The following is a 57,671-nucleotide window of genomic DNA, read 5'->3' as shown; positions in this document are numbered from 1 at the left end:
GCCCTGCAGTGGAACGATGGCTACGACGAGCGCATCTTCACCTTCGCCAACAACATCAACACGCACGAGGGTGGCACGCACCTGTCGGGCATGAAGGCCGCGCTCACGCGCACGCTCAACTCCTACGCGGAGAAGAGCGGCGTGTGGAAGGACCTCAAGGAGACGCCCACCGGCGAGGACGCGCGCGAGGGCCTGTCCGCCGTCATCTCCGTGAAGCTGTCCAACCCCCAGTTCGAGGGGCAGACGAAGACGAAGCTGGGCAACAGCGAGGTCAAGGGCCTGGTCGAGCAGATGGTGAATGACCAGCTCGCCACCTTCCTCGAGGAGAACCCCGTCGTCGCCAAGAAGATCGTCATGAAGATTGGCGACGCCACGCGCGCGCGCATCGCGGCGCGCAAGGCGCGCGAGACGGTGCGGCGCAAGGGCATCCTCGATGGCGGCTCGCTGCCGGGCAAGCTCGCCGACTGCCAGAGCCGCGACCCGAGCGAGAGCGAGCTGTACCTCGTCGAGGGTGACTCCGCAGGCGGCTCGGCCAAGCAGGGCCGCGACCGGCGCAACCAGGCCATCCTTCCCCTGCGCGGCAAGATCCTCAACGTGGAGAAGGCGCGCTTCGAGAAGATGCTCACCAGCGCGGAGATCGTCACCCTCATCACCGCGCTCGGCACGGGCATCGGCCGTGAGGACTACGATCCCACCAAGGCGCGCTACCACCGCATCATCCTGATGACGGACGCCGACGTGGACGGCAGCCACATCCGCACCCTGCTGCTCACCTTCTTCTACCGGCAGATGCCGGAGCTCATCCAGAACGGCTACCTCTACATCGCCCAGCCGCCGCTCTACAAAGTCACGCGCAACAAGAAGGACCTGTACGTCAAGGATCAGCGCGGCCTCAATGACTACCTCTTGCGCATCGCCTCGGATCACTCGCGCGTGGTGACGCCGGGCGGGGAGCTGGGCGGCGCGGAGCTGCGCTCGCTCCTGGAGAAGGTGCTCACCTACGAGGAGCGTCTGGAGAAGCTGGCGGCGCGGCGGGACGCGCGCGTGGTGGACGCCCTGGTGCAGGGCAGCAGCCTGAACGTGGCCACCCTGTCCAACGAGGCCGTGCTCGGCGAGCAGGTGGCGCAGATGCGCGCCTACCTCCAGCTGCGCATGCCGGACACGCTCGGCCGCCTGGACACGACCATCGTGGACGACCCCGAGTCCCAGGCGAAGAAGCTGGTGGTGAAGACGGACATCAACGGCGGCCTGCGCCAGTCCGTGTTCGACCACGGCTTCCTCTCCTCGCCCGAGTACCAGGAGCTGGTGAGCCTGCACGACTCGTTCGCCTCGCTGGGCAAGGCGCCCTACAAGGTGAAGGTGGGCGACGGCGAGGTGCTCGCCCTGTCCGTCCAGGAAGTCCTGGAGGCCGTGCGCAAGGACGCCCAGAAGGGACTCGGTCTGCAGCGCTACAAGGGTCTGGGCGAGATGAACCCCGAGCAGCTCTGGGAGACCACCATGAACCCCGCCACCCGCACGCTCCTGCAGGTGCGCATCGAGGACGCGGTGGAGAGCGATGAGATCTTCTCGCTCCTCATGGGCGAGGCCGTCGAGCCGCGGCGCGAGTTCATCGAGCGCAACGCCCTCAACGTGCAGAACCTCGACATCTGAGCCACCCGGGCCCCCGCTTCCCTCCCTCTCGAGGGAGCGGGCGGGCCCCAAAAAGACATGTGGGCCCGGTGCCATGAATGGCTCCGCGCCCACGTGCCTTTCCCGTCCTTGTTGAACCTGATCGCCTCACCGCCGCGAGCAAGCCCTTACGGAAGGAATCCTTCGGTTTTTAGGGGGACCCGGTGATCCAGGCCCTTCCCTAGAGTATGCACCGTTCCGTTGAAAAACGGTGCTCAAAGTATGCTCGGCTGGTGGGCTTTTGGACGCTCGTGTCGGATGGCGCCGGTGCTTGTCCGTCAGCTCCCTACCTCGCCTCGGGGGAGGCGGCTCAGCGCAGGGGGCCGCGCAGGGCGTCGGCGCGCTCCTTGCGGGACATCTCGGTGACGTCGACGATGTCCACCTCGAAGGCGCCCGCGTTGTCTTCCACGCGGACATCCGGGAAGGCGCAGCGCAGGGTGTCCGCGCCCGTCACCTGGAAGCGCTTGCCCGACTCGAGCAGGCGGTGCGAGCGCCGGGCGGACTTCTGGTTGCTCTCCACGCACAACACGTGGCGGGTGCGGCCGGTGGGGCCCACGCGCAGCTCCGCGACGTCATCGCGCACGGTGAGCATGTAGATGGCGTCCGGGTTGAGCCCGCGCAGGACGAACTGCTGCTCGGGGGCGAGCACCAGCGCGTCGCGGGTGGCATCGAAGGTGAGGCTGCGGGGCGCGACGAACTGGGACTGGCGCAGGTTCACCCGCACCGTGCCGCTGTTGTCCGCCAGGTCATCGTCCAGCAGGAAGACATGCAGCCGGCGCACGCCCTTGAGCGTGCGAGTGGACGGGCCGAGCAGTCCGAAGGACTCGTCCGCGGGCAGGTCATCGCCCTCGGCGAAGTAGGCGAGCGTGCCCGTGCCCCCGCCCCGCCCGGCGGCCAGCGAGGCGCTGCCGTCGGTGCTGACCGCGTAGGCCACCCGGGGGTTGAGCTCGAGGGAGGCCGTGGCGAGCCCGTCCACGACGAAGGCGTTGTAGCGCGGGCGCAGGACGAACAGCCGCGTCGGGTAGTCCACCTCGTTGCGCGACAGATCGGGCTGCTCGGGCGCGGCAGCGGGCTCGGGGGGCGGCGCTGCCTGGGGTGGGGGCTGCTCCTCGAGTGGCTCGAACACCGCGTTCAGGGTGGGTTTGTCGATGGCCGTGGGCGTGAAGCGCTTGGTCCACGTCCGGTAGCCCGGCAGCGTGAGCACGAAGGTGCTGGCCTCGTAGATCGGCACATCCGGCACGAAGAGCGGCGTGACGCCGGGCACGTCCTTGCCGTTGAGCTTCACCGTGGCGCCCGGCGGCGTGGAGGTGAGCCACAACGGGGCCCTCATGGCGGCTTCCTCTTCACTGGCCTTCTTGGGCGAGAAGACGAGGTAGAGCAGGCCGAGCAGCGCCAGGGCGAAGAGCGGGATGCTGAGCTGGCGCACCATGCGCCGTTGCTTCTCCTCGCGCTCCTTCTCCTGGCGGGCCCGTTGCTCGCGCGGATCGCCCGGGGTGCCCTCCAGGGCCGTGATGTGGGTGACCGACGGCACCTCGATATCGAGGGGGGTGTTGTCGTGCGGCTCGTTCGGGCTCTCGAGGACGCGGGCGTCCGTCAGCGGGCCCGCCATCGTCTCGGGGGCCGGTGCCTCGCGGGGGGGGGATGCGGCGGGGACGCGCACGACGCCCGCGCTCGACACCCTGCGCCCCGTGGTCGAGCTGATGGGGCGCACCCCCCCTGGCTGCGAGGCGCGGGCCACGCCATTGGAGCCGGAGCGCGACGACGGGGGGCGCGCGCCGGGGTTGCTCAGCATCGGCCCGCTGATCTCCCCGTCGGACGCGGGCCTGGAGCGGGGACGGCCGGTGCCCGCCGAGGCCGGACGGGGCCCCACGCTCGTCTGTTGCTGCCACTCGGCCAGCTGCTCGAGGAAGGCGGGCGTCACCTCCACCCGGCGGCCCTCGGCCGCGAGATCCTCGGCGAACAGGTGGCCGAGCAACTGCGACGCCATGCTCGGCGAGAAGCGGGGCCAGGCGGAGTAGAGCTGCTCGCGCAGCGCCTCGGAGAAGGCCTGGGCGGTGGGGTAGCGCTGCTCGCGCTCGAGCGCCATCGCCGTGGCGAGGACCAGCTCCACCTCGGGGGCGATGGCGGGGTTGAGCGAGGAGGGCCTGGGGTAGTCGCCGGCGAGCAGCTTCGGCAGCACGGTGACGAAGTCGCCGTCATAGGGGCGGCGGCCGCACAGCATCTCGTAGAGCACCACGCCCACGGCGAACGTGTCCGAGCGCGCGTCCAGGTCCTGCTCGCCCCGGGCCTGCTCGGTGGAGAAGTACGGGTACTTGCCCTTCACCATGCCCGGCGAGGTGTTGCCCTCCACCACGCTCGTCGCCTTGGCGATGCCGAAGTCGATGACCTTGACCTGGCCCTCGTAGGAGATGAGCACGTTGTCCGGGGACACGTCGCGGTGCACCAGTCCCAGCGGCTCGCCGTTGTCGTCCAGGTGGCGGTGCGCGTAGTCCAGCCCGTCGCAGATCTGCGAGGCGATGTAGAGCGCCAGGGGGATGGGCAGCGACGGGAGTCCCGCGCGCTGGGCGCGGCGCAGCACCTTGGACAGCGGCTGGCCGTGCACGAACTCCATGGCCAGGAAGTACTGGCCGTCGATCTCCCCGAAGTCGAAGACCTGGGCGATGTTGCCGTGGGTGAGCGCCGCCGCCACGCGCGCCTCGCTGATGAACATCTCCACGAAGGCGGGGTCATCGGCGAAGTGGGGGAGGATCTGCTTGATGACCACCGGCTTGGTCACCCCCGCCGCGCCCCTCATCGTCGCGCGATAGGTGACCGCCATCCCGCCCGACGCGAGCTTCGACACCAGTTCGTATCTGCCAAAGTCCCGGGCTGCGTTGGGGGCCACGTTGCGCGTCGTGTCGTTGAGGGGGAATCCGGAGGTCCAGCATACCTCGCTTCGCTCAAATAATCGCGAAACGGGAAAGGCCCCCGGGCCCGGGCGGGCCGGAGCGGGGCCGGGACGGGGCGGGGGACCCCCGGGGCCCGCCTGCTCCCCCGCCTGCCCCCGGGCCCTCACTTCGGCACGGCGGGGGGGACGACCTGGACCACGGGCCCGCTGGGGCTCGGGACCAGGGCGAGCGCGGGGACCTCGCCCGGCTTCCGGGTCTGGCGCAGCGCCGCCACGGCCGCGTCCACCACGCTCTGCCCGACGATGTTGCTGAGCGCGAGCCCCAGGCAGATGCTCTTCATCGCCGCGTCCATGTCCTGCTCGCGCAGCCGGGAGATCTCCTCGCCCAGGTTCTGCTTCTCCTCCATCGTCACGTTCTGCATCATCGTGAAGGCCAGTTGGGGGAGCGCGATGGAGATCTGGCTGAACTCCAGGTCCTTCATCGTCTTGGCCATCCGCTCGGCGCGCACGGTGGCTCGCGCGCGGTCCACGGCTCGGTCCGTGGCGGAGAGGATGATCTGCAACAGCGCGCTCGGTCCGATGGAGATGTCGTTGTTGCCCGAGCGCAGGGTGAAGGCCGAGGAGCGCAGGATGCTCATGGCGCCGAAGCCGGCGAGCAGCGTGTAGCCGATGCGGTGGGCCGCGTTCTGATCGCCGAGGGGATCCTTGTTGTTCACCGTGTTGAGGGCCAGCAGGGCGACGACCGAGGCGAGCACGTTGATGACCGTGTAGAGCACGGCGTGCCGGTTGCGAATGGCCTCGTAGGGGTTGTCCTGATAGCGCGAGACGAGCTCTCCAATGCCCACGCAGGCGCCGATGAGGGCCACCGCGAGGTACTGCAGCGATATTTCCAGCACTCGCACCCAGTCCACGGTTTCTTCCTCCGGTAGGGGGCCCGTGCGGGGGCCGGAGGGAGATCCTAGCGCGTGCCGCGTGGAGTCCCATGCGACGCCAGGGTGGGGTCAGTGGGGCCCTCTGGATAGGTCATCCGGCGCGGCGCCGCTGGAGGGCGGGCGAGCGAGCGGGCCGGAGGGCCGACAAATCGGCCTCGCAGCGTACCCCCTTGATCTGACACTGCACATCTGTGCAGATAGGGGCCTCACGCAGCACGCGAAGGGAAGCCCCGACCATGTTCGACGCGACGGAAAACGATCCTATCTCGCCCGCGATGAGGGCGCTGCTCGAGGTGTTCTCCACGGAACTGTCCGAGGTGAAGTTTCCGGACGTGGACACGGAGGTGTTGGAGGAGGGGGCGAGCCGGGTGAGGGAGCAGGCGGAGGCGGTGGCGCGGGCACAGGCGGCGCTGGAGGCGGCGCGCCAGGCGCTGGCGGACAGCCAGGACGCGCTGTTGCAGAAGGGTCAGCGGGCGCTGGCGTACGCGCGGGTGTTCTCCGAGGAGGACGCGGAGCTGAGCGCGAAGCTGGAGGCGATCAGCCTGCCCAAGCGGGGCGTGCGGGTGGAGACGGGCGTGGCGCCCGAGGCGAGCGGGCAGAACGAGGAGAACTCGCCGCGCCGCCGGGGCCGTCCGCCGAAGACGCGTCCGAGCGCGCCGCTGTTCTCCGAGGGCAGTGCGCCCGAGGCCGCCGTGGCGGCCGAGCCGAGCGTGAGCGCGGCGGCGGTGACGCCGCGTCCCGTGGCGGCGTGAGGGTGGGCTTGCGGGCGGTGTCCGGATCGTCGGGCCTGGGACTCCTTGGGAGCCCGGGCCCGTTTTCTTTTTGATGGGGGAGGGAGAACGCCCGTAAGAGGAAGGGGTCGTTGGGCCTTGCGCGCGAGGAGGGAGCCCGGATGCTCGGTGAGCTGATTCTGGAGGAGGTGGGGCCCAGCCCCCGGCTCGAGTTCTCGTTCGGGCCTCGCCTGAACCTGCTGACGGGCGACAACGGCCTGGGCAAGAGCTTCGTGCTCGAGCTGGCCTGGTGGGCGCTGACTCGGAGTGGAAGACCGGTTCCAGCGATGCCTCGCGCTGAGCGGCCCGGAAGGGTTTCCGCCCGGATTGGCGGGGGCATGGGGCCGTCCTTTGCTATCCAGCGCGATGTTCCTTGGCGATGGCGGACGCCCTCCTTGGGAACTCCCGTGGAATTGTCCAGCTCCGCCCTTGCGGTCTATGCGAAGGTCGATGGGGGCTGCCGTGTCTGGGACCCCCTCCGCAGAAACCTGGTCCCATCCTACGACTTCTCGCAGGACGCCATCTGGGACGGATTGGAGGACTCCGATGGACGTGTACTGTGCAATGGACTCATCCGGGATTGGGTCTACTGGCAGTTGCGGCACGCGGATTCATTCACTCGCTTGTGCGAGGTGCTCGAAATCCTTTCTCCGGATGCCCAGGAGCCGTTGAAGCCCGGTGAACCCACTCGCGTGGGGCTCGACGACGCGCGGGATATTCCGACCCTGGCTATGCCCTATGGCCTCGTCCCACTTACCCAAGCCTCTGCAGGTGTCCGGCGCGTCGTCAGTCTGGGCTATCTCCTGGTCTGGGCGTGGGAGGAACATCTGCGTGCCACGAAGGTGCTTGGCGAGGCACCGACGGATCACATCGTCCTCCTCATCGATGAGGTGGAGGCACATCTGCATCCGCGCTGGCAACGGCTCATCCTCCCCTCGCTGTTGAAGGTGGTTCAGTCGCTTCGTCCGGACGTGAAGGTCCAGATCATCGCCGTCACCCACTCGCCGCTCGTGCTCGCCTCGATGGAACCGCTCTTCGACACGGACGAGGATGCCCTCTTCATGTTCGACCTCGTGGGCAGCGAGGTGAAGGTGTCCAAGGCCGACTGGCGTCCTCGGGGTGATGCCAACGCGTGGCTGACCTCCGAGGTCTTCGATCTCAAGGAACCCCGTTCCGTCGAAGCCGAGCGGGCCATCACCGAGGCCCGGGCCGCGCTCAAGAATTCGCAGCTTCCCATCGAGGAGGTGAAGCGGATTCACAACGACCTGTACCGTTTGCTCAAGGACACGGATCCGTTCTGGCCTCGCTGGCTCGCCCGGGCCGAGGCGGCGGGAATCGATCCGTGATTCATGTCGCTCCTCAACTCGAGCCCTCGGACTTCTCCGCGAGGGTTCGCGAGCCAGGACAGGCTCTACTCGCTTCACCAGAAGGTGAACTGAAGCCCCTCTGGCGGCACTGCGCGACGCAACTCTGGGCCGCCTACCAGGGGGTGTGCTCCTACTCGTCCCTCTACATTCCCCGGGGCACGGGTGCTCTCTCCGTCGATCACCTGCTCCCCAAGTCGAAGCGGCGCGAGCTGGCCTACGAATGGAGCAACTATCGGCTCGCCTGCACGCGGATGAACGCGCGCAAGAACGATCTCGAGGACGTGTTGGATCCGTTCGAGGTGCGGGACGAGTGGTTCGCGCTCGAGCTGTCCACGCTCCAGGTCATTCCCGGTGATGACCTGTCCGAGCCGTTGCTTTCCCAGGTCCAGCAGACCATCGACCGGTTGAACCTGAACGACGAGGAGTTCATCGAGGCCCGGACGGCCTACTACTCGGCCTGGAAGGACGGGGACACGACGCTTCGCCACCTGCGCAAGCACTGCCCCTTCCTCGCGAAGGAACTGCTCCGTCAGGGGCATGTCCGGGACGAGCGGTAGCCCCCTCTTCGTTCCCGGCCGGGAAAAAACGCCGCCCGGAGGCACGCCGATCCCCCGGAGCCCCCTCCGTGGGATGTTCGTGCATCCGGGCGATGGGGGCCGCCGCGCGAGGGCGGCCCCGGGTGCTGCGAGGGACTGCTCAGTTCTCCGGGTACGCGGTCCAGCCGGCCAGCCAGTTGTCCGCGCCCACCGCGCCCACGAAGCGGGCCGAGGCGTCGAAGAAGCCATCCGCGGGCGGCGTCGCGGCGTTCGCCGTATCCAGCGCCAGCGAGCCCGTCTGGGGCGCGAAGTTCGGCGCCTTCAGGTCCTGCGAGGCCGTCAGCTTCGGGTCCACCACCTGGTTGCGCAGGGCCGCGGCGAGGAACTGCTCGGGCTCCTTGAAGATGGTGTCGTTGGCGAAGCGCGACGCATCCTCGTTGGTGACGGTGCCCGCCGAGTCCTTCACCGGGTTGGCGGCGTAGGGGATGGACGTGGTGTTGCCCCGGTTGTTGTAGAAGAAGGTGTTCTCGATGGACAGCGAGCTGGCCGAGAACATGGCCACGGACGCCTTGCCGTCCACGTCCACCGCCTGGTCCGCGAAGTTCACCACCAGGCCGTTGCGCAGCTTGACGCCCGCGCCGGTGTTGAAGACGAGGCCCTCCTGCTTGGTGCCGCTCGTGGCGACGGCGCGGCCGGAGCCGATGAACGAGGCGTTCCAGATCTCCGGCATGGAGCGCGGGTTGGCCGCGTTGTCGGAGCTGTTGCCGCTCGCCTCGATGCCGCGGTTGCCCACCTTGCTGTTCTGCTGCACCACCAGGAACTGCACCTTGCCCCGGTAGCCCAGGTCGTAGTCCAGGCCGTCGTCGTCCGGCTGGGTGATGACGATATGCTTGAGGTTGGCCGTGCCGCCGAACATCTCCACGCCGTCGTCCGCGCCCTTGTGCACCTGCACGAAGTCGATCTCCGTCTTCGAGCCGCAGCCGCCCGTGGTCAGGCCGTTGAGCTCGTTGTTCGGCGCGAGCTGATAGCCGGCGAACTCGATGCGCGCGTACTTGAGCTTGCCGCAGTCGTGGGTGTCGTCGGTGCCGCCGTACTTCGTGTTCTCATCCTGGCTGTTGGTGACGAAGCCCTCGATGCTGTTCTGTCCGCCCGCGGAGTTGATGGTCGCCCGGCCCAGCAGCACCACGCCACCCCAGTTGCCCGGCTCGCGCTCACCCTCGGCGCGGGCGCTGGTGAAGACGATGGGCTTCTCCTTCGTCCCCACCGCGTTGAGCTTCGCGTTGCGCGTGATCACGAGCGCGCTGCCATCGTTGCCGAGCACCTTCGTGCCCGCCTCGATGGTGAGCGTGCCACCCTGCACGAAGATGTACTTCTTGAGCGAGTAGACCTTGTCGGCCGTCCAGGTGGTGTCCTGGGTGATGGCCTCGGTGACCTCCACGGTGGTCGAGGGGGTCGGGCCGGGGCCGGGCTGCGGCTCTTCGACGCCGCAACCGGCGAGCAGGGACATGCCGAGGGTGATGCCAAGCGCGAGACGCTTCATGGGGTGGCTTCCTTTGACTGCTGGGGAAAGAGAAGGGGCTAGAGCGCCCAGCCGAGTGACGCGGAGAAGGCGATGCCCGGGCGGTAGTTGACGACGGAGACGCCGCCCTGCTGGATGCGCACGGCGGAGTTGAGGAGGTTGGAGCCGGTGAGCTTGAGCTGCGTGCTCGCGCCCAGCTTCTGGCTCACGGTGAGGTCCACGCGGTGGAAGGGCTGCTCGTAGACGTCGGGCAGTCCCTGCACGCCCACCTCGCTGATGCGCGGGCCGTACACGTTGTAGAGCAAGGCCACCTCGGTGCCGCTCTCGGGCCGGTCGTAGCCGAGGTTGAGGTTGACGACGTAGGGCGACTGGCCCTGCATCGGCCGGCGGCTGTTCGTCTGGGAACCCAGCTTGATGGGGTCCGTCAGGATGATGTTGGACTGGATGAGCGTGAGGTTGGCGGCGGCGCGGAAGTTGGCGAGCACGGGGGTGATGCGGCCGAGCGAGGCGCGCGCCTCCAACTCCAGGCCATAGCTGGTGGCCCCGTCGGCGTTCTCGAAGCCGAGGTCTCCGGCCTGGGGGTTGTTGATGACGCGCTCGATGGGGTCGCGGAACTGCTTGTAGAAGGCGCTGGCGGCCAGCACCTCGTTCTCCCCGAGGAACCACTCCGCGCGGGCATCGACGTTGTGGATGCGCGTCTCCACCAGGTTGGGGTTGCCGGACACGTTGCGCCGGCGCGCGAAGTCGTAGAAGAGGAAGGGCGCCAGCTCGCGGAACGTGGGCCGCGCGAGCGTGTAGCTGTAGCCAGCGCGCAGGTTCACCTCGGGGGTGAGCGCGTAGATGGCGTTGAAGGAGGGCAGCACGTCCAGGTAGTTCGCCTCGCTGCTCACCGTGGGAGTGGTGTCGAAGGGGCTGTGCGCGGTGAGCTGCTGCCGCGAGTTCTCCAGGCGCACGCCGCCCACCAGGCGCAGGGGCTCCACGGGCTTGGCCTCCGCCGTCAGGTAGCCGGCGAAGATGCCGAGGTAGGCGTCGTAGGCGTCATCCGGGCGGGTGGTCTCGCGCATGCGGATGCCCGTGCCCAGGATGTCGGGGCCGAAGAGCGTCTCGGGCGGAAGCGAGGCGTCCACCGGCTCGTCGGTGAGCTGGTAGCGGAAGCGGCGGTTGGAGAAGTCGCGGAAGGACACCTGGGCGAGGCCGCCCGCCTTCAGGCGCACCGCGGACAGGGGCACGGTGAGGCTCGCGCTGCCGCCAGTGGAGTTCTCTCCCAGGATGACGTTGAAGCGCTCGCCGCTGTTGGGCTGGTTGGGGAAGGAGTACTTGCCGCTGGGGCTGCCCAGGTCGTCGGCGTAGAGGGTGTCACGCGTGTCCGGCTCGTCACGATCCACGCGGCTGAAGTTGGCCTGCCAGTCGATCTCCGCGTCGCCCAGTCCATTCAGACGGTGGAAGCCGCGCACCTGGTTGAAGGAGAGCACGCGCGAGATGAATTGCAGGCGGGTGCCCTCGTAGGTCTCCGAGCGCTCGTTGTTCACGCCGCGCGAGGTGAAGCTGGAGATGTCCGTGCCGCGCGTGTAGAGGCTGAAGAGGGTCAGCTCGTTGTCGCGGTTGAACTGGTAGCCGGCGCTCGCGAGCGCGCTGAGGTTGGCGCCCTCGGTGCCGAGCTGGGTCTGGGAGCCATCGCGCTCCTCGACCTGGTCCAGCGTGTTGACGGCGCGGGCGTACTGGGCCAGGCGCACGCCCTCGCGGTGTCCGTAGTTGACGGCCGCCAGGTAGCCCAGGCGCTGGTTGCCGAAGCGCAGCGTGTCGCCCACGGACGCGCCCAGGCCCAGGTTGGGCAGCGCGGTGCTCTGGCGCGCGGACCAGACGTTGGAGAAGCTCTTCCAGGTGTCCACCGACGAGCCCAGCCGCTGGTCACGCGGCACGCTCGCGGGCAACTGGCGCCCGGGGCCCGTGAAGCCCAGCGTCTCCAGGAAGCTGCCCGGCTGGGTGTTGCGCGGGCGGAAGGTGGAGATGCTGTCGCCGGACAGGGTGAGGCGGGGCTTGAACTCGAACTTGCTCGGGTAGGTGTTGGTCTCGATGAGCAGCGTACCGCCGCCGAAGGTGCCGGGCAGGTCCGCGGTGTAGCTCTTCACCACGTTGAGGTTGGCCAGCAGCGTCGTGGGGAAGAGGTCCAACGGCACCGAGGGCTCATCCGGCTCGGGGCTGGGCAGCAGCGCGCCGTTGAGCAGCGTCGTCGCGTAGCGGCCACCGAGTCCACGCAGGAGCACGAAGCGGCCATCCACCACCGTGGCGCTCACCACACGCTTGACCGCGTCCGAGGCGCTCGAGTCCGGCGTGCGGGCGATCTCCTGCGAGCTGATGGCGTCCGATACCGTGACGGCCTTCTTGCGCTCCTGCAGGAGCGCGCTCTCGGCGCGGCGGTCCGAGCTGGCCTCGACGACCACTTCCTGCACGGCGGCGGCGTCGGCGCTCAGCTGCACGTCCAGCTTCGTGGCCTTGCCCGCCTCCACGCGCACGCCCGTGACACGGCGGCCCTCGTAGACGTCGTAGAAGACGCGCAGGTCATACGTCCCGGGAGGCAGCGCGAGCTGATAGTTGCCGTCCACGTCGGTGAGCACGCTCTTCTGCGCGCCCGAGACCACCTTCACCGTGGCCTCGATGAGGGTCTCCTTCGTCTGCGCGTCGGTGACCTGGCCGTAGACACCGGTGAAGCCCGCCGGGGGCGTGGTCGAGGCCTCATCCATCGACTCGTCCATGGCCTCATCGGCCACCTGCGCCGCGGGCTCCTCGGCGGCCGGGGCCGGCTCGGCGGGGGCCGCTTCCACGGGGGCGGTCTGGTTGGGCAGGACGTCGGTGGTGGGCGGGGGCGTCACGGCCCCCTCGGGAATCGGGGCCTGCGCCAGCACGGGCGAGGCCATCAAGAGCAGCGCCATCAAGGGGGCGCGGAGGATGTCGGGATGGAAAGACAACACGGGTCTCCTCACCGGCGGACTCGCGCAGAGAACGCGAGGTCCGTGGCAACCAGAGGAAGGGAAGGTGAAAGGGGAGCGAAGCGGAGATGAACTTCAGGTCACGGAGCGGCGGGCTCCGCGACGGCGTCCGGGGCGACGGCGACGGTGATGTTGCCGCCGCGCGCGAGGTCCAACACGTCCATGGCGCTGCCGTAGGGCACGTCGTTCTCCGCGTCGAAGAAGACGATCTTGTCCGGACGGGCGTTGAGCATGCGCTGCAGCCGGATCACGAGCTGGTCGCGCGGCACCTCGTCGCGGTTGATGCGCAGCGCGCCACTCCTGGTGAGCGTGAGCACCAGCGGAGGCAGCGCGCCCGGAGGAGGCGGCGTCTCGATCTTCTCGTCCGACTTGCCGGGCACGTCCATGGTCATCTGCTTGGTCATCAGCGGGGTGACGACCATGAAGATGATGAGGAGCACGAGCACCACGTCCACCAGGGGCGTCACGTTCATGGCGGGGCGGATGCCGCCCTTGCCACCACCGAGGTCGAAAGCCATGACAGTTGGTCCCTATTTCTTGAGGTCGATGACCTGCAGCGAGATGCCGGGGAAGCCCGCGTCCTGCAGCGTCTTGAAGACGTTGCGCACCTCGGCGTAGCGCACGGCGCGGTCGGCCTTGAGCACCACGCGCGCCTGGGGATCCTTCTCGATCACACCGCGCAGCTTCTCGACGAGCTGGGCCCGCGGCACTTCGTGCTTGTCGAGGAAGAGCGCGCCCTGGGCGGTGAGGCTCACCGTGGTGGGCGTCAGCGAGTTCTCCTCGCCCTTGTCCACGTTGGCCGCCGCGGGCAGGTCCACCGCCGCGCCGGCCTCGAGCTGGGGAGTGACGACCATGAAGATGATGAGGAGGACGAGCACCACGTCCACCAGGGGTGTCACGTTCATCTCGGGCACGAGCCCGGCGCCCTTACGCCGGGCGGACATCGTGACCCTCCCGGAGTGCCGCGCGCTCCACGTCCAGGGCCATGGCACCCTCGCCCCGAGCGGCCTTGGTGCCACCCGTGGAGTGCATGTCCTCCAGGTGATCCATGAACTCGCGGCGCGCCAGATCCAGCGACAGCACGAGCGCGTCGGCGCGGGTGGACAGCAGGTTGAACATCAACACCGCGGGGATGGCCACCAGCAGGCCGAGCGCCGTGACGACGAGCGCCTCGGAGATGCCCGCGGACACCGCGCCCAGGCCGCCCGAGCCCGTCTTGGCGATGCCGGCGAAGGACTCGATGATGCCCACCACCGTGCCGAGCAGTCCGACGAACGGGGCCACCGAGCCCACCGACGCGAGCACGCTCATGCCGCGGCGCACGTCCGCGCCCACGCGCTCGTAGATGCGCTCCAGCTCGCGCCGGGTGAGCTCCACCGCGCCGAGGTTGCCCTGGGGCGCCTCCTTGCGCACCAGGTACGTCTTCACCCCGCCACCCAGCAGCTTCGCCAGGCTGCTCGCGCGCGCCTTGGAGGCCTCGACGACGAACGCCTCGTGCTGCTGCGACTCGAGCATCCGGCCGCCCTTGGCGATGAACGCGCGATCCGCGCCCTTGGTGCGGAAGAGGAAGAAGAGCCGCTCGAAGAACACGATGAGCGAGGCCAGCGCGAACGCGACGAGCGTGTAGGCGATGCACCGGGCGAACAGGCCCATGTGGTGGTAGATGTCGATCAGATTGAAATTCATCTCGGGGGCTCCGGCGTGGAAACGGCGGGTACTGGCGCTGCGGGCGCTACGGCTGCGGGCGCTACTTGAGACGGAAGGGAATCTTCACGATGCGGAACACGGCGGTGGGCTGGCCGGCGACGAGCGCGGGCGAGTAGCGCCACGACTTCACCGCGGCGACGGCGGCGCCCACGAAGGGCTCCTCTCCGCGCATCACCTTGACGGCGCTCACCCGGCCGTCCTCCTCGACGACGATCTTCAGGATGACCAGGCCCTCCTGTCCCTTGGCGCGCATGTCGGCGGGGAACTCGGGGGCGATGTTGGAGTCCAGCTCGCGCGGAGGCGTGGCGGACTCGGGCAGGTTGATGGGAGCGGGGCGGCGCGCGCCACCGGAGCCGGCCACTCCCGCGCTGTCCATTCCCGTGACGATGGCCCCGGCGACGAGCGAGCCCGTGCCACCCACGGCGATGGGCGCGGCGGCCACGGCGTTGGCGGCATCGGCCTCGGGGGGCTTCTCCTGGGGAATCTCCTTGGGTGCGAGCATCGCGGCGGGCGCGGCGACGGTCGGCGGAGGAGGCGGGGGCCTGGCCTTCGGCTTGGGGGGAGGCGGAGGCGGCGGCGGAGGAGGCTTCACCTCGGCCACTACTGGAGGAGGAGGGGGGCGGAACACCACATCCACCTTCTTCTCCTTGAGGACCTCTTTGACCTGGGAGCCCACCGTCACCGCGGCGACGCCGAGCAGGGCGCACACGCCCAGGGATGCCACGGTGGAGAGCGCGAACCGGCGGGCGGACTGCACATCGGTGGCGCTATCGAAGGTCTCGAACATGACGAGCGTCGTATAGCGAGGGCATGTCGCGGGCCTGTACCCACGGCGTGACATTTCGTGGCTCGGTGTGTGACGGAAGGGTCACGTGGGGTGTCGAGACGACTTTTCGCGTCCTGTGGTCAATCGCCCCTCGGGGCAGCCAGCCGGACGGGCGGCTCCACCGGGGGGAGCGTTCTTGGTGCCCTGGACCGAACCGTGCGAGTCTTGCGCCTACCATGTCGGCCGCGGCGCTCCACCAGGAGGAAGAAGGGCAGGAGAGGATCGGCCCCTATTGCCTTCTGGGCAGGCTGAGCGCGGGAGGCATGGGCGTGGTGTATCGCGCCCGTCACGAGGAGACCGGCGAGCTGGTGGCGCTCAAGACGGTGCGCGTGCCCGAGGTGGCCATGCTCCGGGGCATCCGCCGGGAGATCCACGCGCTGCGCCGCATCCAGCACCCGGGCGTGGTGCGCGTGCTCGCCGAGGGCGTGCAGGACGGGCTGCCCTGGTACGCCATGGAGTTGCTGGAGGGCATGACCCTGCGCCGCTTCATCGACGTGCTGTGGCGGCGCGATGCGCGCATCACCCAGGAGGTCGTCACCCAGGCCGTCTCCGCCCCCACGCCCCTGGCGCCCGGGGAAGGACGGATGGTGTTCCAGGCCTACGGGCCGCCCCCGGAGGATCAGCGGCGGCCCGCCGCCCAGGAGCGTCTGGACGAGGTGCTCCTCCTGGTGCGCCGCTTGTGCTCCTCGCTCGCCTTCCTTCATGGCGAGGGGCTCGTGCACCGGGACCTCAAGCCGGACAACGTCGTCATCCGTCCGGACGGGACGCCGGTGCTGGTGGACTTCGGCCTGGCCTCCAACTTCGGTGGGCCGCTCAGCCGCGAGTCGCTCGAGGTGTCCGGCACCATGGAGGGCTCGTACGTCTACATGGCTCCCGAGCAGATCAAGGGCGGGCTGGTGGACGCGCGGGCGGATCTCTATTCACTCGGCTGCATCCTGTATGAGCTGGTGGTGGGCCAGCCGCCCTTCTCCGGGCTGGGCTGGGAGGTGTTGCGGCGGCACCTGAAGGAGGCGCCCCACGCGCTCTCGCGCTGGGTGCACGGGGTACCGCCGGAGCTGGATGCGCTGGTGTTGCGCATGCTGATGAAGGTGCCGCGCGAGCGCCTCGGCTACGTGGCGGACGTGGGCGCGGTGCTCGCCGGGCTGTGCTCCGGGGCGCTGCCCGAGGTCGCTCCACTGGCCCCGCGGCCCTACCTGTACCGGCCGGAGTTCGTGGGCCGCCTCGGGCTGCTCGAGGAGCTGGAGGCCCGGCTGGAGCGGGTCCGGGAGCAGCGGGGCGGGTGTCTGTTCATCGGTGGGGAGAGTGGCGCGGGCAAGACGCGGCTGGTGATGGAGTGCGCGGTGATGGCCAGCCGGCGCGGCTTCCGGGTCGTCACGGGAGGCTGTCTTCCGCTGTCGGGTGGAGCGGGGGGCGAGTCGCGCCATGGCGAGCCGCTGCATGCCTTCAAGCCCGTGCTCCAGGCCATCGCCGACGAGTGTCGGCAGCGAGGACTGCAGGAGACGGAGCACCTGTTGGGCGAGCGGGGCAAGGTGCTCGCCCTCTATGAGCCCGCGTTGGCGGAGCTGCCCGGGCAGGACGCGTGGTCCGAGCCCCCGCGACTGCCGCCCCAGGCCGCGCGCGAGCGCCTCCTGCGCTGTCTCGCCGAGACGCTCGCCGCCTTCTGCGAGAAGGATCCCGTGCTGCTGGTGATGGACGACCTGCAGTGGGCCGATGAGCTGTCGCTGGGCGCGCTGGACTTCCTGCGCGAGGGCTTCCTGCGGGGAGCGTCCATGCTGGTGATGGGCACCTACCGCACGGAGGAGCTGGGCACGCCGCTGCGCGGGTTGATCGAGTCGCCGCGGGTGGAGCACCGGGTGCTGGGTCAGTTCGACGCCCCGGTGGTGGCGTGCATGGTGGAGGACATGCTGTCGATGGCCTCGCCTCCGGCCTCCTTCGTCAACTTCCTCACCACGCGCTCGGCGGGCAATCCCTTCTTCGTGGCGGAGTACCTGCGCACGGCGATCGACGAGCGGCTGCTGTATCGCGATTCCCAGGGCCAGTGGCAGGTGGCCGCCCGGGACGACGCGCTGGCGCGGCTGCACGAGGCCCTGCCGCTGCCGGGCTCGCTGCACGACCTGGTGTGCCGGCGTCTGGACGGCCTGGGCACCGAGGCGCGTCGGCTGTTGGAGGTGGCGGCGGTGCTCGGCCGCGAGCTGGACTCGGACATCCTGGCGGCGGCGGCCGGACTGGAGGACCTGCAGGAGCTGGAGGCGCTGGAGGAGTTGCGCGCGCGGCACGTGCTGGAGGACGCGGGCAACGGACGGCTGCGCTTCGTGCACGACAAGCTGCGCGAGTTCGCCTACGAGGGCATCTCGCCCGAGCGTGGGCGCGCGCTGCACCGCGCGGCGGCGCTCGCACTGGAGGCGCAGGACGTGTGGGGCGGGGTATCGCCCGCGCTCTACCCCGTGCTGGCGCACCACTGGGAGCAGGCCCAGGACGACGTGTGGACGTTCGAGTACCTGGAGAAGGCGGCTCGGCACGCGCTCGCGGCGGGCTCGAACGTGGAGGCGTGTGGCTACCTGAACCGGGCGCTGGAGCTGGAGGTGCGGCGCGGGAGGGATCGGGGCGTGCGCCTGGACGCGGTGCGGCGCGCGCGCTGGGAGCGGATGCTGGCCGAGGCCCTGCACGGCCTGTCCGACTTCGATGGCTGCATCGCCCACTGCCACCGCTCGCTGGAGGAACTGGGCGAGCCCTTGCCGACCACGGAGGCGGGTTGGCGGCGCTTCCTGTTGGCGCAGGCGGCGCGGCAGGTGCTGCACCTGGTGATGCCCCAGCGCTGGCGGCGGGCGGAGGACCGGCAGGCGCGCGAGCGGATGGGAGACGCGGCGCTGTCCGCGTTGCGGCTCGCCGAGTGCTACTACTGGCGCTACGACGCGTTCCGGATGATGGCCACGGCGCTCCTGTCCACCAACCTGGCCGAGCGCGCGGGGCAGGACGAGAAGGTGCTGCGGTTGTATGGGCAGCTCGGCTCCATCGCGGGCTTCGTGCGGCTGGACGCGCTGGCGCGCTCGTACTTCCGCCGGGCCCAGCAGGAGGACCGGGCGCTGGATGACCCGAGCGCCATGGCCTTCGGGCTCATCTCCGAGTCGATGTTCCACGCGAGCTTCGCGCGCTGGCCTCGCGCCGCGCTCAAGGCGAGCGAGGCACAGGGGACGCTGTTGCTGCTGGGCAACCAGAGCGAGTTCGAGCTGACGGAGGTGCTGCTCGGGCACGTGGACTTCTTCACGGGACACTTCGAGCAGGCCCTGGAGCGCTTCGCGCGCCTGCGCGAGGCCGCGCGCAAGCGGGGGCATTTCCAGCACATGGTGTGGAGCATGTACACCATGGCGCGCAGCCTGCTCGTGCTGGACCGGGGGGACGAGGGCCGGGCCCTGCTGCGCGAGTCGGCGGCGCTGCTCGAGGGCAAGCATGACCCGCTCTCGCACATCATCACCGGGGGGCTGCTGGCGGTGTCCGCGCTGGAGCGGGGGGAGTGGGAGGCGGCGCGGGAGGAGGCGGATCGGGTGATGGCGCTCGCGCGGCGCTACCCGCCGATGCTCTTCACCGAGGGTCATGGCTACGAGGGCGCGGCGCGCGTGTACCTGACGTTGTGGGAGCGCGAGCGGGTGCCGGGCCAGCCCGCCCCGGCGGTGGCGGAGGAGGCGCGGGCGGCGTGCGAGCGGCTGTCGTTGTTCTCGAACCGCTTCCCCCTGGCGCGGCCCATGGCGCTGCGGTGCGAGGGGCGGATGCACTGGCTGGAGGGCCGCGCGTGGCGGGCGCGTTGGGCACTGAAGCGCAGCGCGCGGCGGGCGCGGGAGCTGGGCATGCCCCTGGACGAGGCGTTCGCGTGGCTGGAGCTGGGCCGTGTCCTGGCGCCGGGCTCGCAGGAGCGCGGGAGCTGTCTGCGTCAGGCGCGGGAGGGCTTCACGGCGTTGGGTTGCGCGGGGCTCGCGCGTCAGGCCGAGGCACTGCTCTGAGCGTCAGAGTCCGGCCCACAGGTGGGTGTGCACCTGGAGGGCGCCGTCCTGTTCGCGCAGCAGCGCGACGAAGCGCCCGCGTTGCAGGGCCCGCACGAGCGGCTCGGGTGGCGGGAATCCCGGGGGGAGGGACCACTCGGGAGGCCGGAGTTCACCCCGGGGGATGGTGCGCCCGTGCTTGAGGGCGTTGATTTCGTCGCCGGCGATGGCGCGCGAGGGGTACCAGGGCAGGAGCGCGGGGCCGTGCAGGGCGACGCGGCCGTCCGGGCCGGGATCCTCCCAGGGGCCGATGGCGCTGCGGCGCAGCCGGGACAGGTGCGCGCCACACCCGAGTGCCCGGCCGAGGTCGCGCGCCAGGGAGCGCACGTAGTAGCCCCCGCGGCAGGTGAGGCGCAGGTGGCTGTGGTGGGGCAGCTCATGCGCGAGCCAGCGCGCCTCGTGCAGGTAGACGCGCGAGGGGGGCAGCTCCACGGCCTCGCCCCGGTGGGCCTTCTTGTAGGCGGGCTCGCCGTCCACCTTCTTGGCGCTGGTGGCGGGCGGCACCTGGTCGCTCCAGCCGAGGAAGGGAGCGAGCGCGGCGTCCAGGGTGGCGGGGGTGAGGTGGGCGGTGGAGCCGAGCGGGGTGGGCTGGCCGAGTCCGTCCCCGGTGTCCGTCTCCACGCCCCAGACGACCTCGGCCTCGTACGTCTTGGGCAGGGCGTGCAGTCCGTCCATGAGGTGCGTGGCGGGGCCGGCGAGCAGCAGCAGCAGCCCCTCGGCGAACGGGTCCAACGTGCCCCCGTGGCACACGGGGAGCTGCTTGCGCGTGAGGCCCGCGGCCTCCACTTCCTCCATGAAGGCCCGCACGAGGGAAAAACTGGTGACGCCCACCGGTTTATGGGCCAGATAGATGCCGGGCTTCATGGGGTGGGGGGCTCCTCGGGAGGACGTAAGGGGCGGGGTGCCAACCTCCTACCCGTCCGGCCCCCCCGCTGTCATTCAGTCAACCCCGCGAGAGAATTGTTTCCGGATCGGACTGGATGGCCTACAATCCGATGGCGAGCTGTAGTGATGCGATCTTGCTGGGGCGTCGTCTAATGGCAGGACGTCAGACTTTGAATCTGATTATCAAGGTTCGAATCCTTGCGCCCCAGTCACCCTCGTTCCCTATCCGGGTGGCGCAGCCCGCCGCGCTCCCCTGAGCCTCAAGGACGGTGAGCAGATGGCGATGCCGCAGAAGGCCCTCCTGCTGGTGCCAGTGGGCAATCCGCCACCGGTGCTCCTGCGGGACTTGGAGGAGCCCCTCGCGTTGCAACTGGGTCTGCGGGTCGTCGTGAGCAAGACGGCCCTGTCCACGCCCACCTACGCCTTCAACAAGGACCGGTCGCAGTACCACTGCAACGCCATCATGCGGCGGCTGGTGACGTTGATGGAGCCGGGCCACGCCATGGTGATGGGCGTCACGGACGTGGATCTGTTCGTGCCGGACTCGCCCTTCGTGCTGGGCGAGGCGGACCGGGAATCCAAGAGCGCGGTGTTGAGCGTGTTGCGGCTGCGCCAGGGCGTCGAGGGCGAGCAGCTCAAGCGCCGCGTGCAGGTGGAGGCCATCCACCTGGCGGGGCACCTCTTGGGCCTGTCCTACTGCGAGGACGCGCGGTGCGTGATGTTCTTCGCCCAGACGCCCCAGGACTGCGACCGCAAGCACATGTCGCCCTGCAACAACTGCCGCAACGAGTTCAATAAGATCTCCCGCTGACCCGCGTCGCGCCCGCTCGGGTCGTCCGTGATTGAATGCGCGGCGCGTGGGGGGCGTCCCTCGCGCGCGCGAGCGTTCCCGGGCATCCCGTGGAGCGCCGTGCCTCGGGCCGGACGACACGGGAGCATGGCGAATGAAGGCGTTGGTACGGATTCTTGGACTGGCCGCGGTGGCCGGGCTGGCGGCGGCGTGTGAGCCGCTGGACATCGATTTCGGGGGCGGTGGTGGTGGTGGTGGCGGCGGCGGAGCCTTCAGCAGTGGCTTCGTCTTCGTGCGCAACGGCGCGGGGGGCCGCAACGTGTACGCGGTGGATGAGGATGGCGACGCCAACTCGCCGCTGCGGCTGACCACCGAGGGCGGGGCGTACGAGCCCACGGTGTCGCGCAGCGGCCTGGTCGTGGTGTTCGTGTACCGCTCGGGCGCGACGTGGGAGATTCGCAGGGTGCCCACCACGGGCACGGGTCAGGCCTCCACGGTCTTCTCCAACGCGAGCACCTCCTGCTCGAACTGCGCCAACTTCCGCTACCCCACGATCAGCCCCACCGGGGAGACGATCGTCTTCACCCTGACGAGGAACAACACCCCCTCGCTGGCGAAGGTGAACATCGACGGGACGGGCTTCCAGGTCTTCGCCAGTGGCACCTACTCCTACGGCGCGGCGTCCTTCTATCCGGATGGCCGCAGCGTGCTCGTGGCGGCGGGCTTCGGCGCCAACCAGTTGAGCACGCTGCTCAACGTGAACGTGACGACGGGCGCCTCCAACGTCATCACCAGCAGCCTCGGCAACACGGGCGCGGTGTCGGTGGTGTCGCGCGCCGTGGTGTCCCCGGACGGTACGCGCGTGGCCTTCGATGGGCAGACGAACAACGGCTCGCAGATCTTCGTGGGCCAGCTGGGCAGCCAGAACCTCTCCAGCGTGACGCAGCTCACCCGGCACACCGGGGAGTTCGGCGTGATGGACACCTGGCCGAGCTGGCGCGGCAGCACCGAGGTGACGTTCCTGTCCAACTCGGGCGGCAACGACAACATCTACCGCATCAGCATCGCCACCACCGGTACGGGCACCCTCGTGGTGCCGGGCGCGCTCGAGCCCTCCTACGGCGGCACGTAGTCCCCCGGACGTACGAAGGCCCGGGGACCCACGGCTTGGGGTCTCCCGGGCCTCGTCTCACGGGTCGGCCGGACCGAATGGCCCGGCTCCCCGCTTCACTCCGGCTTGGCGCTCACCACGCTGCTCGGGGCCACGGTGCCCGCGCCCTGGCGGACCTCCATGGCGTCGGCGACCAGCTCGGTGATGTCCTTCACCTTGATGCTCTGCTCGCGGCCCGTGTCGTTCACCGCGTCGTTGAGCATCGTCGAGCAGAACGGGCAGGCCACCGCCACCACGCCCTTGCCACCCGGCTCCTTGTAGTCGCCCACCATGCCCGGCTTCTTCTTGTCCGTGGCGTCGGGGTACGGCGTGCTCGGGTCCTCGGCGTGCTTGAGCGTGAGGGCCACCTCGTTGACGCGGTTGTGGTTGATGCGCGTGCCGATGTGCTCCTCCATCCACATGCGCCCGCCACCCGCGCCGCAGCAGAAGCCCTCGCGCTTGCTGCGCTGCATCTCCACCACCTCCAGACCCGGAATGGCGTTGAGCACCTCGCGAGGCGCGTCGTACACGCCGTTGTGCCGGCCCAGGTAGCAGGGGTCGTGGTAGGTGAGCTTCTGGTTCATCACCTGGGAGAGCTTGATGCGCTTCTCCTTGAGCAACTGGTTGATGAGCTGCGTGTGGTTGATGACCTGGTACTCGCCGCCGAACTCCGGGTACTCGTTCTTGATGGTGTTGAAGCAGTGCGGGCACTGGGTGATGACCGCCTTGACGCCCATGGCGTTCCACGTCTCCACGTTCGTCTTGGCCAGCGTCTGGTACAGGTACTCGTTGCCCATGCGGCGCGCCGAGTCCCCGTTGCACATCTCCTGCTTGCTCAGCGTGGCGAAGCTCACCCCCGCCTCGCGCAAGATCTTCACCAGCGCCCGGCTCACCTTCTTCTGCTTGTCGTCGTAGCTGCCCGCGCACCCCACGAAGAAGAGGTACTCGTACGGGCCGCCGCCATCACCCCAGGTCGGCAGCGCCAGATCCTCCGCCCACTCGTCGCGCCGGTCCTGCCCGAGGCCCCAGGGGTTGCCCTGGCGCTCCATGCCCTCGAACACGCGCTGGATTTCCGGCGGGAACTCCGCCTTCACCTGCACCTGGTAGCGGCGCATGTCGATGAGCCGCGGCACGTTCTCGATGAACACCGGGCACGCCGTCTCGCACCAGCCGCAGCTCGTGCACGCCCACACCGTCTCCGCCTTGAGCGCGCTGCCGATCATCTCCGGCAGGGGCTCCACGATGCCCGACGGGCCCCGACCCTCCTCCACCCACATCTGGTGGTCCCACACCCAGTGCTTCAGGTCCTGGTTCACGCCCTTGTGCGTGAGCGGCTTGCCGGTGATGTACGTGGGGCAGTGCGTCTGGCAACGGCCGCACTCGGTGCACGAGTACAGGTCCAGGCCCTGCTTCCACGTGAGGTCCTTGATGGTCGCGGCGCCGAACTCCTCCTTCTCCAGGTTGGGCGTGGACAGCTTCGCGCTCTGGGTGGTGCGCGGATCGTCCTTGGGCGCCAGGCGCTGGAAGAAGACGTTGGGCAGGCCGGTGATGACGTGGAAGTGCTTGCCCACGGGCAGGAAGTTGAGGAACGCGAGGATGATGGCCAGGTGGATCCAGAAGCCCGCCAGGCCCAGCGCGTGGGCCACCGGGTAGCCCAGGGGGCGCATCACCATGCCGAACACGCTGGTGACGGGCTCCCACCACACGTAGTTGCCCGTGGCCAGCGGCATCGTCTGCTCGCGCGGCACCATGTGGCTGCCGCCGAAGAAGAACTCCGTCACCATCAGGCCGGAGATGAAGCCGAGGATGAGGAACGCCTCCCACGAGGGGCTGAGCCGGTCCGGCTTCACGCTGCCGCGCAGCCACACGAAGTAGGCCGAGCCCAACAGCGCCAGCGCCGCCACCCCGTCCTTCGCCAGCAGGTAGAGCTTGTAGACGAGCAGCACGCCCGGATGCTCCGCCCAGAACGGCGCCTGCAGGTTGGTGAGCACCTCCAGCGCCGTCTCGGAGAAGCCCATCACGAACATCATGATGGTGCGCAGCGCCAGCACCATGAACGCCGCGAAGATGAACACGTGCATGAGACCCGCGGTGCGCTCCTCCGGGTCCACCATGCGCTTCTGTCCGAGGCCGAATTTCAGGAGCGCGATCGTGCGCTGGGGAATGCGATCCAACCGGTTCTCCGGCTTCATCGCCAGCAGGGCGCCAATGCGCCCGGCCATGGTCATGACGAAGACGGAGACTCCGACGGTGAGCAGCAGGCCTGTGATGATGGGACTCATGGCGGTTTCGGTGAACCTCGTGGATTCGCTCGGGAAGGAGGTCCGGATGCCGCGTTGCGGCACCATGGGAAAAACCCACCCTAACAAGGTTGATTCCCGAATCAAGCACCTGTCCGGGACGGAAGCGGGGTGATTTCACTCCCGAGACGGCTCGCCCATCACTCTGATTCCGGAGCGTTGGGCGCCCAACGTCCTCCCTCCCCAGGGGTCGCCTCCCTGTTCCCCGGGCGCTCGGGAGAGCGCTCTCTCTGTTCATTGCCAGGATTTCCCCTGATTGATTGCGCGCCCAAGGTCTTTACAACGCGGGGCGTAATGCGCACCCTGGAAAGTAAATCGGTCAATCGCTGGGAAGGGGCACCACATGGTGTGGGCCCTGGATGACCGGTGGAGCCGGGCGGACACCCCGAGGAGAAGCCATGGTGCACGACGATCGGACGTACCTGGACGACGAGGGCCTGGAGTACGTGACGCTGGGAGGTGGTGAGGAGGAGCTGGATCCCACGGGCCGGGTCCAGGTGGGACCGTCGGGCCACTTGTGGGGTGCCGACGAGAGCTACGGCGGCTACGACGCCGAGTAGTGCCGCGCCCCCCACGTCGGGCGCTGGCGTGGGGGCGGTTGCATCCGGTCGGACTTCCGGTCCGGCTCCGGTCAGACGAGGTGGCCCGGGTGGGCCGGAGCGTTCCAGGCCCGAGGCTCCTGGAGCCGCATGAAGCCCCCGCCGCTGTCTGGCCTCTCCCGACAGTCTTCTTTCTCCTCGTGTGGTGAGGACCCGGCGCGGCTCCCGGACGGTTTCCCCATGCGGGGTGCGGTAGGTGATACTGGGAAGCTCTGAGGGCGGTGGCCCGCGGGGCGCCAGGGGGTGCCGCGTACGGAGGAAGACGCGATGAAGCTGACGGCCTGGGCGGTCGAGCGCGACGGGGTGATGGGTCGGGACGTTCACCTGCTCGTGACCGTGGAGGCCGAGGCGGATGCTCCCCGCGCTCCCGTGGCGGTGAACCTGGTGCTCGATCGGAGCGCTTCCATGCGGGGCGCGCCCATGGCCGCCGCGGTGGAGGCCGCGCTGCTGCTCGTCGAGCGCGCCGGTCCCAAGGACTACCTGGGCCTGCTCGCCTTCGACGGCGTGCCCGAGCAGCTCTCGCCCCTGCGCATCATGGACTCGGAGGCCCGCGCCCAACTGGTCGAGCGCCTGTCGGCGCTCAAGACGGGGCAGGGCACCGCGCTGCACGAGGCGGTGGACTCCGGCGCCGCCGCCATCCGCCGGCTGTTCGTCCCGGGCGCGCGGCCGAAGATGCTGGTGCTCACCGATGGAGAGCCCTCGGTGGGCCCGCGTGGCCTCCCCGAGTTCCGCACGCTGGGCGTCACGGTGGCCGAGTCCGGCATCTCCCTGCACGCGCTGGGGCTCGGGCGGCACTACCTGCCGGAAATCCTGGAGGCGCTCACCGGCCCCTCGGGGACGGGCTTCACCCACGTGGACGACGCGGAGGGGCTGCCCATGGCCACCGCGGCCCTGGTGGCCGAGCTCTTCGGCGAGGTGGGCACCTATGGCCGCGTCTTCGTGCGCCCCACGGGCTTCTCCGAGCTGCAGTGCCGCCACCGCTACCCGGCGCGCTCGGAAGTGGATGCGCTGAGCGTGGGGCTCGGCTCGCTGTCGCATGCCTTCGCGCGCCGGGCCCTGTTCACCGGACGCCTGGAGTCGGCCGACTGGTCGCTCGGCGTGACGACCACGTGGATGGAGAATGGGGATACGCGCCGCGTCGCCGTGCCCGTGCAGCGCGCCCTGCCGGACAGCCCCGAGGGCCGGCTCATCCGCGCGGTGGGCGTGGAGCTGGACCTGGTGGCGGCCGAGTCCGCCTCGTGGAAGGCGCTCTTGCGGCGCAATCCCCCCGCCGCCGAGCAGGCCCTGGTGACGGCCGAGTCCGCCCTGCGTGAACTCTTCGAGCTGGGCGTGAACGAAGTGCCCCCCAAGCGGCACGAGGAGCGGCTGGTGGACCTGCGGCGGGCGGTGGAGCGCAAGGGCGCCGAGCTGCCAGCGCTGCTCGTGCGCCGCGCCCGGGCCGAGGACGCGCGTACGGGATTGAGTATCGTGCAGCACCTGCTCGCCCCCAGCAGCAAGGCGGGGCGCTGAGGGGTCTGCCCACCTCCACCGGGAATGCCCGTCCGCTCGAAGGGTTGATGGGCGCCACTTCGCCGAAGGGAAGGATGGCGCAGGGCAGGCCGGTGGGTTAACGGGAGGCACATGACGCGGCCACGGGTAGGACGTTCAAGCTGGGGAGCACTTGTCTTCTGTCTGGGAGGGCTGTCGCTCGCCTCCAGCGCGTGGGGTGCGCCACCTCCCGCCACGGCCGTGAGCCAGGGCGCCCTGGACGAGGGCACCCCTCGGGTGAAGGCCACGCTGCTCACGGACGTGACCGAGGTGAAGCCCGGAGACACCTTCCGGGTGGGGGTGCGCTTCGAGCTGCACCCGGGCTGGCACGTCTATTGGAAGAACCCCGGCGAGTCGGGTCTGCCCTCGGAGATCGTCTGGGACACGCCGGGCACCACCGTGGGCCCCCTGGAGTGGCCACTGCCCTCCACCCTGCGCACCGCGGACGGCTTCATCACCACCTACGGCTACGAGGGCGAGGTGCTGCTGGCCGCCGAGGCCCGGGCCTCGGACAAGGCCGAGGGCTCCCTGCAGTTGTCGGCCGCGGCGGACGTGCTGGTGTGTGAGATCAACTGTCTGCCCGCCCAGCTCATGCTCACGCGCAACGTGCCCGTGGGCCCGCGCACCGTGAAGGACGCCGAGCACGTGCCGGCCTTCGACGCGGCGCACGCGCGCGTGCCGGTGCCGACGGAGTCCACCCCCTACCAGGTGGCGCTCGCGCTGGACTCGCAGACGCTCACCACCGGCCAGCCCTTCACCGGCACCCTCACCCTGAAGGGCGCGGAGGGCGCGCCGGTGCCCACGGTGGACAAGGACTTCTTCGTCCCCGATCGCATCCCCGGCATCGCCCAGCTCGCCCTGTCCGAGGTGAAGGGACAGCCCGGCACCTTCAAGGTGGAGGGCAAGGCCTCCCTCAAGGTGCCCCCGAGCCACCCCCGCTTCCTGGGCGTGCTGCGCCTGGGGCCCGCCGCCACGCCCTCGCACGCGCTGGCGTTGGATCTGCCGCTCGCGCCCGTGGTGGCCGCGGTCCCGGCTTCCCCGGCGGCTCCCAAGGGGGTGGCCACGGCGACCGCTTCGGCCGCGGCGCCCGCCGCCGGCTCCGAGGACTTGTCGCTCGGACTGGTGTTCCTCTTCGCCTTCCTCGGTGGCGCGCTGCTCAACCTCATGCCGTGCGTCTTCCCGGTGCTGGCGCTCAAGGCCTATGGCTTCACCCGCACGGTGGGCGAGTCTCGCGGCCGGGTGGGCGCGCACGCGCTCGCGTACACCGGCGGCATCGTGGGCTCGCTGCTGGTGCTGGCGCTCGCGGTGCTGGGCCTGCGCGCGGCCGGACACGGCGTGGGCTGGGGCTTCCAGTTCCAGGAGCCGCTCTTCGTCGCCGCCGTGGCCGCGGTGCTCGTGGCCTTCAGCCTCAACCTCTTCGGCGTCTTCAACGTGGGCACCGACGGCACCGCCCTCGTGGAGAAGGTGGACTCGAGCCACGGCCTGACGCGCAGCGCGGGCGAGGGAGTCCTCGCCGTGGTGCTCGCCACGCCCTGCTCGGCGCCGCTGCTCGGCACCGCGGTGGGCTTCGCGCTCGCGCAGGGGCCCGTCACCGTCCTCGCCACCTTCCTCTTCATGGGCCTGGGCCTCGCGCTCCCCTTCTGCCTGCTGGTGCTCGTGCCGGGGCTCGCCAAGCGCCTGCCCAAGCCCGGTCCGTGGATGGACCACGGCAAGAAGCTGCTCGGCTTCGCGCTCCTGGCCACCACGGTGTGGCTCGTGTGGGTGATGGGCGGCCTCACCGGCGTGGACGGCATGGCGCGGCTGCTCGCCTTCCTCACGGTGGTGGCGCTGGGCGCGTGGATCTACGGCCTGCTGCAGGACTCCACCGGTGGGCGCAAGGTGATGGGCATGGTGGCGGTGCTGGCGCTGCTCGTCGGAGGCGGGGTCGGGCTCCTGCGCTTCGAGGAGCTGCGCGGCGCGGCGCCCCGGGAGGCCTCGGCCCATGCGTGGAGCGAGGAGGCGGTGGCCGCGGCGCTCGCGGCCGGCCAGCCCGTCTTCATCGACTTCACCGCCGACTGGTGCCTCACCTGCAAGTTCAACGAGCGCACCGTGCTGCAGCGCGAGGAGGTGCGCGCCGCCTTCTCCCAGCACAACGTGGCCTTCTTCGTGGCGGACTGGACGCGGCGTGACGCGGCCATCAGCGCGAAGCTCGCCGAGTTCGGCCGCGCGGGCGTCCCCATGTACCTGCTGGTGAGCCCCTCCGCGCCGGGCAAGCCCGAGGTGCTCAGCGAGCTGCTCACCGCCGACTCCCTCATCGAATCCATTCGCCGCGCCTCGGGCCGCGTGGCGGATGCCACCTGAACGCGTTGTCCAAGCAGTTCCCCGCAACACGAAGGAGCGCTGACCGATGAAATCCCTTTTCTCCGCTGTCGCCCTCTCGCTGTCCCTGGTCTCCCCCGTGGTGGCGTTCGCCGCGGAGACGGCAGAGGTGGGCAAGCCCGCTCCGGCCTTCTCCCTCAAGGACGAGTCGGGCAAGGAGCACTCGCTCGCGCAGTACAAGGGCAAGATCGTCGTCCTCGAGTGGACCAACCCCGACTGCCCCTTCGTGAAGCGCCACTACACCGCCAACACCATGCAGAAGACGTTCGGCGGCTATGACGCCCAGAAGGTGGTGTGGCTGGCGGTGGACTCCACCAACACCAACGCGCCCGAGAAGTCCGCCGCCTGGAAGAAGGAGAAGGGCTTCACCTATCCCGTGCTCCAGGACCCCAGCGGCCAGGTGGGCAAGCAGTACGCCGCCAAGACGACGCCGCACATGTACGTCATCGATGCGCAGGGCGTGCTGCGCTACGAGGGCGCCATCGACGACGACCCGCGCGGCAACAAGAAGGCCGGCACCCCCACCAACTACGTGAAGGGCGCCGTGGACGCGCTGCTCTCCGGCAAGCCCGTGCCCTCGGCCACCACCGAGGCCTATGGCTGCTCGGTGAAGTACAAGAGCTAGCGGCCAAAGCCCACGGTCCGACACTGACTCGCGTGGGGTTGTCGCTCAGCCCACGCTCCCGCGTCCCTCCCGCGATTGTCGCTGGAGGGGCGTGTGCGTATCAGGTGCTCTGCCCTCATTCCAAGACGCGCCGCACGCGTCCCCACCATGAGGCAGGCACGACATGACCTTCGACGAGACCCGGCGCTGGACCCGACGCAGGCTGTTGGAGACGACGGGAGGACTGCTCGGCGCGGGGCTCTGGCTTCCCGAGACGGCCCTGGCGGCCGCGGGCGAGGTGAAGCTGCCGCCCATGAAGGCCTCCACCGAGGTGGAGTCCCCGCTGCCCACACCGCAGGAGCCCGACAAGCGCGTGGGCTTCGCCATCGTGGGCCTGGGCCGGCTGTCGCTCGAGGAGCTGCTGCCCGCCTTCGGCGAGTGCAAGAAGGCGAAGCTCGTGGCGCTGGTGAGCGGTGACGAGGACAAGGCGCGCACCGTGGCGGCCCAGTACGGCGTGTCCGAGAAGAACCTCTACGACTACAAGAACTACGACGCGCTCAAGGACAACCCGGAGGTGCAGGTCGTCTACATCGTGCTGCCCAACAACATGCACGCCGAGTACACGGTGCGCGCGGCCAAGGCGGGCAAGCACGTGCTGTGCGAGAAGCCCATGGCCAACAGCGTGGCCGAGTGCCAGCAGATGATCGACGCGTGCCGCGCGGCGAAGAAGCAGCTCATGGTGGCCTACCGGCTCCAGTACGAGCCGCACCACCGGGCCACCATCCAGCTCGCGCGGAGCAAGAAGCTCGGGGCGCTCAAGCTCTTCAGCGCCGACAACGGACAGAACCAGGCGCCGGACGCGCAGTGGCGACACAAGAAGGCCCTGGCGGGCGGCGGCGCGCTGCCGGACGTGGGCATCTACTGCCTGAATGCCGCGCGCTACCTGAGCGGCGAGGAGCCCGTGGAGGTGTGGGGCTCCATGTACAGCACTCCCGGCGACGCGCGCTTCAAGGAGGTGGAGGAGAACTTCCTCTTCACCCTGCGCTTTCCCTCGGGGCTCATCGCGCAGTGCACCACGGGCTACGGCCATCATGAGAGCCGACGCCTGCGCCTGATGGGCTCGGAGGCGTGGGTCGACATGGATCCCGCCTTCGCCTACAGCGGTCTGCGCATGCGGATTTCCCGCAAGTCCCCGGAGGACCCCAAGGCGTCGGACACCGTGGAGCGCAGCCTGCCCCAGTCCAGCCAGTTCGCCCGGGAGATGGATCACTTCGCCGAGTGCGTGCAGAACAACCGCCAGCCGCACACGCCCGGGGAGGAGGGCCTGCAGGACATGCGCATCATCGAGGCGCTCTACCGCGCGGCGCGTGAGGGCAAGTCGCAGAAGCTGGAGGCCGTGGCGAAGCAGGACGCCTTCCGCGGACCAGCGCCCTTCGAGGGATAGCGTCAGCCCCGATGACGCTCGGCCACCCGGTAGAGCTGGGTGAGGGAGGAGTCGAGCAGCGCCTGCCGCGAGCGCAGGGAGTGGCGTGCCCGGGCGAAGGGCAACCAGAGGCGGGAGCCCACGCGCACCTGGGCCTCCTCGAGCTTCTGGCGCGGGAGCCATTGGCCTCCCAGGTGACGTACCAGGACTTCGCCCAGGTACGCGCCCAGGGCGGGCACCGCGTGCGCGTCGATGGCCTCGCGCGGACGGCTCGTCGGGAACTCCTCGCGCCAGAGGTAGAAGTCGACGTCTGTGAGCGACTCGGGCGTGGCGTCGAAGACGGAGGGCACCTCGGTGTGCAGCAGCGCCACGAGGTGCTCGGCGAGGAGGCGATAGTGCGCGCACGCGCGCGCTGGGTCCTCCACATCCGGGGGCAGGGCGGAGTCGGCGAGGCGCCACTCCTCGGGTTCGGGGGGCCGCCAGGTGTTGAGCTCGGCGATTGTGCGCTGGCGCTGGTGACTGGCGACGTGGTCCACCACGCGGGAGAGGAGCGGAGCCACGTCCGGGTGGAAGCGGGGCTGCACGGGGGCGAGCGTGGCGCTGCGCTCGCGCAGGGTGCGCAGCACGGAGTCGAAGTCCAGGTCCGGACGGAGGTGGACGTGAGCGCGAGCCTGGGCGAGGCGGGCCTCGTCGCAGGCGAAGTCCGTGGCGGTGGGCCGAGTCACCAGCAGGACGCAGCCGTTGGGCAACTCCTCCACCCGCCAGGCAGGAGTGGACAGCACGCGCTCGCGGCCGATGGTTTCCACCAGCTTCGGACCGAAGACGTTGAGCCAGAACACCTCGTAGACCTTGTCGAACCCGTCCCGGTACCAGGTCTGCTTGTCGCGGCCGAAGAGGGGTGCGTTTGTCAGTCTCGTATCCGCCACGCTATGGGCCGCGGCATGGGTGACGGGGTAGCGACAGGCCCAGGCGCGCACCATTTCCACGAATTGGCGACAGCGCTCCTGCTCCGAGAAGAAGGAGAGTGGTTTCACCTCGATGCTCATGTCCAGCATGGGAGGCCGGGGAGGCAGTCTGAGCCAGAGTGTCATGTCCAACGCGGGCCACTGCGTCCGGTAGAGCCCGAGGGCCGTGCTGTTCTCGTTATGCTCCTCCTCCAGGGCTTTCCAGATGGCGGCACGAGCGTATTTGCGTCGACGCTTGCCTTCAGCGACGTCTGGCATCCACCCGTCGGCGTACTTCTCGAGTGCTTGGAGAAGAGGCTCCAGTTCGCCCTCCCGTGCTGCATGCGGATCGAACGCACCTTCGAATAGGAGCTGGAGGCTGTCTTCCGGCTTCAAGTCATGCACGCTCAGCCGCTTCATTGGAACAGGATCTCCACTCCCGGAAACGCGCTCTCCGCTTCTCGCATGGCGGCGTTCAGGTTGTTGACGTTCGTGGGCTCGAGTTCGCCGCCCTCATAGATGAGGCGGACGCGTTGGACGTGCCCTGCCTGAGAAAGGGCTGGAGGGAGTCCCGGCGGATGTCCACGGTCTCTCCGTATTTCCACAGCGCTTCCTTGGCATCCTCAACCATCTGCGTCTTCAACGCTTTTCCGTCCAGCCGCGCGAGATTGCGGCTCTTGAAGCTGAATGTCTCGACGCGGACTGAACCTCCAGCGAGCGCGCCTCGTTCGATGATGAGTACATCCGCATAGCGCAGGACTCCCTCCGGCTTCTTCACGCCCACGTACCTTTGGATGAGCGGCTTGTGGAAGTCTCCGAGGAAGCGGCGCTGTGCACGAGGCAGTTTCGCGTCGGCCTCCAGCAGCGCCACCATGCGGCGCTCGAAGACCAGCCCCCGGGTGAACCATCCCCAGAGCTGCTCGTAGGACGCCCAGCGCAGAGGCGCCTCGGCGGCCTTGCCCTGTTTGATGTCCCCCAGGCGCTTCTCGTAGTAGGCGACGTACTCCCCCCAACGTGGGTTGCCCTCGGCTCCGAGCGGCGGCGCCGAGAGGGCGGGCCGTTGCTTCTCCAGCACCGCCATGTCCCTGGGCAGACGCGGGCCCGGGGCCTCCAACTCCGCCAACTCCAGCCTGGCTTCCACCACCTCCCGGGTGAGGCCCGCCCCCTCGTCCACCAGCGAGGCCAGTCCCCCGAGGCCCGTTCCCGTGCCGCTCCGGGCCGCCGAGGCGCCTGTCGCTCCAGGCCGGGCCCGGGCCATCATGGCCTGGGCCTGGAGCACGTTGCCCCGCGCCTCGCGCAACGCCAGGGCCGCGTCCACTCCGCCCACGGCCACCAGGCGGCCCGCTTCCCGGCTGGCGCGGATGTGCCCGAACACCTCGCGCATCCCCTCCACGCCCAACAGCTCCTCCAACCGCCACGCCATCTCCTGGAGGCCCCTGGCCCGAGACTCCAGCACTTCCAGTCCGCTCCCCACCCGCGTCCCCACTCCCGAGACACCGTGGGGCTCGGACAGCCAGCGCGCCCCTTTGCCTCCCGCGTACAGCGTCACCACCAGGGCCGCGGGGGCCAGCTCGCGCACCGCCTGCTCGTAGCGGCCCTGGGCCAGCTCGTACACCCCATGGCCCGTGCCAGCCACCAGCCCGTAGAAGCCCAGCGGCACGCCGAAGGTCATGTGGTCCACGACCCCCATCAGCACAGGGCCCGGGGAGAACCGCTGCTCGAGCTGCGCCTGTTCCACCGCGTCGAGTGCCCGCTGGTAGGGCGGTGGCAACTGCTCCTTGAGCGCCTGCAACTCCATGAGCCGCGAAGAGGCCCCCTCCACCAGGGGAATGGTGGCGAGCGCGTCCTTGCCCGCGCGGGCCAGGCCCCGGCCCAGGTCGCTCCATGCGAAGTCCCGCTCCGTGAGGGCCGAGGGGTTGATGCCCCTCGCCTCCAGCGCCGGGCCCAGGGAGGGCAGTTGCTCGAGCAGCTCCGTGAGCCGCTTGTCCTGGGCGAGCAGGAGGAGGATGTCTTTCAAGTCATCGTCATGACAGGAGTCGAGGACGAAGTGGGCGAGCACCGCGGTGTTGGCGGCGCCGTAGCGCTCCAGGGATTGGAGGAGGAACACGGTGCGCTGGCGGTTGAGCGGGCCGGAAGCCTCCTCACGCACGGGACCCCGGGAGCCGAGTCGCACGGCGCTCCAGGCATCCAACCGTGCCACCAGCCGGGGCATGTCCACGCGCTGCTGCAAGGCGAGGAAGTCGCTCGGCGAGGTGCAGGAGAGGAAGGGCGCCAGGAGTGTCTGGGCGTCGTCGGAGGAGAAGTCAGGCCAGCCGGGAGGCAGGGCCTGGTCGCCGCGAGAGGGTGTTTCCCCGGGCATGCTCTCTTGGGAGGAACGGACAACCCGAGGGAGGCCACCTGCTCCCCCGATGGTCTCCGGGTGGAACAGCAGGCTCCCAGGTAGCGAGCCCGTGGCACAACCCATCATGAGTAGGACAGAGGCGAAGACGGGAAGAAGTGCGTGGGTGTTCAGGCGGGCCATCTCCCCAGAAGCTGCCCAGGATACGGAACTCCGTGCCCGGGCGTCACCTCGCGTACAGCCAGACGCCCAGCCCCACCGCCACCATCGCGAGCGCCACCAACGCGGCGCGCACCCGACCGGAGCGTGAGCCCCACCGCCCCCGCCGCTCCACCGGCTTCGCGAGGAGGTGCTGGTACAGCCGCTCCTTGTCCTCTACGCGCGCGATGGCCTGGGTGATGAGCCGCAGCGCATCGGCCACCTCCTTCGTCGGGACGGGCCCGTCCGAGCGCTCCACCTTCATCTTCACCGAGGACTCCTCTCGCCCGCCGGAGAGGCTCACCTCCCAGTCGCTCTGGAGCAGCCCCTCCAGGTGCTTCTCGGGGAACAGCAGCACGGTCCGCGCGCCCGTGTGGACATGGTGCGCCAGGTACAGGCGGCCCACCCCGCTCCCCATCAACTCGAGCCGCTCCCCCAGCAGGTACGGCCCCACCCGGTCCCCCGGCGATTCCTTCTCGTCCGACACGCGTCTCTCCTCGTCTGGCATTCATGCCCAAGGGGCCAGATTCGACCTCCCAAGTCAAGGCGCGCCACGTGCCCTCCGAGGTCGACTCGATGTCCTGGATGGGTGAGCACCACCCGACATTCCAGGTAGGTCCGAGACCGCACCGGGCCCCATGTTGGACGGCGCGGGCCGGCCCATCACCTCTCCTGATGACGCGTGTCATCACTCCCCGAAGCGTTGTCACCAGGGCCCTTCCACCCCCTTCCCCGAGGGGGCTTCACCGCTTGTCGTGGTGACTCCTGTTACCAGGCTGTTACCCGGTATCTGCTGTCTCCGGCTCGGCGCTCTGAATGAAATCAATGGGTTGTATCATCCAAGCCCCTGACGCGGTGCGTGGCACACATCATGCTCTATGTGGCGCACATCAACTACACGGGGTGAGCCCCTCCCACCTCGGACCAGAAAGCCCCACTGCCATGATCGTCTCCAACAAGCAGACCCCGGTCGCCTCACCCCTGTCCCCCGCCGTCCCCGCCGCCGCGCCCCAGGCGCCCGTCGCCGCCCCCAAGAGCCAGCAGGCTCCCGCCGCCGCCAAGGGCTTCGAGTCCGGCTCGACCTTCGCCACCGCCGCCCGTCCCGCCGTGGCCCTCTCCGCCTCCGCGGCCTCCTCCGCCAGCACCGGCCCCCTGTCTCTCGACAGCCAGGAGGCGAAGGCCGCCATCCAGAAGTCGCTCGACTTCCTCGGGGGCTCCACGCGCGGTGTGGTCTCCTCGCCGGGCGCCGCCTCCTCCGTCACGCCCCGCCAGGTGTTCAAGGACGAGCTGGGCATGACGCACGTGCGCCTGGACCGCACCCACGAGGGCACCAAGGTCTTCGCCGAGCAGGTCATCAGCCACCTGGACAAGGACGGCAAGGTGGCCGACGTCACCGGTCAGCTCTCCAGCATCCCCAAGGGTCTGGGCTCGGCGCCCGTGAAGCTCGAGGCCAAGGACGCGCTCGCCATCGCCCAGAAGCAGTTCGCGGGCTCCACGGACCGCGCCCCCACCTCCGAGCGCGTCGTCGTCAAGGGCAACGACGGCCAGTACCACGCCGCCTACCACGTGCAGCTCAGCAACACCTCGAGCTTCAAGGCCGACCAGGGGCCGCGCCGCATGAACTACCTGGTGGACGCCAACACCGGTGAGTTGCTCAAGAGCTTCAACCAGATGGGCGGCATCGAGGTGCCGCACGCCAAGGCGGGCCCGTCCACTCCGACCACGCCCTCCACGCCTTCCACTCCCTCCACCCCGGTCGCGGGCAAGGCGGATGACACCACGCTCTACAGCGGCAAGGTGGACCTCTCGACCACGAAGCAGGCCAATGGCTCCTACACGCTGGAGGACAAGAGCCGGGGCGGAGGCGTGGTGACGTACGACGCGAAGAACAGGTCGACGGCCAGCGGCACGACGCCCTTCACCGACGCCAACGACGTGTGGGGCGAGGCGGGCGACAACGCGCGCACCAAGGCGGCGGTGGACGCGCACTACGGCGCGGAGATGACGTACGACTTCATGAAGGACGTGCTCGGCCGCAACTCGCTGGATGGCAAGGGCGAGAAGCTCGTCTCCTACGTGCACGTGAACGAGCAGGACGGCGGCGCCATGGTCAACGCCTACTGGGACGGCGAGAAGATGAACTACGGCGATGGCGACGGGAAGAACGCCGGTCCGCTCACCACGCTGGACATCGCGGGCCACGAGATCGCCCACGGCCTCACCGAGCGCACCGCGGGCCTCATCTACGACGGCGAGTCCGGCGGCCTCAACGAGTCCTTCAGCGACATCATCGGCTCGGGCGTGGAGTGGTACGCCGCGCAGAAGAACAAGTCGGTGGAGTTCGACTGGAAGGTGGGCGAGGACGCGTGGACGCCGGCCAACGGCACCGGGGATGCGCTGCGCTACATGGACGATCCGACCAAGGATGGCTACTCGGTCGACCACTACAGCAACTACCCGAAGCAGACGGAGGTGCACGGCTCGAGCGGCATCGCCAACAACGCCTTCTACCTGGTGACCGAGGGCGGGAAGAATCGCACGTCGGGCCTGGGCGTGGACGGCGGCATCGGCATGGACAAGAGCCAGAAGATCTTCGGCCGGGCGCTCACCACGTACATGACGCCCAACACCACCTTCGCCCAGGCGCGCGAGGCCACCGTCAAGGCGGCCACGGACCTGTACGGCGCGAAGTCGGTGGAGGTGCAGAAGGTGAAGGACGCCTGGACGGCGGTGGGCGTGAAGTGAGTCGTTGAGCTGCCCCCCACCTGGACGTGACGAGCGCCTGGAGCCGCGAGGTTCCGGGCGCTCGCCGTTTCTGCCGAACGGCTGTCATCACTGGTGACTCCAGTCATCAGGGGACCGGGGAGGCGCCGTGATCCGCGCCACTGGGACGAACGCGCAAACCCTTGTTCCCACGAGACTCCCCGCTTCACGGTCCGCCGCCGGAGCATGGCATGCGTACTGCATTACCCCTCGGCATCGCTGTCTTCGACTCTCTCCCGAATCGCCTCCCTCCCTGGAGCCGCCCGTGTCCATCTCCTCCCTCAAGAACAACCCCGCCGCCCTGCTCAACACGCTGAGCCAGCTCACGGGTTTGCAGGCCAGCGTTTCCCAGGGGCAGGGCAAGATCAACGCCCAGCTGGCGAGCCAGTTGTTCCAGTCCATGTCGCAGCTCGCCGGGGCGCTCCAGCAGATCAAGTCGACCCTCGGCCAGAAGGACTCCTTCGCGCCCCAGATGGGCCAGGGCGTGCCGCAGCAGGGTGTGGGTGCACCCCAGGGCCAGTCCAATCCGCTCGCGCAGCTCGCGCAGATGCTCCAGGCCCTGCAGGGTCTGCTCAATGGCGGTGGCCAGGGCCAGCTTCCGGGCGCCGGTCAGCAGCTTCCGGGCGCCGGTCAGCCGCAGCTTCCGGGCGGCAACACCGCGCTTCCCTTCGGAGACGCCGCCTCCCTGCTGAAGAACCTGAAGACGGAGCAGGGCGCGCTGCTGGACAAGATCGCCCAGGGCGTGCGCTCGGGCAACATCACCTCGCAGGAGCTCGGCCAGTTGATGCAGGGCGTGCAGCAGTTGGCCGCGGCGACGAAGAGCGCGTCGGCGGACGGGCAGATCACCGCGGGTGAGGCGGCCAACCTGTCCCAGATGAGCATGCAGAACGCCCTGAACACCAAGGCGGCGTTCGAGAACAACTCGAAGTCCTTCTTCGCGCCCTTCAATCCGGTGGCCCAGACCCAGGCCCAGCAGCTCGGCGCCCTCAGCCAGGGCGTCAAGCAGGGCAGCATCAGCAACGGCGAGCTGAGCATGCTCGCCCAGGAGCAGGGCGCGCTCGCCGACGCCCGGAGCCGCTCCTCCGGCCTCCAGGACACCGGCAAGCTGATGATGGCGCAGCAGATGCTCAACGCGAACATCCAGCTCGCGCGCCTCACCAACCTGTAACCCGCTGCTCGGCGGACCCGCGTCAGGCGACCAGGTCGCTCGCCCGCGCGCGCAACTGGAGGAGGAGCTGCTCGGCTTCCTCTTGCGTGGCGGTGAAGTGGATGGTCGCCAGCGATTGCTCCGCCTCCTTCTCCGTGGACCCGTCCAGGTGGGCCGCGATCACCACCCCCTTGATCAACGCCTTGTGGACGAGCCGCGCCCCGAAATAGACGGTGGCGTGGAACCACTCGGAGCGCATGTTCTCGCTGAGGTAGAGCCGGACTTCCGGCTCGAGCGGCTCGGCTTCGCTCATGCTGCCCAGCACGTACAGGCGCACCTGCGTGCCCAGCTCGCGGTAGATGTCGACCATTCGCGGGGCGTCCTCCAGGGTGAGCACTCCGTGGAAGTCGATCCGCAGGAGGTCTGGAGGCTCGAAGCGGAGCGTATGGGTTGCAATCCTCCACTCGCGAGGGCCGGGCGTCATTCACTCTCCAGGAACGAACACCCAGTCTATCCCAACTCCGCCTCCCCCCGAGTGCTCCCGGTGGGCATGCACCTCGGGGGGAGAAGGTAGGACTCTCAGTCTGGCTGGGGGCCCCGGGGCGGCGGCCCCTCCCGCTGGAGCGCGGCGTACTCGTCGTCCGTGAAGACCCGGGAGCGGATGAGGAAGCGCACCCCCTCGGGGGCCTCCACGGAGAAACCGCTGCCACGTCCCTTCACCACGTCCACCGTGAGGTGGGTGTGCTGCCAGTACTCGAACTGGGAGCCACCGATGTAGAAGGGCGTGTCCACGATGGTGCCCAGGTACACGTCCTCCTGGCCCACGCGGAACTCCTGCCGGGGAAAGCACATGGGCGCGCTGCCGTCACAGCACCCTCCGGACTGATGGAACAGGAGGGGGCCGTGGAGGCCCTGCATCTTGCGCAGCAGGGCCTCGGCGGCGGGCGTGACGGTGACGCGCTCGGTGGGCATTAGAAGAACCCCATGGGCTTGGGGTCGTAGCTGACGAGCAGGTTCTTCGTCTGCTGGTAGTGCGAGAGCATCATCTTGTGCGTCTCGCGGCCGATGCCCGATTGCTTGTATCCGCCGAACGCCGCGTGCGCCGGGTAGAGGTGGTAGCAATTGACCCACACGCGGCCCGCCTGGATGGCGCGGCCCACGCGGTAGGCGGTGTTCGTGTCGCGCGACCACACGCCGGCGCCCAGGCCGTAGAGCGTGTCATTGGCGAGCGCCAGCGCGTCCTCCATGTCCTTGAACTTCGCCACCGACACCACCGGGCCGAAGATCTCCTCCTGGAAGATGCGCATGCGGTTGTGGCCCTCGAAGATGGTGGGCTGCACGTAGTAGCCCTCGGCGAGCGCCCCGGACAGGGTCGCGCGCTGGCCTCCGAGCAGCACCTTGGCGCCCTCCTTCCGGCCGATGTCGAAGTACGAGAGGATCTTCTCGAGCTGATCATTGGACGCCTGCGCGCCGATCATCGTCGCGGTGTCCAGCGGGTTGCCCTGGACGATCTTCCGGGTGCGCTCGATGGCCTTGTGCATGAAGTCGTCGTAGAAGCTCTCCTGCACGAGCGCGCGCGAGGGGCAGGTGCACACCTCGCCCTGGTTGAGGGCGAACATGCTGAAGCCCTCGAGCACCTTCTGGGCGAAGTCATCGTCCTTGGAGAACACGTCCGCGAAGAAGATGTTGGGCGACTTGCCGCCCAGCTCCAGCGTCACGGGGATCAGGTTCTCGCTCGCGTACTGCATGATGAGCCGGCCGGTGGTCGTCTCGCCGGTGAAGGCCACCTTGGCCACGCGCTTGCTGCTGGCCAGCGGCTTGCCCGCCTCGATGCCGAACCCATTCACGATGTTGAACACGCCGGGAGGCAGGAGGTCGCCCACCAGCTCGGCGAACTTGAGGATGGTGACGGGGGTCTGCTCGGCGGGCTTGAGCACGACGCAGTTGCCGGCGGCGAGCGCGGGGGCCAGCTTCCACGCCGCCATGAGCAGGGGGAAGTTCCAGGGGATGATCTGCGCCACCACGCCGAGCGGCTCCTGGAAGTGGTAGGCGACGGTGTCCGCGTCGAGCTCCGACAGGCTGCCTTCCTGGGAGCGCAGGCAGCTGGCGAAGTAGCGGAAGTGGTCCACGGCGAGCGGCAGGTCCGCGGCGAGCGTCTCGCGGATGGGCTTGCCGTTGTCCCACGTCTCGGAGACGGCGAGCATCTCGAGGTTCGCCTGCATGCGGTCGGCGATCTTCTGGAGGATGTCGGCGCGGGCGGCGGGCGAGGTGCGGCCCCAGGCGGCGCGGGCCTTGTGGGCGGCGTCGAGTGCCTTGTCCACGTCCTCGGCGGTCGAGCGTGGCACCTCGCAGAAGGGCTTGCCGGTGACGGGGCTGATGTTCTCGAAGTACTGGCCCTTCACGGGCGGTACGAACTCCCCGCCGATGTAGTTGCCATAGCGGGGGAGGTACTGGACCTTGCTGCCCTTCTGACCCGGCGCTTCATAGATAGTCGACGACATGCGGACCTCGGGGATGGGGGGTAATGGGTGGTGATGAGAAGACAGACATGCGGGAGGGAACCCCTCCCATCAACGCCGCACATGAGAGCATCCGCTCGCTCGCCATGCAAGCCAGCCAGGGAAGCCCAGGGATGCGAGGGCCCGCCCGCTTGTCCGCTGATTCGCTTCACGGCGCTTCGCGTCAGGGGGCGTGACTAGGATTTCCGCATGGACGTGCGCAAGAAGCTGGAGATCCTCGCCGATGCCGCCAGGTACGACGCCTCGTGCTCGAGCAGCGGCGGCCAACGCAAGGCGGCGAAGGAGGGGCTCGGCAGCGTGGAGGGCATGGGCATCTGCCACAGCTACACGCCGGACGGCCGGTGTGTGTCATTGCTGAAGATATTGCTCACCAATTTCTGCGTCTATGATTGTCAGTACTGCATCAATGAGAGCCCGGACTACACGATGTGACGGCGGACCAACGGCCCACGGGGCTGTTGGACTCGCACCGGCTCTCCGAGCGGGTGACTCCGCCCGCCACGCAGCTCTCCCTGTTCACCGCGGCCCACGAGGCGCGCACGGGAGAACTCTGATGCGGGTGGAGGTGGGGCCGGACCTGGAGTCCTTCCGCGCGGCGGCGCGGGGGTTACTCGTGCGGGGCGTGCCTCCGGAGCGGGTGCTCTTCACTGAGGAGCGGGACGCGCAGGGCTCGCTGCTCGCGCCGGAGGCGGTGCCGGCGAGTGTGCCTGTGGCGGGGCTGGCGGGTGCCCCCGGCGTTCCTGGAACTGGCGGAGAAGGTGGCCTGTCACTGCCGGGGGCAGGTGTTCGAGACGCCCTGGGCGGAGGCGTGGATGGCGACATTCCACCCCTCGGCGCTCCTGCGCATGCCGGACGAGCGGGCACGGGTGAAAGCCCGGCGGCACTTCGAGGAGGATCTGCGCAAGGTGGCGGACACGCTGCGCTCGCTCGGGTGAACGCCCGGGTTGCGCGGCGCACGCCGGGAGGGATAGGAGCACCTCCCATGTCCGCCTTCGCTCAGTTGTTGGAAACCGTCCGGAAGGAAGCCCGCCCTGGTATCTGGACCGTCGGGGTGAACCTCGCCCGCTCGGGGGCCGTCGCGCTCCAGAAGCGCACGGACAAGGAGCTGCAACTTCGGGTGAAGGCGCCCGGGCGCACCGTGGCGCTCACCGTGTCGCTCTACCCGGCCGATGATGTCTGGGAATGCGACTGCCCGAGCCAGGTGGATCCGTGCGAGCACGTGGTGGCCGCGGCCATCTCCGTGCAGCAGGCGGAGAAGCAGGACGCGCCCATGGAGGTGACCACGGAGCGCTGGTCGCGCGTGGTGTACCGCTTCTCCCGCGCCGAGGGGGGCCTGGCGCTCCATCGGGAGATCGCCCACGCGGACGGGAAGACGGAGCCGCTGGAGGACAGCCTCGCCTCCCTCATGGCCAGACCCGCCCGCGCCGCGAAGCTCCAGGTGGAGCAGTCGGATCTGCTCGCGGATCGGCTCCTGGAGAAGCGTGTCCGGGGCGCCCTGCCTCCCGAGCGTCTGGAATCCCTGCTCAAGGTGCTCGAGGGGGCGCGCAACGTGCTGCTCGATGGGATGCCCATCGCCGTCTCGGAGGAGATCGTCTACCCCCGCGCGTTGGTGGAGGACAAGGGCGGGCAGTTCGTCATCACCGTGGCGAAGGATCCGCGCATCACCGACGTGGTGAGCCCGGGCGTCGCCGTCTGTGGCGATGCACTGGCCCGTCTGGGCGAGACGAAGGTGACGGGCGCGTGGCTGGAGAACCTGCCGAACACGCGCACCTACCCGGCCGAGCAGATTGGCGAAATCTCCTCGAAGGTGCTGCCGGAGCTGGCGAAGCGCATGCCCATCGACATGCGCAGCCGGCGTCTGCCGTCGCTCGATCGCGACCTCAAGCCGCGCATCCTGGTGGAGTTGCAGCAGTTGGAGTCGGGCCTGTCGGTGATGCCCACGCTCGTGTATGGCGCGCCGCCTTCGGTGCGCATCGACAACGGGCGCATGGTGTACCTGCGCGGCTCGGTGCCCGTGCGCGACGAAGTGGCCGAGCAGAAGCTCATCCACCAACTGCGCGACGAGCTGAACCTGGTGCCCGGGCGGCGGGTGACGGTGCAGGGCCAGGAGATGGTGCGCTGGGCGGACAAGCTGCGGCGCTGGCGGGGAGACCTTGCTGGAGACGCGGCGGGCGTGGTGAGTCCGGACATGCGGCTGGTGCCCTCGCTCCGCGTGGAGTCCAACGCGCAGGGTCCCGGCATGCCCGAGGTGCGCTTCACGCTCGACTTCCAGGTGGAGGGCGTCAAGGGCGGGCCGAAGACGGTGGACGCCGCGGCGGTGGTGCGTGCCTGGAACGAGGGACTGGGGCTCGTGCCGCTCGAGGGAGGTGGCTGGGCGCCGCTGCCCCGGGCGTGGCTGGACAAGAATGGCGCGCGCGTGGCGGATCTGCTCGCGGCGCGGCAGGCCGACGGCAAGGTGGCCGCCTTCGCCCTGCCAGAGCTGAAGACGCTGTGCGAGACGCTGGAGCAGCCGCCTCCGCCGGGGCTCGACAAGCTGGCACCGCTCGTCGAGGGCTTCGAGAAGCTGCCGGCGCCCGTGTTGCCGGCGGATCTCACCGCGACGCTGCGCTCCTATCAGTTGCAGGGCGTGAGCTGGCTGGGCTTCCTGAAGAGCGCGGGGCTCGGCGGCATCCTCGCGGACGACATGGGTCTGGGCAAGACGCTCCAGACGATCTGCACGCTGGGCCCGCGCTCGCTCGTCGTGTGTCCCACGAGCGTGTTGCCCAACTGGGCCGGGGAGCTCAAGCGCTTCCGCCCCTCGCTCAAGGTGTGCGTGTACCACGGGCCGGGCCGTGTGCTGGACGAGTCGGCCGATGTGACGATCACCACGTATGCCTTGTTGCGGTTGGACGCGGCGGTGCTTGGGGGGCGCACCTGGGACGCGGTGGTGCTCGACGAGGCGCAGGCCATCAAGAATCCGGAGAGCCAGGTGGCGCGCGCGGCGTTTGGCCTCCAGGCGAACTTCCGTCTGGCATTGAGCGGCACGCCGCTGGAGAACCGGCTGGAGGAACTCTGGAGCCTGATGCACTTCACCAACCCGGGACTGCTCGGGGCGCGCCGGCAGTTCGAGGAGAAGGTGGCGCGGCCCATCGCGGATGGGCAGAAGGGGGCGGCGGAGGGCTTGCGCCGGCGCATCCGGCCCTTCGTGCTGCGCCGGCTCAAGCGCGAGGTGGCGCCCGAGCTGCCGCCGCGCACCGAGTCCGTCATGCACGTGTCGTTGGATGAGCGTGAGCGCTCGGTCTACGACGCGGTGATGGCGGCGACGCGCGCGGAGGTGGTGGCGCTGTTGAACGAGGGCGGCAACGTGCTCAAGGCGCTCGAGGCGCTGTTGCGGCTGCGTCAGGCGGCGTGCCACTCGGCGCTCGTGCCGGGCCAGCGGGCGAACTCGTCCTCGAAGGTGCAGACGCTCGTGGAGGCGCTGGGCACGGCGGTGTCCGAGGGCCACAAGGCGCTGGTGTTCTCGCAGTGGACGTCGCTGTTGGATCTCATCGAGCCGCACCTGAAGACGGCGGGGATTGCCTTCGATCGGCTGGATGGAGCGACGGCGAACCGGGGCGAGGTGACGGAGCGCTTCCAGGGGCAGGACGGGGCGCCGGTGCTGCTCATGTCGCTCAAGGCGGGTGGTACGGGCTTGAACCTGACGGCGGCGGACCACGTGTTCCTGATGGATCCCTGGTGGAACCCGGCGGCCGAGGCGCAGGCGGCGGACCGGGCGCACCGCATTGGGCAGGAGCGGCCGGTGATGGTCTACCGGCTGGTGGCGCAGGGCACGGTGGAGGAGCGCATCCTGGGGTTGCAGGACAAGAAGCGCGCCCTCTTCGAGGCGGCCCTGAGCGAGGCCTCCACCGCGACAGCTATTACTCGCGACGACTTGCTCGAGCTGTTCGCCTGAGTGGTCTCGCAAAGGCCGAAAACAGGAACCGACACCGGCGAACTCGACGGGATGTCAGTTTCGATAGCGCCAGCCGTCGACGCGTTTCGGATGGGCGGCCGTGAAGGATGTGGCTCCTCTTCCACCCATCCTGGGTCACGAGGGGAGTTCATCATGGGGATTTTCTTCGCCGACGGACGAGAACTGCTCGAGAAGTATGTCTCGGGCTCAAGAGAGTTCTTCTCCTCCATTGAATGCCAGCTGAACGTGTACAAAGCAGAACGTGTGGGGCCTTCTGGCTTCGACCAGTTCCCGGAGGGACGTGCACTGGCCGAGCGGATGCTCCGTGACTCCATGATCCTCTCCTCGGGAGGGGATTCCCTTCCTCTGTTGCATCTGAACGATGGAGCTCGCTTCAGCATCGTGAAAAGGGAGGCCTTGAACGGATGCCTCTCTTTCGGGTCGCCCGACTCCGACTTGCGAAGGGAAGTGGACGCTCTCGAGCATCTCCGCCGGGAGTTGAAGAAACAGGCATTGCGCGAGCGTTACGGACAACCTCGTCCGCCCGGCCCACCAGCCGCTTTGAGAGACCTCTTCCACGGAAGACGGATTGACTCGAAGCTCCTCGAGTTCGTGCTGCGGCACGCGTCACACGCCTGTATTTGGAGCTGGGGGGAATTCGGGCTCTACTTCTTGAGTCTGAGCCAGGACAAGAGGGGCCTGAGCGATTTCATCAAGACCGCGGCGAGTGAACAGGGGATTGAGTTGATCGACGCCGGTTCCATCGACAAAATCCCAACCTGGTGACGGAGCTCGTGTTCGCGGTCAGGCCCGCAGGGGGAGACAGGGTGAGCGTATTCCATCTGGACGTGCATGATGCGGAAGTCGTGGCGGTGGAGAACCACCGGGAAGCGAAGACGCTGAGCTTGAGGCTGCGGATGCGCGATGGCTCGGACGCCCTACTGGCGTTTTCGGGAGTGGAAGGCGTGGAGCTGGGCCCGTTCCGCGAGCAGAATGTATTGCTCGATCTATATGTCTGGTCCGCGTCGCGTGAGGGGACGAGCGAGCGATGTCGGGAGTTGGAGCTCCCGGAGCGGTGCACGCGTGCCATCCTGGCCGGTGAGTTGGTGCTTTACGAGATTGATTCGTCCGTTGGGCTCGGTGGATACGTCCTCGCGAAGGAGGCGAGGGAGGCCAACGGGCGAGAGGTCAATCACTCAATCGAGTCTGGGCGGTGAACGGCTGGTTTCGACTGTGAGGAGTGGGCATGGCCTGGATGGATCTGCTGGGGAAAGCGGAGTTTTTCCGGAAACTGTATCCGGTCGAGCCTTCGCTGCGGAAGGTGCGAGTGCATGAGGTGGAACTGCTTCAAGATGGTCCCACGGTGTTCCTCCGATTCGATTTGAACGATTTTCCCTCCGCGCCTCCCTCGAAGTGGCTCAACGCGGGCGCCAATACGGCACATGTGAAGTTGCTGTGTAGTGGTGTGCTTGGCTTGGAGATACAGGGATGGACCACCAACAATCTTGCGGACATCGACATCTCGAGGCGCGAGGAGGGCGGCCTGATATTGACGGCCTCGGCGGAGGGTTTCCGCTTCAAGGGGGTTTTTAAATTCATCTGGGTGGATTCTATCTCGGGCTATACGCAGAAGGTTTGAGCCCTGACGTGCCGATGCGAAGGGCTGCTTCCTGGTGTGGGCTTCCGGTAAGCAGCCCTTACCCTGATCAACCTTTCGAACGGAGTCGTGGAACTCAGAGCGCCGCGATGAGCAAGGGCACCGCCGCGAGCCGCAGGGCCTCTACGGGGCGTGCCCAGCGCCGGCCCTCCAGCACGCCCCCGAGTCCTCCCAGCGAGGCGAGGAACCAGGCCACGAACGCGAGCCGCACGGCCGGGGACAGGGAGGAGATCCGCACCTGGAACGCCAGGATGAGGGCCAGTGACAGACTGCCCACGAGCAGCACGTAGAGCGCCACCCGTCGGGGGGCATGCACCTCGAAGCGCGGCCTGTCGGGAGGAACGTCGAGGGAGAGGGCCTCCACGCCGGGAGGACTCCACTCGGGGGGCATGAACGGCACCTTGAGCTTGTCGAGGAGGCGGGGCGTCTTCCGGATGGTGGCCACGAGTTCGCGGAAGGGGGTCAGCGCGGCCACGAGCGGATTGAAGGTGCTCACGGGTTTGACGGTGCCGTAGGTCACCCGTTCACGCTCGGCCTCGAAGGTGCCGAACATCCGGTCCCAGATGATCAACATGCCGCCGTGGTTCTTGTCGAGATAGCGGCCGTTGCAGGCGTGGTGCACGCGGTGATGCGAGGGCGTGACGAAAACCCACTCCAGGGGTCCGAGCGTGCGGATGAGCTCGGTGTGGACCCAGAATTGATAGAGCGTGTTGAGCGCCACGGCGGTGGCGAACATGGCGGGCGGGAAGCCCAGCAGCGCGAGCGGCAGGTAGAAGACGCGGGAGAAGAGGGGCTGGATGGGGCCCTGCCGCAGGGCGACGGACAGGTTGTAGTCCTCGCTCTGGTGGTGGGGCGCGTGGGCGGCCCAGGTCAGATGGATGCGGTGCGAGGCGCGGTGGAACCAGTAGTAACAGAAGTCGGTGCCGAGCAGCAGCACCACCCAGGCCCACGCGGACGTGGACGGGATGTCGAAGAGGCGCAGCGAATACAGCGTCACGTAGGAGCCCGCGAGCAGGCCCGCGCTCACGGCGGCGAAGACCGTCTGGGCCGTGCCGAGGCACAGGTTGGCGAAGACATCCGCGCCGCGGAAGACGCGCCGGTGCTGAAGCCGTCCGCCCAGCCACTCGACGGCCATCAAGATGAAGAACAGGGGCGTGGACAGGAGGATGAGGTTCATGGCGAGCCGCTGATGTTGGGCGCGGTGTACGTTGCGCGGGGATCCACGACCGAGGCATACGGGCTCGTCCAGTTGTCCGAGAAGAAGCGCTCGAGCTGACGAGCGAAGGCCTGCCCCTCCACGATGACGCCCACGTTGCGGCTCTGGGTGAAGTAGTCCTTCTCCCAGTTGCTCGTGCCCACCCACGCCCGCTCGCCGTCCACCACCAGGTACTTGGCGTGCACCACGCGCGCGAAGGGAACGAAGCCTCCGGACCAGGGCGGCACGGTGAACAGCTTCACCGTCAATCCCGGCGGGGCCTGGAGGGCTTGAAGACCCTCGATGGTGCCCTTGCGCTGGCTCCAGTCCGCCACGAGCAGTTCCACCGTCACCCCACGCGCCGCGGCCCGCTTCAGCGCGTCCTCGAGGTCGGTGAAGACGCTCCCATCGCGTCCCTTCGTCTTGTAGGTAAGCACCTGCACCCGCACCGAGCGCTTCGCGCCATCGATGAGTCCCACCAGCTTCGGCAGGTCCCACGTACCGGGGTCGGGCAGGTAGCCCTGGGGGCTCAGCGCGGGCGTCACCGACACCTCGCCTCCCTCGACGTGGGCGGAGAACGGGCCCGCCGCCGAGGTGGACACAGTGGGCTTGGGCTCTCCACCCGCGAGGGCCCAGTCCTGCTCGAAGACGTCCGCGAGCGCGCGCACGACGCTGGGGACACGCACGCGCAGGCCCAGCTCCTGGATGTGCTCCAGCGAGCGCCAGTCGAAGTTCTGGCTGCCCAGGTACGCCTCGCGCCCGTCCACGACGAAGTACTTCGCGTGCAGCACGCCGCCCATGGAGGCGGCGGTGTCCATGCGGCGCACGGTGATGCCCGGCCGCTTCGCCAGCCGCTCGAGCGTCTCCGGGTAGGTCTTCGCGAACTTCTCCTCGGCGAGCACGCGCACCTTCACGCCCCGGTCCGCCGCGGCCTCGAGCGCTTGAATCACCGTCTCCAGGCGGCTGCCCGGCGCGTTGCTCAGGTAGAACTCGGCGAGGTCGATCGAGCGCCTGGCCCCGTTGACCATCTCTGGCCAGACCTCCCAGGCGTCGGGGATGTCTGGGTGATCCATCCGCGCTTCTACCGGGCTGCTCTCCACGAGCACCAACTCGGGGCCGTCGGTGGGGCGAGGAGTGGGGTGCACCGCCCGGGTTGGCGTGGTGCACGCGAGGGACAGCGCGAGAGAAAGGAAGAGAGCACTCTGGAAGCGGAACATAGCGGTGGCACTGTAGACGATGACCTGCCGCGCGGGCGATTCCGCTGGTGCCAGGGGGATGATTGAGCGGCTTTGGCTCCGCGCTTTTGATGGGGTCCATTCCAAAATATGGAGAATTCGAGATGGCGGCTATGCATACGCACTTGGCGCCTGGAGTGAACAATCCCATGGAGGAGCGTGCTAAGGGCTCGACTCCGTCAACACAAGGTGACGGACCATCCGTGGTGAGTCAGTCGCACGGGACTTCCGAGGGGGAGCTTTGAACAGGGTAAGTGTGTGGATGCTGAGCAGCCTTATGTGGTTGCTCGCGTGTGGCGGGGTGCCTGATCAGGAGAGTGGCATCGAGCCAAGGGATGTCGTTGAGCAGGAACTGGATTCGTGCTCCGACAGCGTACTCTCCTGGAAGACGTCTGCGGCCAACGCGGGCTCGACGGACTCGCGGACCTGTTCCGGGCCGCAGGAGCTGAAGCTCAAGTGCTACAACGCGCGAACGGACGATCCAAAGTGTCCCCAGGTTGGGACGAAACCAAAGACTTGTTACCAGCCTTGTGAACAGGCTGTCGGAACTCAGCGAGTGGATCGCACCGTGTGGGTAGAGCCTGAATACGCTTATTCGTACGAGCAGTGTCAGTACGATGAGTGGGGCTTGCCTTACAACTGCGAGACGATCAACGTCTACGATACCGTCTATCCCTGCCAGAAACAGGTTCTCGATGATGTTGCGGGGTACCCAGAAGAGCTTCGGGACGATATTGTCTACGATTTCTGGATTGATCGAGGTAGTACTGAGTGTCGATACACGCTCTACAATGCTCCCATCATGGGGACCGTCTACAACGACTCACGGTGCCCCGCGTTCAGTTGCCCCGAACCTCTGTACGGGACCTGCCGCCACCCCGCCTTCCTGGAGTCGCTCGACCCGAACGCTTGCGGCATAGACGCGGGCCCGTTCTATTCCGCGCCGGGGCAGTCGGTGGATGCGCTCAAGTCGGATCCGAAGGTCCAGGCGGCCTGGAAGAAGCTGCTCAACCTGAACGGCTCCGTCCCCACTCCCGCCGTGGAGTTCGGGTCGACCCGTTGCCTGACCTGTGAGGACAAGCCGCTCGACAACCCGGCTCAGACCCAGCAGCAGGCGAGAGAACTCTACAACTGTCTCGATGGTCTGCTGGGGGCGCAGAACGATGTCGCCGGCCTCCCCGAGGGAGTGCCACTTTCCGGGGTGTCGCGTCCAGCGCTGGCGAACCAGCTCGTCGAGCGTCTGAAGCTCCTGTTCGAGCGCAAGGGCTCTCTGCTGAGCGATGGTCAGCAGGGGCGGATCCTCCAGTTGTACAACATCGACCCGTACAAGAGCGTGCGGCTGGATTGTCCTTCTCCCTTCACCCCGCCTCCCGTGACCTCGGCGTGTGGAGACCTGAGCAATTTGAACCAGCAGCTCGGCTTCTGCTCGCTCCTGGAGCCGGCGCATGTGCCCCGCTCCGCTCGTGACTCCTATCTCTCCCAGTGTCTGGGTCTGGCCTCGGACATCACCCTCATTCCCGTGGGTGACGCCTGCTCGAGCGCGGCCTATCGCGATTCCTTCTTCTCGTTGATGGAGAGCCTGGTGACGCGGCAGGTAACCCCCTTGTCCCTGAGCACCCCCACGGCGGGCGAGCCGGTCGTGGACCCCCAGCAACTGCATTACGCACTCCGTGCGATGGACACCTGGTACGTGAATCTGCGCTCGGAGCTGTCCTCCGAGCCGGTGCTCTTCAAGGATCGCGTGGGGGACAAGCTTCCCGGCTTCTTGAGCACCTTCTGGGACGCCGCGTATGCGACCCGGGTTCACCTGGACACGGAGATTCCCTCGCTGCCCGCGGAGCAACTCACCGACTATCTCGACACCTACCTGGGCAACGTGTCCAACCTCTCCATGGCGGTGGAGCGTGACGTGCTGCGGGCCGCGCTGCCGGTCTCGGGTCCTCCGCCCATGACTTCCTCGGCCCTTGTCCTGGTCATGGGGGATGCCTTCACGGGGTTGACCCACCGCCTGGAGTCACTGCGTCCCTTTCATGACCTGGGTTGCCGGTTCAAGCGCTGCAGCCCCACCGCGGACAGCTCGCAGATGAGTCAGCTCTGGGGCTTGCTGGCCAACCTGGATGACGCGGGCAGGCTCCAGACCCAGCTCGGGAAGGCCAACCAGGTGGGTGTCAACTGGAGGGAGGTCTTCACTCAAATCCAGCGCAACCACAGCACGGTGGCCAACGCGGTGCGCGACTCGCTCCTGGAGAACCCCGTCTACGCGTCCAAGGCCGACTCCTGGAAGGAGCTGCTCTCCCGTGGACTGCCCGAGTCCATGAGCCCCGGCATGGTTCCGCTGGCTCAATACATCCAACAAGCCCTGGCGCGCACACGCAGTCATGAGCGCACGGGTCTGTTGGAGCCCACCCTGCAGAACACGCTGTACCGCGGCATTCAGGAGGCCCAGCAGGAGCAAACCATCGGCCGTGTGAAGTCGGACAACGAAAACCTCGGCAACAAGCTCGAGACGTACTCCGCCAACCGGAAGGAAGCCGTGGTGGCGCTGCAACAGGAGATCTCGACCCGGAGCGGCCAGTCCCGGCTGCTGGCGGAACTCCAGCAGAAGGTAGGCGAGCTCGAGGAACTCAGCAGGAATCAAGTGGCACTGCGTCACAACATCGAGGTCCAGCAGGCGCGCTACGCGCTCTTCGCCCAGATCCTCAACCAGGAACTCAAGAAGGAAGCCGGTGACAATCGTGTGGCTTATGATCGCGTCTCCCGCACCCTGGAGGATGTAACGGCCGACAACGCGCGCCGGGACACCAGCCAGGGAAAGAGTGGTGTGGAGGTGGTGTCGTTCTACAAGTGGCCAGGGACTGGCCCTGGAAACGAGGAGCCTTCCCTGAGCATCAAGAAGGGAGACGTGGTCAATTTCGATACGTCGGGTTCGTGGTCGCCGACCTGTGCATTGCAAACCGCCCAGCAGGCGCCCTTCATCACCAATCCAATCGTCGTCAGCAGTCAAGGCAGGGGGTTCACCACGGGACCCGAGGGCTTTTCGATCTCCACGGAGGGCTCCACGTTCAAGGCCAGCGCCACGGAGCGCGTGAACCAGAATGGAACCTTCTACAGTAGATCCAATTCGTACAGTGACTGCGCGGGGGCCGAGATGTCGCTCAATATCGGCCACGAGTCCGTACCTGTCTTCAGCGCCAGGGCCTACGAGCGGGTCGAGAGTTGCTACAAGTCCGACCATGGTACGAGCGGAGGCGTTACCCACTCGACGAGCAGTACGTTGGGCGGCGAGAGCCGCCAGACGGCGAGCTTCCATCGTGGTCTCCGCCTGCAGAACACCCCCTTCCCGGACATGCCCGTGGGAAGCCTGCTGGCCGTGGTGATGAAGCGTGGAGCGACGGCGCTCGACCATGCCTCCATCCTGGACATCCATGTGGTGCAGTCGCCCTACACCTCGTTCTCTGTTCAGGAGGATGCGGACGTCTACCTGGTGGTGAATGACAAGACCGGTTGCGCGGTGGATACGAGCGTTGGCTTGAACGTGACGATGACCCGGGTGCGGCCGCTGGGCTCCGTGGTCGCGGAGGTGGCGACCCAGATGGCGAAGACCCTCCTCGACATTCGCAGCCAGACCGACGACTTCCTCGCCAGTGGCCGCCTGCTGCCCAGCGACAAGGCGCAACTGCGCTCGACAGCCCTGCTTCAACTGGGAGGACTGACGAACTTCCCAGACATCATGAGCATCTACGAGGCATGGCTCGATGCGGAATTGGCGGTGCTGGAGAAGAAGGTGGAGGCACGCACCGTGGAACTGAGCATGGCCCGGCTCGTCCTGGAGACGCGCGCGCTCAATGAACAGCTCCAGTTGTCCAACGCGGAGCTGCGGATGACCAGGAAGGTGTCCTCGTGGGCCTTGAGGGAGATGGACGCGGACACCTTGAGTGCCTATTCGCTCCTCGTCCTGAACAAGGTGATGTCGCAGCTCCATCCCATCGTCGATCTGCGTCATCCGGGTGTGTTCGAGACGCTCACGGGCAACTACTACAAGTCCCAACTCGACAAGCTCATTCAGATCAAGGTCGATGACACCCTTCGCCTCCACGTCCAATCCGCGCACGATCTGGTGACGGACCTGATCGATGTCCTTGAAGATGCGAGGGGTGGGACTCCGTCCCTGGTTCCCACGCAGGTGGCGTTGCGTTTCCCGCGTCCAGTCATTCTACCCTCACATCCAAGGCAGCCCAGCCTCTTCCGCACCGCGGACACGGAGCGCTCCGCTGCTCTCTGGGCCGCCGTGGATAACAAGACGCGGGCCTCCATCGTCCTGACGCCAGCGGACCTGTATGCCGCCGGCGTAAGCCCTGGCTCCTCGAAGCTGGGGTGCAACGAAGCCGCGCCGGTCATCGACGCCATGGGCATTCACTTCGTCTGGATCAATCCCCTGGCCAAACAGCGCACCGAGAGCGAGAACATCCGCGTGAATGTCGAGTTCGATCAATCACTCGTATTCCCCAGGGAAGATGGTCCGGTCTCGTACTTCATGGACACCCGAGAGTGGACGACGTTCAATGTGAAGACGACCTATGATGGTTCCATCGCCAACGCGGGCTCCAGGTTCCTCAACTACGCGGCCCCGACCCGTGTCGCGAATGGTCTGTCTCCATTCACCAAGTTCTCCATCGACTTCAGCTCGCCGGATCTGACTGGTCTCTGGGAAGCGGATGACATCATCCTCTTCTTCACCGTGTCTGTCCGCCCGGTCGAGCAGGGGGGGCTGGGTTGGTTGGAGAACTGCCAGTAGTGAGTTGATTCCCCTCCAGTGATGCAGTGGTCGGCCGGTCCGGGCTTTGCCCGGGCCGGCCTTTTCATACTTTTCTTCCTTCTTAGCGACGACTCGTGCGATTTCCCTTCTCCAAGAAACTGCTCTCAGCCTGTGCAGGCCTATGGGCCAGCCTCGCTACCGTGGCGCAAGCCCATCCTTTTTCAGATTCGCTGATCCAACCGCCCGCGCTGTCGGCCCCCCAACGAGGCTCCCTGGTGGGCCAGCTCTCGGGAGTTGCCTTCGAAGCGGCCGACCTGAGCCGGGGGGGATACACGCTGGAGTCGCCCTTCGTGGTGCCTTCGGACCACGGACCCCTGCTCGCGCCGGTCTTCCCCCAGTACTCCGTGGAGCAGGGGCTCTCCGAGTGGGGAATGGGTTGGCAGTCGAACCTCTTCCTGACCCGTTTCCGGCATGTAGGTACGCTGGATTACGTCACGGATGGACTGACGGGCCCCTGGGGTGAGCTCGTCCAGGGATTGGATGGAAGCTGGTACCCGCGGGGCTTGTCCGCCCACGTGCGGGTAGAGGCGACCGCGGATGGCTTCGTGGCCTTTCTGCCCGATGGCAGCCGGCATACGTTCGGCGGCCCCTCCCGGGTCCAGACCGGTGCCGGAGTCTATTCCTGGCCACTCACCGAAGTAGTGACGGCGACGGGCAGGAAGACGCGGCTCACCTATGAGCAGAACGCCTCCGGACGGCCCTTCCTCAAGACCGTGTCTTTTGGCGGAGTAGGGAACACGGCGCGGTACCAACTGGACTTCATCTACGAAGCCGTTCGAGTGCCATTCTCCGACTGGCGCTCGTCGCGGGCACTGGTGTTGGACCAGCGCGTCAAGTTCGTGAAGGTGTCCGCCTGGGACCCGGCATCCGCTTCCTTCCGCGAGCGATGGCATTACGTCCTCTCCTATGAGGAGGAGGCGCTCAGCCCGGCCTTCTATATGAAAGAAATTGTCCGGGTATTCGCCTCGGGTGAGTCCGAACCTCCCGTTCGTTACACGTACCACGTAGGGACCGAGAAGCTGACCTCCGCGGAGTTCAGGCCCGTGCCCCAATTCGACCCGGTGGTGAAGCGTCTGGGCTGGGACGTCCTCTATCCCACCCGCTCCGCGCCCCTCGACGTCGACGAGAACGGCCAGCTCGAACTCGAGCACAACAAGAGCAATCTCCTGGTGGTCCAGGGGCCTCAGGGCTTCTCCTTCCAGGAGTTGCCAGCCCCGAGTGGTCCCGTCCATAGGCCGTGCCGCTGGGAGCCCTACGAGGAGAACCCCGTACGCCAACTGGTGAAGTTGCGGCCCACGGATACGGAGTACAGCGTGCTGGATGTGCGCTATGGCGCGCAGTCCTCCTCTCAGCTCACGCTGTGCGCCCGTGACGGTGTCGCCGTGCACACCCTGCAACTCCCCGGCTATTGGGAGCCAGGTCCGAACAACCGGCTGGTGGACCTGGATCGCGACCACCGCCCCGACTTCATCGAGATCTTCAGTGGGGGCTACCGGGTGCTCCCCAATCAAAGTGATGCCTCCGGGTATGCTTTTGGCTCGCCCATCACCCGTTTCCTGTCTCCAGCCTTCCCCGCGGATGCGTCGTGGTTGCACGACATGAATGGGGATGGGTTGTTGGACATCGTCTCTCGTTTCGACTCCGGTCTGGCGGTCTGGTCTGGAACGGGCGCGAAGTACGAGTTCTCCCCCGAGGCGATCATCATTCCCTTCCTCGTCGATGGCACGGTGTTGGGGAATCTCTCGGACTACCAGCTCCACTTCGTGGATGTGAACAAGGATGGCGCGGCGGATGCCCTGCTGGCCTTGGATGGGTTGATGTTTGTCTTCATCAACGACGGAACCCGGCTGCAGTACATCCGGGTGCCCGCGATGTTCTACCCGCTCGGACTCATCGCCAGCTACCCCATGGTGGTGGACGTCGCGGGCAGTGGGGACACGGAAGTGGTCGTGGTGGAGGCCCTCGAGGACAGGACGATGTCGGTGGCGCTGAACACAGCGGAAACAGGTCTGCTGTGGACGGCGGACGACGGCAAGGGCACCGTGTTGACCTTCAAGTACGCACGGGCCCCCGCGGAGCCGGGGGGGCGCCAGCGTGCGACGGTGCTCGAGCGGCTGGTGGTTTCTTCCTCGGGCCAGGAGCCTGTCGCGTACTCGTATCAGTACTTTCATCCGCGGGTACATCCCCAGGGACTGCATCTGCTGGGGTTCGACAGCGTGGTGCGCCATGCGCCCTCGCTCGTCGAGCAGGTCCACTTCCTCAACGACGACACGAACGCGGGCCTCGTCGTGTCGTCCAGCGAATCTGACTCACGCACGCCGGGAGTCATCCGCTACGCGGAGCGCGGCTACGACCTGGCCACGTTCCAGGGGCTGCCCTGGCGGCGGTTGAAGGCGGAGCGCGCGGGGTATGCCCAAGCGCTGCGGAGTGGGACGCAGGTCGTGGAGGAGCATACCGACTACGACTATCCCGCCTACGAGGAGACGGTGTGCCCGGAGCGCACGGTGCTCCATACCGCGAATGGCTCGCTCACCACGGAGCGCCGTCGCGCCGTGGTGCCGGGCCTGGTGAAGCATCTGCACTGTCTGGAGGATCGCATCATCCTTTCCGGCCAGCATGCGGACAGGTCGATCAACTTCAGTCACGAGGCATGGCTGACGCGCAACGCGGTGGGCCTGGTGGAGCGGGTGCAAAGCCTGGGCGAGGAGGGGCTGCTCACCCTGCAAGAGGTGATGTACCGCTCGGACTACTCCGTGGAGCGCGTCTCGGTGCCTGGCCAGGGCCATACGCTCTTCACCCTGGAGCCGGACAGCACCCTGCTGCGCAAGGTGACGTCTCCGGACGGCTCGGTCCTGGAGGTGACCTCGCGAGAGCCGCTCACGGACGCCATCCGCTCCCTTACCAGCCAGCATGGCACGCAGCTCTACACGCAGGCGTTCCGCTACGATGGGCAGGAACGTCTCCAGAAGAACTGGAACAGCCTGGGCCATGCAACGGAGGCGGACCCGGCGTTGTTGCTCGCCTATGAATTCGCCACGGACGTGAAGCCCGCGGTGGTGAATGTCACCACGCTCGTGGATGGCCTTTCAGGAGCCCGGCGCCGTTCGGTGGAGTGGAGCACGGCCTCGGGCGCGCAGGTCGCCAGTGCCCAGCTCATTCCCGAGGGGTGGGCGTTCGACGGTGTCACGACGTTCCATCCGGAGCAGCTCGAGACGCGCGAGCACAACCGGCCCACCGAGCCGCCGACGTCGGAGCCGGCGGCGTTGACCTACCAGGGGCTGCGCACGGGAATGCAGCCCGTGGCCATGCGGCGCTCCGCTGGCTTGGGCCATGAGATTGCCGCGTTTTCCAAGCTCCACGCGGATGTGGAGCGGCAGGTGGTGTCGAGCCTCGATGTGGAGTCTGGCCTTCTGCGGCGTGAGCGGGTCGAGAACGATGTCTATCGGACGCGCTTCTGGCTGAACGCCTCGGAGAAGGTGCTGCGCCGCGAGGAGCCGGATGGCACCCAGTTCGGCTTCGAGCGTGATGCGCTCGACCGGGTGCGGCGTGTGCTCCTGCCGGATGGAAAGACCCATGGGGTCACCTACGATGCGCATGGCCGGGTGAAGCAGGTGACCCGAGAAGGGCTCGCGACCCTCGTCCATGAGTACGAACCCGTCACGGGCTTGCTACGAAGCCGACGGTTCCTGTCCGCACAAGGGGTGGCTCAGCGTTCGGAGTCGTGGACGTACGACGCGATCGGACGCAAGTCGGTGGAAGAGCACACGGATCTGATCCAGGGGGCCGTTCAGCACTACCGCTTCTTCTACGACGGGGCGACACCGGACGAGCCTGGACGGCGCACGTACCTGGGAGAACTGTCGGCGGTCCAGGGCGAGGGTTATCTCAAGACCTTCGACTATCGCGCGGACGGCAAGCTCTCCCGGTACGTGTTGCGGCTGGATGGCTGGCGTACGGTGGCGTCGGAGTTCACCTACGCGGACAATGGTGAGGCGCGGCAGACGACCACCTCGGTGTGGGACGCGATCGGAGGATTGCTGTCGGTCTCCAGCAATGAGC

General features: G+C 68.1%; 41 protein-coding genes and 1 tRNA gene (2 of these 42 running past the window's edge). 24 read left to right on the top strand and 18 right to left on the bottom strand.

Annotation, left to right across the window (positions count from 1 at the left end; genetic code table 11):
- On the top strand, positions 1 to 1,650 hold the 3' portion of the coding sequence (gyrB, locus tag CYFUS_RS48755) for a DNA topoisomerase (ATP-hydrolyzing) subunit B (RefSeq protein ID WP_095991471.1). It extends 810 nt beyond the left edge of the window; the window shows 1,650 of its 2,460 coding nt (coding positions 811-2,460); its start codon lies beyond the left edge, outside the window; it ends in the stop codon at positions 1,648 to 1,650.
- Positions 1,651 to 1,978: 328 nt separating this feature from the next.
- Here the strand turns inward: gyrB and CYFUS_RS48750 are convergent, their stop codons facing one another.
- The gene (locus CYFUS_RS48750) at positions 1,979 to 4,552 is read right to left on the bottom strand and encodes a serine/threonine-protein kinase (RefSeq protein WP_232537254.1); all 2,574 of its coding nucleotides are present in this window, start codon (positions 4,550 to 4,552) and stop codon (positions 1,979 to 1,981) included.
- A gap of 167 nt (positions 4,553 to 4,719) precedes the next feature.
- Positions 4,720 to 5,466 carry a hypothetical protein gene (locus tag CYFUS_RS48740; RefSeq protein ID WP_095991469.1) on the bottom strand — a complete coding sequence of 249 codons (747 nt, stop codon included), beginning with the start codon at positions 5,464 to 5,466 and terminating at the stop codon, positions 4,720 to 4,722.
- Positions 5,467 to 5,723: 257 nt separating this feature from the next.
- Here CYFUS_RS48740 and CYFUS_RS48735 point away from each other — a divergent pair, with 257 nt between their 5' ends.
- The 3 genes from CYFUS_RS48735 (at position 5,724) to CYFUS_RS48725 (ending at position 8,181) form a co-directional block, all read left to right on the top strand.
- Entirely contained in the window at positions 5,724 to 6,239 is a 516-nt protein-coding gene (locus CYFUS_RS48735; protein WP_095991468.1) for a hypothetical protein, read from the top strand.
- Positions 6,240 to 6,925: 686 nt separating this feature from the next.
- Positions 6,926 to 7,603 (top strand): AAA family ATPase, encoded by a 678-nt coding sequence (locus CYFUS_RS48730; RefSeq protein ID WP_332468329.1) that lies wholly within the window; start codon positions 6,926 to 6,928, stop codon positions 7,601 to 7,603.
- Positions 7,600 to 8,181: a hypothetical protein gene (locus CYFUS_RS48725; RefSeq protein WP_157759092.1), complete on the top strand. Its 582-nt coding sequence runs from the start codon at positions 7,600 to 7,602 to the stop codon at positions 8,179 to 8,181. Before CYFUS_RS48730 ends, CYFUS_RS48725 begins: the two co-directional genes overlap by 4 nt.
- Positions 8,182 to 8,320: 139 nt before the next feature.
- On the opposite strand, the gene CYFUS_RS48720 is transcribed toward CYFUS_RS48725, so the two are convergent.
- The 6 genes from CYFUS_RS48720 to CYFUS_RS48695 all read right to left on the bottom strand — a co-directional run bounded on the left by CYFUS_RS48720 (position 8,321) and on the right by CYFUS_RS48695 (position 15,160).
- Positions 8,321 to 9,700, bottom strand: a complete 1,380-nt coding sequence (locus CYFUS_RS48720) for a hypothetical protein (RefSeq protein WP_095991465.1) — start codon at positions 9,698 to 9,700, stop codon at positions 8,321 to 8,323.
- A 38-nt stretch (positions 9,701 to 9,738) separates the two neighbouring features.
- The gene (locus tag CYFUS_RS48715; RefSeq protein ID WP_095991464.1) at positions 9,739 to 12,648 is read right to left on the bottom strand and encodes a TonB-dependent receptor; all 2,910 of its coding nucleotides are present in this window, start codon (positions 12,646 to 12,648) and stop codon (positions 9,739 to 9,741) included.
- A 98-nt stretch (positions 12,649 to 12,746) separates the two neighbouring features.
- Positions 12,747 to 13,184, bottom strand: a complete 438-nt coding sequence (locus CYFUS_RS48710) for an ExbD/TolR family protein (RefSeq protein WP_095991463.1) — start codon at positions 13,182 to 13,184, stop codon at positions 12,747 to 12,749.
- Positions 13,185 to 13,196: 12 nt separating this feature from the next.
- The gene (locus tag CYFUS_RS48705) at positions 13,197 to 13,610 is read right to left on the bottom strand and encodes an ExbD/TolR family protein (protein WP_095991462.1); all 414 of its coding nucleotides are present in this window, start codon (positions 13,608 to 13,610) and stop codon (positions 13,197 to 13,199) included.
- The gene (locus CYFUS_RS48700; RefSeq protein ID WP_095991461.1) at positions 13,594 to 14,352 is read right to left on the bottom strand and encodes a MotA/TolQ/ExbB proton channel family protein; all 759 of its coding nucleotides are present in this window, start codon (positions 14,350 to 14,352) and stop codon (positions 13,594 to 13,596) included. The genes CYFUS_RS48705 and CYFUS_RS48700 overlap by 17 nt, the downstream gene beginning before the upstream one ends.
- A gap of 61 nt (positions 14,353 to 14,413) precedes the next feature.
- Complete coding sequence (locus tag CYFUS_RS48695) at positions 14,414 to 15,160, bottom strand: energy transducer TonB (protein WP_095991460.1); 747 nt, start codon at positions 15,158 to 15,160, stop codon at positions 14,414 to 14,416.
- Positions 15,161 to 15,375: 215 nt separating this feature from the next.
- On the opposite strand from CYFUS_RS48695, the gene CYFUS_RS48690 reads away from it, so the two are divergent.
- A complete protein-coding gene (locus CYFUS_RS48690; RefSeq protein ID WP_232537253.1) occupies positions 15,376 to 19,194 on the top strand; it encodes a serine/threonine-protein kinase PknK in 3,819 nt (1,272 codons plus the stop codon).
- Positions 19,195 to 19,197: 3 nt separating this feature from the next.
- Here CYFUS_RS48690 and truB read toward each other — a convergent pair whose 3' ends face one another.
- The gene (gene truB, locus CYFUS_RS48685; RefSeq protein ID WP_095991458.1) at positions 19,198 to 20,097 is read right to left on the bottom strand and encodes a tRNA pseudouridine(55) synthase TruB; all 900 of its coding nucleotides are present in this window, start codon (positions 20,095 to 20,097) and stop codon (positions 19,198 to 19,200) included.
- Between the two features lie 159 nt (positions 20,098 to 20,256).
- Between truB and CYFUS_RS48680 the strand changes: the two genes are divergently transcribed.
- The 3 genes from CYFUS_RS48680 to CYFUS_RS48670 all read left to right on the top strand — a co-directional run bounded on the left by CYFUS_RS48680 (position 20,257) and on the right by CYFUS_RS48670 (position 22,040).
- Positions 20,257 to 20,327: transfer RNA gene (locus CYFUS_RS48680), tRNA-Gln, on the top strand.
- Positions 20,328 to 20,401: 74 nt separating this feature from the next.
- The gene (locus CYFUS_RS48675) at positions 20,402 to 20,929 is read left to right on the top strand and encodes a non-proteolytic archaemetzincin-like protein (RefSeq protein ID WP_095992674.1); all 528 of its coding nucleotides are present in this window, start codon (positions 20,402 to 20,404) and stop codon (positions 20,927 to 20,929) included.
- Positions 20,930 to 21,062: 133 nt separating this feature from the next.
- Entirely contained in the window at positions 21,063 to 22,040 is a 978-nt protein-coding gene (locus CYFUS_RS48670) for a TolB family protein (protein WP_095991457.1), read from the top strand.
- 95 nt (positions 22,041 to 22,135) lie between these two features.
- On the opposite strand, the gene CYFUS_RS48665 is transcribed toward CYFUS_RS48670, so the two are convergent.
- The gene (locus CYFUS_RS48665) at positions 22,136 to 24,340 is read right to left on the bottom strand and encodes a (Fe-S)-binding protein (protein ID WP_095992673.1); all 2,205 of its coding nucleotides are present in this window, start codon (positions 24,338 to 24,340) and stop codon (positions 22,136 to 22,138) included.
- A gap of 416 nt (positions 24,341 to 24,756) precedes the next feature.
- Between CYFUS_RS48665 and CYFUS_RS52125 the strand changes: the two genes are divergently transcribed.
- The 5 genes from CYFUS_RS52125 (at position 24,757) to CYFUS_RS48645 (ending at position 30,890) form a co-directional block, all read left to right on the top strand.
- Positions 24,757 to 24,918 (top strand): hypothetical protein, encoded by a 162-nt coding sequence (locus CYFUS_RS52125; RefSeq protein ID WP_002627733.1) that lies wholly within the window; start codon positions 24,757 to 24,759, stop codon positions 24,916 to 24,918.
- Between the two features lie 306 nt (positions 24,919 to 25,224).
- Positions 25,225 to 26,466 carry a vWA domain-containing protein gene (locus CYFUS_RS48660; protein WP_095991456.1) on the top strand — a complete coding sequence of 414 codons (1,242 nt, stop codon included), beginning with the start codon at positions 25,225 to 25,227 and terminating at the stop codon, positions 26,464 to 26,466.
- 111 nt (positions 26,467 to 26,577) lie between these two features.
- Positions 26,578 to 28,824 (top strand): protein-disulfide reductase DsbD family protein, encoded by a 2,247-nt coding sequence (locus CYFUS_RS48655; protein ID WP_095991455.1) that lies wholly within the window; start codon positions 26,578 to 26,580, stop codon positions 28,822 to 28,824.
- Between the two features lie 46 nt (positions 28,825 to 28,870).
- Positions 28,871 to 29,467, top strand: coding sequence for a thioredoxin family protein (locus CYFUS_RS48650; protein ID WP_095991454.1), 597 nt, complete (start codon positions 28,871 to 28,873; stop codon positions 29,465 to 29,467).
- A 163-nt stretch (positions 29,468 to 29,630) separates the two neighbouring features.
- Entirely contained in the window at positions 29,631 to 30,890 is a 1,260-nt protein-coding gene (locus CYFUS_RS48645) for a Gfo/Idh/MocA family protein (protein ID WP_095991453.1), read from the top strand.
- A gap of 2 nt (positions 30,891 to 30,892) precedes the next feature.
- Here CYFUS_RS48645 and CYFUS_RS48640 read toward each other — a convergent pair whose 3' ends face one another.
- The 3 genes from CYFUS_RS48640 to CYFUS_RS48630 form a co-directional block, all read right to left on the bottom strand.
- The gene (locus tag CYFUS_RS48640; protein ID WP_095991452.1) at positions 30,893 to 32,233 is read right to left on the bottom strand and encodes a hypothetical protein; all 1,341 of its coding nucleotides are present in this window, start codon (positions 32,231 to 32,233) and stop codon (positions 30,893 to 30,895) included.
- 55 nt (positions 32,234 to 32,288) lie between these two features.
- Entirely contained in the window at positions 32,289 to 34,172 is a 1,884-nt protein-coding gene (locus CYFUS_RS53655; RefSeq protein WP_232537251.1) for a hypothetical protein, read from the bottom strand.
- Positions 34,173 to 34,377: 205 nt separating this feature from the next.
- Positions 34,378 to 34,836, bottom strand: a complete 459-nt coding sequence (locus CYFUS_RS48630; protein WP_095991451.1) for a hypothetical protein — start codon at positions 34,834 to 34,836, stop codon at positions 34,378 to 34,380.
- 455 nt (positions 34,837 to 35,291) lie between these two features.
- Between CYFUS_RS48630 and CYFUS_RS48625 the strand changes: the two genes are divergently transcribed.
- Positions 35,292 to 37,094: a M4 family metallopeptidase gene (locus CYFUS_RS48625; protein WP_095991450.1), complete on the top strand. Its 1,803-nt coding sequence runs from the start codon at positions 35,292 to 35,294 to the stop codon at positions 37,092 to 37,094.
- Between the two features lie 283 nt (positions 37,095 to 37,377).
- Positions 37,378 to 38,280 carry a hypothetical protein gene (locus CYFUS_RS48620; protein ID WP_095991449.1) on the top strand — a complete coding sequence of 301 codons (903 nt, stop codon included), beginning with the start codon at positions 37,378 to 37,380 and terminating at the stop codon, positions 38,278 to 38,280.
- Between the two features lie 22 nt (positions 38,281 to 38,302).
- Here CYFUS_RS48620 and CYFUS_RS48615 read toward each other — a convergent pair whose 3' ends face one another.
- The 3 genes from CYFUS_RS48615 to CYFUS_RS48605 all read right to left on the bottom strand — a co-directional run bounded on the left by CYFUS_RS48615 (position 38,303) and on the right by CYFUS_RS48605 (position 40,760).
- Complete coding sequence (locus tag CYFUS_RS48615) at positions 38,303 to 38,743, bottom strand: hypothetical protein (RefSeq protein WP_095991448.1); 441 nt, start codon at positions 38,741 to 38,743, stop codon at positions 38,303 to 38,305.
- Positions 38,744 to 38,838: 95 nt separating this feature from the next.
- Positions 38,839 to 39,231: a DUF779 domain-containing protein gene (locus CYFUS_RS48610; protein WP_095991447.1), complete on the bottom strand. Its 393-nt coding sequence runs from the start codon at positions 39,229 to 39,231 to the stop codon at positions 38,839 to 38,841.
- Positions 39,231 to 40,760: an aldehyde dehydrogenase family protein gene (locus CYFUS_RS48605; RefSeq protein ID WP_095991446.1), complete on the bottom strand. Its 1,530-nt coding sequence runs from the start codon at positions 40,758 to 40,760 to the stop codon at positions 39,231 to 39,233. The genes CYFUS_RS48610 and CYFUS_RS48605 overlap by 1 nt, the downstream gene beginning before the upstream one ends.
- Before the next feature lie 207 nt (positions 40,761 to 40,967).
- Between CYFUS_RS48605 and CYFUS_RS48600 the strand changes: the two genes are divergently transcribed.
- From CYFUS_RS48600 to CYFUS_RS48575, 7 genes are all read left to right on the top strand, one after another.
- Complete coding sequence (locus CYFUS_RS48600) at positions 40,968 to 41,210, top strand: hypothetical protein (RefSeq protein ID WP_232537250.1); 243 nt, start codon at positions 40,968 to 40,970, stop codon at positions 41,208 to 41,210.
- A complete protein-coding gene (locus CYFUS_RS54255) occupies positions 41,207 to 41,332 on the top strand; it encodes a hypothetical protein (protein WP_269770189.1) in 126 nt (41 codons plus the stop codon). Before CYFUS_RS48600 ends, CYFUS_RS54255 begins: the two co-directional genes overlap by 4 nt.
- A gap of 147 nt (positions 41,333 to 41,479) precedes the next feature.
- Positions 41,480 to 41,713 (top strand): hypothetical protein, encoded by a 234-nt coding sequence (locus CYFUS_RS48595; protein WP_198316392.1) that lies wholly within the window; start codon positions 41,480 to 41,482, stop codon positions 41,711 to 41,713.
- A 47-nt stretch (positions 41,714 to 41,760) separates the two neighbouring features.
- A complete protein-coding gene (locus CYFUS_RS48590) occupies positions 41,761 to 44,709 on the top strand; it encodes a DEAD/DEAH box helicase (RefSeq protein ID WP_095991445.1) in 2,949 nt (982 codons plus the stop codon).
- A gap of 153 nt (positions 44,710 to 44,862) precedes the next feature.
- Positions 44,863 to 45,495, top strand: coding sequence for a hypothetical protein (locus tag CYFUS_RS48585; RefSeq protein ID WP_095991444.1), 633 nt, complete (start codon positions 44,863 to 44,865; stop codon positions 45,493 to 45,495).
- Positions 45,492 to 45,926 carry a hypothetical protein gene (locus tag CYFUS_RS48580; protein ID WP_095991443.1) on the top strand — a complete coding sequence of 145 codons (435 nt, stop codon included), beginning with the start codon at positions 45,492 to 45,494 and terminating at the stop codon, positions 45,924 to 45,926. Before CYFUS_RS48585 ends, CYFUS_RS48580 begins: the two co-directional genes overlap by 4 nt.
- 29 nt (positions 45,927 to 45,955) lie before the next feature.
- Positions 45,956 to 46,348 (top strand): Imm50 family immunity protein, encoded by a 393-nt coding sequence (locus CYFUS_RS48575; RefSeq protein ID WP_095991442.1) that lies wholly within the window; start codon positions 45,956 to 45,958, stop codon positions 46,346 to 46,348.
- A gap of 94 nt (positions 46,349 to 46,442) precedes the next feature.
- Here CYFUS_RS48575 and CYFUS_RS48570 read toward each other — a convergent pair whose 3' ends face one another.
- The gene (locus tag CYFUS_RS48570; RefSeq protein ID WP_095991441.1) at positions 46,443 to 47,543 is read right to left on the bottom strand and encodes a sterol desaturase family protein; all 1,101 of its coding nucleotides are present in this window, start codon (positions 47,541 to 47,543) and stop codon (positions 46,443 to 46,445) included.
- Positions 47,540 to 48,634, bottom strand: coding sequence for a phospholipase D-like domain-containing protein (locus tag CYFUS_RS48565; RefSeq protein ID WP_198316391.1), 1,095 nt, complete (start codon positions 48,632 to 48,634; stop codon positions 47,540 to 47,542). Before CYFUS_RS48565 ends, CYFUS_RS48570 begins: the two co-directional genes overlap by 4 nt.
- Positions 48,635 to 49,598: 964 nt before the next feature.
- Between CYFUS_RS48565 and CYFUS_RS48560 the strand changes: the two genes are divergently transcribed.
- Positions 49,599 to 53,591, top strand: a complete 3,993-nt coding sequence (locus tag CYFUS_RS48560; protein WP_095991439.1) for a hypothetical protein — start codon at positions 49,599 to 49,601, stop codon at positions 53,589 to 53,591.
- Positions 53,592 to 53,827: 236 nt separating this feature from the next.
- Positions 53,828 to 57,671, top strand: the 5' portion of a protein-coding gene (locus CYFUS_RS48555; protein ID WP_095991438.1) for an RHS repeat-associated core domain-containing protein. Its footprint extends 1,670 nt past the window's final position; the window shows 3,844 of its 5,514 coding nt (coding positions 1-3,844); its start codon is at positions 53,828 to 53,830; its stop codon lies off the right edge, out of view.

This window comes from Cystobacter fuscus (assembly GCF_002305875.1).
Lineage (GTDB): Bacteria > Myxococcota > Myxococcia > Myxococcales > Myxococcaceae > Cystobacter > Cystobacter fuscus_A.
Note: the sequence above shows the minus strand (reverse complement) of the source record. Positions and strands in the feature narration are given on the sequence as shown.

What these genes read in the sequence shown, in the direction of transcription:
- CYFUS_RS48735 (WP_095991468.1), top strand. Translation starts at nt 5,724, where the DNA reads ATGTTCGACGCGACGGAAAACGATCCTATCTCGCCCGCGATGAGGGCG.
- CYFUS_RS48720 (WP_095991465.1), bottom strand. Translation starts at nt 9,700, where the DNA reads ATGAAGCGTCTCGCGCTTGGCATCACCCTCGGCATGTCCCTGCTCGCC.
- CYFUS_RS48710 (WP_095991463.1), bottom strand. Translation starts at nt 13,184, where the DNA reads ATGGCTTTCGACCTCGGTGGTGGCAAGGGCGGCATCCGCCCCGCCATG.
- CYFUS_RS48705 (WP_095991462.1), bottom strand. Translation starts at nt 13,610, where the DNA reads ATGTCCGCCCGGCGTAAGGGCGCCGGGCTCGTGCCCGAGATGAACGTG.
- CYFUS_RS48700 (WP_095991461.1), bottom strand. Translation starts at nt 14,352, where the DNA reads ATGAATTTCAATCTGATCGACATCTACCACCACATGGGCCTGTTCGCC.
- CYFUS_RS48695 (WP_095991460.1), bottom strand. Translation starts at nt 15,160, where the DNA reads ATGTTCGAGACCTTCGATAGCGCCACCGATGTGCAGTCCGCCCGCCGG.
- CYFUS_RS48690 (WP_232537253.1), top strand. Translation starts at nt 15,376, where the DNA reads ATGTCGGCCGCGGCGCTCCACCAGGAGGAAGAAGGGCAGGAGAGGATC.
- truB (WP_095991458.1), bottom strand. Translation starts at nt 20,097, where the DNA reads ATGAAGCCCGGCATCTATCTGGCCCATAAACCGGTGGGCGTCACCAGT.
- CYFUS_RS48675 (WP_095992674.1), top strand. Translation starts at nt 20,402, where the DNA reads ATGCCGCAGAAGGCCCTCCTGCTGGTGCCAGTGGGCAATCCGCCACCG.
- CYFUS_RS48670 (WP_095991457.1), top strand. Translation starts at nt 21,063, where the DNA reads ATGAAGGCGTTGGTACGGATTCTTGGACTGGCCGCGGTGGCCGGGCTG.
- CYFUS_RS48665 (WP_095992673.1), bottom strand. Translation starts at nt 24,340, where the DNA reads ATGAGTCCCATCATCACAGGCCTGCTGCTCACCGTCGGAGTCTCCGTC.
- CYFUS_RS52125 (WP_002627733.1), top strand. Translation starts at nt 24,757, where the DNA reads ATGGTGCACGACGATCGGACGTACCTGGACGACGAGGGCCTGGAGTAC.
- CYFUS_RS48660 (WP_095991456.1), top strand. Translation starts at nt 25,225, where the DNA reads ATGAAGCTGACGGCCTGGGCGGTCGAGCGCGACGGGGTGATGGGTCGG.
- CYFUS_RS48655 (WP_095991455.1), top strand. Translation starts at nt 26,578, where the DNA reads ATGACGCGGCCACGGGTAGGACGTTCAAGCTGGGGAGCACTTGTCTTC.
- CYFUS_RS48650 (WP_095991454.1), top strand. Translation starts at nt 28,871, where the DNA reads ATGAAATCCCTTTTCTCCGCTGTCGCCCTCTCGCTGTCCCTGGTCTCC.
- CYFUS_RS48645 (WP_095991453.1), top strand. Translation starts at nt 29,631, where the DNA reads ATGACCTTCGACGAGACCCGGCGCTGGACCCGACGCAGGCTGTTGGAG.
- CYFUS_RS48640 (WP_095991452.1), bottom strand. Translation starts at nt 32,233, where the DNA reads ATGAAGCGGCTGAGCGTGCATGACTTGAAGCCGGAAGACAGCCTCCAG.
- CYFUS_RS53655 (WP_232537251.1), bottom strand. Translation starts at nt 34,172, where the DNA reads ATGCCCGGGGAAACACCCTCTCGCGGCGACCAGGCCCTGCCTCCCGGC.
- CYFUS_RS48625 (WP_095991450.1), top strand. Translation starts at nt 35,292, where the DNA reads ATGATCGTCTCCAACAAGCAGACCCCGGTCGCCTCACCCCTGTCCCCC.
- CYFUS_RS48615 (WP_095991448.1), bottom strand. Translation starts at nt 38,743, where the DNA reads ATGACGCCCGGCCCTCGCGAGTGGAGGATTGCAACCCATACGCTCCGC.
- CYFUS_RS48610 (WP_095991447.1), bottom strand. Translation starts at nt 39,231, where the DNA reads ATGCCCACCGAGCGCGTCACCGTCACGCCCGCCGCCGAGGCCCTGCTG.
- CYFUS_RS48605 (WP_095991446.1), bottom strand. Translation starts at nt 40,760, where the DNA reads ATGTCGTCGACTATCTATGAAGCGCCGGGTCAGAAGGGCAGCAAGGTC.
- CYFUS_RS48600 (WP_232537250.1), top strand. Translation starts at nt 40,968, where the DNA reads ATGGACGTGCGCAAGAAGCTGGAGATCCTCGCCGATGCCGCCAGGTAC.
- CYFUS_RS48590 (WP_095991445.1), top strand. Translation starts at nt 41,761, where the DNA reads ATGTCCGCCTTCGCTCAGTTGTTGGAAACCGTCCGGAAGGAAGCCCGC.
- CYFUS_RS48585 (WP_095991444.1), top strand. Translation starts at nt 44,863, where the DNA reads ATGGGGATTTTCTTCGCCGACGGACGAGAACTGCTCGAGAAGTATGTC.
- CYFUS_RS48575 (WP_095991442.1), top strand. Translation starts at nt 45,956, where the DNA reads ATGGCCTGGATGGATCTGCTGGGGAAAGCGGAGTTTTTCCGGAAACTG.
- CYFUS_RS48570 (WP_095991441.1), bottom strand. Translation starts at nt 47,543, where the DNA reads ATGAACCTCATCCTCCTGTCCACGCCCCTGTTCTTCATCTTGATGGCC.
- CYFUS_RS48565 (WP_198316391.1), bottom strand. Translation starts at nt 48,634, where the DNA reads ATGGATCACCCAGACATCCCCGACGCCTGGGAGGTCTGGCCAGAGATG.
- CYFUS_RS48560 (WP_095991439.1), top strand. Translation starts at nt 49,599, where the DNA reads ATGGGGACCGTCTACAACGACTCACGGTGCCCCGCGTTCAGTTGCCCC.